41 protein-coding genes and 1 pseudogene (1 of these 42 only partly in view) are annotated in these 43,709 nt (G+C 72.9%); 20 read left to right on the forward strand and 22 right to left on the reverse strand.

Translation table 11 applies throughout. The features are described from left to right. A protein-coding gene (gene paaZ, locus EOE48_RS10400; protein WP_127728729.1) for a phenylacetic acid degradation bifunctional protein PaaZ crosses the window boundary here: on the forward strand, positions 1–737 show its final stretch. Its footprint begins 1,294 nt before the window's first position; only the last 737 of its 2,031 coding nucleotides appear in the window; its start codon lies beyond the left edge, outside the window; it ends in the stop codon at positions 735–737. A 12-nt stretch (positions 738–749) separates the two neighbouring features. Here the strand turns inward: paaZ and msrP are convergent, their stop codons facing one another. Further along, positions 750–1,721, reverse strand: a complete 972-nt coding sequence (gene msrP, locus EOE48_RS10405; protein ID WP_127728730.1) for a protein-methionine-sulfoxide reductase catalytic subunit MsrP — start codon at positions 1,719–1,721, stop codon at positions 750–752. A gap of 146 nt (positions 1,722–1,867) precedes the next feature. Between msrP and EOE48_RS10410 the strand changes: the two genes are divergently transcribed. Next, entirely contained in the window at positions 1,868–2,104 is a 237-nt protein-coding gene (locus tag EOE48_RS10410) for a hypothetical protein (RefSeq protein WP_127728731.1), read from the forward strand. A gap of 185 nt (positions 2,105–2,289) precedes the next feature. Here EOE48_RS10410 and EOE48_RS10415 read toward each other — a convergent pair whose 3' ends face one another. From EOE48_RS10415 to EOE48_RS10425, 3 genes are all read right to left on the reverse strand, one after another. After that, complete coding sequence (locus EOE48_RS10415; protein WP_127728732.1) at positions 2,290–3,981, reverse strand: AMP-binding protein; 1,692 nt, start codon at positions 3,979–3,981, stop codon at positions 2,290–2,292. Positions 3,982–4,127: 146 nt separating this feature from the next. After that, complete coding sequence (locus EOE48_RS10420; protein ID WP_127728733.1) at positions 4,128–4,817, reverse strand: hypothetical protein; 690 nt, start codon at positions 4,815–4,817, stop codon at positions 4,128–4,130. Next, positions 4,814–6,322 (reverse strand): leucyl aminopeptidase, encoded by a 1,509-nt coding sequence (locus tag EOE48_RS10425; protein ID WP_127728734.1) that lies wholly within the window; start codon positions 6,320–6,322, stop codon positions 4,814–4,816. The genes EOE48_RS10420 and EOE48_RS10425 overlap by 4 nt, the downstream gene beginning before the upstream one ends. A gap of 347 nt (positions 6,323–6,669) precedes the next feature. Here EOE48_RS10425 and lgt point away from each other — a divergent pair, with 347 nt between their 5' ends. From lgt to EOE48_RS10445, 4 genes are all read left to right on the forward strand, one after another. Next, complete coding sequence (lgt, locus tag EOE48_RS10430) at positions 6,670–7,566, forward strand: prolipoprotein diacylglyceryl transferase (protein ID WP_127728735.1); 897 nt, start codon at positions 6,670–6,672, stop codon at positions 7,564–7,566. Then, positions 7,563–8,660: a class I SAM-dependent methyltransferase gene (locus tag EOE48_RS10435; protein ID WP_127728736.1), complete on the forward strand. Its 1,098-nt coding sequence runs from the start codon at positions 7,563–7,565 to the stop codon at positions 8,658–8,660. The genes lgt and EOE48_RS10435 overlap by 4 nt, the downstream gene beginning before the upstream one ends. A 17-nt stretch (positions 8,661–8,677) precedes the next feature. Next, a complete protein-coding gene (gene pgeF, locus EOE48_RS10440; RefSeq protein WP_127728737.1) occupies positions 8,678–9,445 on the forward strand; it encodes a peptidoglycan editing factor PgeF in 768 nt (255 codons plus the stop codon). A gap of 92 nt (positions 9,446–9,537) precedes the next feature. Next, positions 9,538–9,852 carry a hypothetical protein gene (locus tag EOE48_RS10445; RefSeq protein WP_127728738.1) on the forward strand — a complete coding sequence of 105 codons (315 nt, stop codon included), beginning with the start codon at positions 9,538–9,540 and terminating at the stop codon, positions 9,850–9,852. Between the two features lie 111 nt (positions 9,853–9,963). On the opposite strand, the gene EOE48_RS30210 is transcribed toward EOE48_RS10445, so the two are convergent. Continuing rightward, complete coding sequence (locus EOE48_RS30210) at positions 9,964–12,756, reverse strand: sensor domain-containing protein (protein WP_127728739.1); 2,793 nt, start codon at positions 12,754–12,756, stop codon at positions 9,964–9,966. Between the two features lie 285 nt (positions 12,757–13,041). Between EOE48_RS30210 and yddG the strand changes: the two genes are divergently transcribed. Further along, positions 13,042–13,947: an aromatic amino acid exporter YddG gene (yddG, locus tag EOE48_RS10455; RefSeq protein ID WP_127728740.1), complete on the forward strand. Its 906-nt coding sequence runs from the start codon at positions 13,042–13,044 to the stop codon at positions 13,945–13,947. A 385-nt stretch (positions 13,948–14,332) separates the two neighbouring features. Here the strand turns inward: yddG and EOE48_RS10460 are convergent, their stop codons facing one another. The 4 genes from EOE48_RS10460 to gloB are packed head-to-tail and all read right to left on the reverse strand — an operon-like array spanning position 14,333 to position 17,683. Continuing rightward, positions 14,333–14,776, reverse strand: coding sequence for a cupin domain-containing protein (locus tag EOE48_RS10460; protein ID WP_127728741.1), 444 nt, complete (start codon positions 14,774–14,776; stop codon positions 14,333–14,335). Then, complete coding sequence (locus EOE48_RS10465; protein WP_246154094.1) at positions 14,773–16,458, reverse strand: saccharopine dehydrogenase family protein; 1,686 nt, start codon at positions 16,456–16,458, stop codon at positions 14,773–14,775. The genes EOE48_RS10460 and EOE48_RS10465 overlap by 4 nt, the downstream gene beginning before the upstream one ends. Beyond that, positions 16,455–16,895 carry a thiol-disulfide oxidoreductase DCC family protein gene (locus EOE48_RS10470; RefSeq protein ID WP_127728742.1) on the reverse strand — a complete coding sequence of 147 codons (441 nt, stop codon included), beginning with the start codon at positions 16,893–16,895 and terminating at the stop codon, positions 16,455–16,457. Before EOE48_RS10470 ends, EOE48_RS10465 begins: the two co-directional genes overlap by 4 nt. 5 nt (positions 16,896–16,900) lie before the next feature. Next, on the reverse strand, positions 16,901–17,683 hold the full coding sequence (gene gloB / locus EOE48_RS10475) for a hydroxyacylglutathione hydrolase (RefSeq protein WP_127728743.1): 783 nt from the start codon (positions 17,681–17,683) through the stop codon (positions 16,901–16,903). Between the two features lie 177 nt (positions 17,684–17,860). Here gloB and EOE48_RS10480 point away from each other — a divergent pair, with 177 nt between their 5' ends. The 6 genes from EOE48_RS10480 to EOE48_RS10505 all read left to right on the forward strand — a co-directional run bounded on the left by EOE48_RS10480 (position 17,861) and on the right by EOE48_RS10505 (position 21,627). Continuing rightward, positions 17,861–18,607, forward strand: a complete 747-nt coding sequence (locus EOE48_RS10480) for a class I SAM-dependent methyltransferase (protein ID WP_127728744.1) — start codon at positions 17,861–17,863, stop codon at positions 18,605–18,607. Between the two features lie 4 nt (positions 18,608–18,611). Beyond that, positions 18,612–19,316, forward strand: coding sequence for a MarC family protein (locus tag EOE48_RS10485; RefSeq protein ID WP_127728745.1), 705 nt, complete (start codon positions 18,612–18,614; stop codon positions 19,314–19,316). A gap of 80 nt (positions 19,317–19,396) precedes the next feature. Further along, the gene (gene dapB, locus EOE48_RS10490) at positions 19,397–20,194 is read left to right on the forward strand and encodes a 4-hydroxy-tetrahydrodipicolinate reductase (RefSeq protein WP_127728746.1); all 798 of its coding nucleotides are present in this window, start codon (positions 19,397–19,399) and stop codon (positions 20,192–20,194) included. A gap of 38 nt (positions 20,195–20,232) precedes the next feature. Further along, positions 20,233–20,856 carry a 2,3-bisphosphoglycerate-dependent phosphoglycerate mutase gene (locus EOE48_RS10495; RefSeq protein WP_127728747.1) on the forward strand — a complete coding sequence of 208 codons (624 nt, stop codon included), beginning with the start codon at positions 20,233–20,235 and terminating at the stop codon, positions 20,854–20,856. A 159-nt stretch (positions 20,857–21,015) separates the two neighbouring features. Continuing rightward, a complete protein-coding gene (locus EOE48_RS10500) occupies positions 21,016–21,285 on the forward strand; it encodes a DUF4926 domain-containing protein (protein ID WP_127728748.1) in 270 nt (89 codons plus the stop codon). Then, positions 21,286–21,627, forward strand: coding sequence for a DUF6883 domain-containing protein (locus EOE48_RS10505; RefSeq protein ID WP_127728749.1), 342 nt, complete (start codon positions 21,286–21,288; stop codon positions 21,625–21,627). 79 nt (positions 21,628–21,706) lie between these two features. Here EOE48_RS10505 and EOE48_RS10510 read toward each other — a convergent pair whose 3' ends face one another. Beyond that, a complete protein-coding gene (locus EOE48_RS10510; protein ID WP_127728750.1) occupies positions 21,707–23,452 on the reverse strand; it encodes an ATP-binding response regulator in 1,746 nt (581 codons plus the stop codon). Between the two features lie 275 nt (positions 23,453–23,727). Between EOE48_RS10510 and EOE48_RS10515 the strand changes: the two genes are divergently transcribed. Continuing rightward, positions 23,728–24,843, forward strand: a complete 1,116-nt coding sequence (locus EOE48_RS10515; protein ID WP_127728751.1) for an alkene reductase — start codon at positions 23,728–23,730, stop codon at positions 24,841–24,843. 273 nt (positions 24,844–25,116) lie between these two features. Here EOE48_RS10515 and EOE48_RS10520 read toward each other — a convergent pair whose 3' ends face one another. The 12 genes and pseudogenes from EOE48_RS10520 to EOE48_RS10575 all read right to left on the reverse strand — a co-directional run bounded on the left by EOE48_RS10520 (position 25,117) and on the right by EOE48_RS10575 (position 37,714). Beyond that, positions 25,117–25,899, reverse strand: a complete 783-nt coding sequence (locus EOE48_RS10520; RefSeq protein ID WP_127728752.1) for a MetQ/NlpA family ABC transporter substrate-binding protein — start codon at positions 25,897–25,899, stop codon at positions 25,117–25,119. A gap of 35 nt (positions 25,900–25,934) precedes the next feature. Next, positions 25,935–26,600, reverse strand: a complete 666-nt coding sequence (locus EOE48_RS10525; protein ID WP_127728753.1) for a methionine ABC transporter permease — start codon at positions 26,598–26,600, stop codon at positions 25,935–25,937. Continuing rightward, a complete protein-coding gene (locus tag EOE48_RS10530; RefSeq protein WP_127728754.1) occupies positions 26,590–27,741 on the reverse strand; it encodes a methionine ABC transporter ATP-binding protein in 1,152 nt (383 codons plus the stop codon). The genes EOE48_RS10525 and EOE48_RS10530 overlap by 11 nt, the downstream gene beginning before the upstream one ends. A gap of 173 nt (positions 27,742–27,914) precedes the next feature. Beyond that, complete coding sequence (locus tag EOE48_RS10535; RefSeq protein WP_127728755.1) at positions 27,915–28,619, reverse strand: ferredoxin reductase; 705 nt, start codon at positions 28,617–28,619, stop codon at positions 27,915–27,917. A gap of 4 nt (positions 28,620–28,623) precedes the next feature. Beyond that, complete coding sequence (locus tag EOE48_RS10540; RefSeq protein ID WP_127728756.1) at positions 28,624–29,232, reverse strand: molybdopterin-dependent oxidoreductase; 609 nt, start codon at positions 29,230–29,232, stop codon at positions 28,624–28,626. A gap of 97 nt (positions 29,233–29,329) precedes the next feature. Then, a complete protein-coding gene (locus tag EOE48_RS10545) occupies positions 29,330–29,764 on the reverse strand; it encodes a hypothetical protein (protein WP_127728757.1) in 435 nt (144 codons plus the stop codon). A gap of 331 nt (positions 29,765–30,095) precedes the next feature. Then, a complete protein-coding gene (locus EOE48_RS10550; RefSeq protein ID WP_127728758.1) occupies positions 30,096–31,520 on the reverse strand; it encodes an SNF2-related protein in 1,425 nt (474 codons plus the stop codon). Positions 31,521–31,610: 90 nt separating this feature from the next. Then, a complete protein-coding gene (locus tag EOE48_RS10555; protein ID WP_127728759.1) occupies positions 31,611–32,537 on the reverse strand; it encodes a DMT family transporter in 927 nt (308 codons plus the stop codon). A gap of 444 nt (positions 32,538–32,981) precedes the next feature. Beyond that, positions 32,982–33,536, reverse strand: a pseudogene (locus EOE48_RS10560) (ABC transporter ATP-binding protein); the annotation flags it as partial. Beyond that, positions 33,464–35,221, reverse strand: coding sequence for a branched-chain amino acid ABC transporter ATP-binding protein/permease (locus EOE48_RS10565; RefSeq protein ID WP_127728761.1), 1,758 nt, complete (start codon positions 35,219–35,221; stop codon positions 33,464–33,466). The pseudogene EOE48_RS10560 and the gene EOE48_RS10565, both read right to left, overlap by 73 nt. A 1-nt stretch (position 35,222) precedes the next feature. Beyond that, on the reverse strand, positions 35,223–36,257 hold the full coding sequence (locus EOE48_RS10570; protein ID WP_127728762.1) for a branched-chain amino acid ABC transporter permease: 1,035 nt from the start codon (positions 36,255–36,257) through the stop codon (positions 35,223–35,225). 293 nt (positions 36,258–36,550) lie between these two features. After that, on the reverse strand, positions 36,551–37,714 hold the full coding sequence (locus EOE48_RS10575; RefSeq protein WP_127728763.1) for an ABC transporter substrate-binding protein: 1,164 nt from the start codon (positions 37,712–37,714) through the stop codon (positions 36,551–36,553). 453 nt (positions 37,715–38,167) lie between these two features. Between EOE48_RS10575 and fabD the strand changes: the two genes are divergently transcribed. From fabD to EOE48_RS10605, 6 genes are all read left to right on the forward strand, one after another. Then, positions 38,168–39,103 (forward strand): ACP S-malonyltransferase, encoded by a 936-nt coding sequence (gene fabD, locus EOE48_RS10580; RefSeq protein ID WP_127728764.1) that lies wholly within the window; start codon positions 38,168–38,170, stop codon positions 39,101–39,103. Positions 39,104–39,137: 34 nt separating this feature from the next. Continuing rightward, positions 39,138–39,875 (forward strand): 3-oxoacyl-[acyl-carrier-protein] reductase, encoded by a 738-nt coding sequence (gene fabG, locus EOE48_RS10585; RefSeq protein WP_127728765.1) that lies wholly within the window; start codon positions 39,138–39,140, stop codon positions 39,873–39,875. A 206-nt stretch (positions 39,876–40,081) separates the two neighbouring features. After that, positions 40,082–40,318 (forward strand): acyl carrier protein, encoded by a 237-nt coding sequence (locus EOE48_RS10590; protein WP_127728766.1) that lies wholly within the window; start codon positions 40,082–40,084, stop codon positions 40,316–40,318. 63 nt (positions 40,319–40,381) lie between these two features. Further along, positions 40,382–41,656: a beta-ketoacyl-ACP synthase II gene (gene fabF / locus EOE48_RS10595; protein WP_127728767.1), complete on the forward strand. Its 1,275-nt coding sequence runs from the start codon at positions 40,382–40,384 to the stop codon at positions 41,654–41,656. Between the two features lie 191 nt (positions 41,657–41,847). Continuing rightward, complete coding sequence (mltG, locus tag EOE48_RS10600; RefSeq protein WP_127728768.1) at positions 41,848–43,215, forward strand: endolytic transglycosylase MltG; 1,368 nt, start codon at positions 41,848–41,850, stop codon at positions 43,213–43,215. Between the two features lie 60 nt (positions 43,216–43,275). Then, positions 43,276–43,709 (forward strand): YicC/YloC family endoribonuclease (locus EOE48_RS10605; RefSeq protein ID WP_342791831.1); only part of this gene is annotated, 434 nt, incomplete at its 3' end.

The following is a 43,709-nucleotide window of genomic DNA, read 5'->3' on the forward strand; positions in this document are numbered from 1 at the left end:
ACAGCCACGATCCGGAGGCGGCCTTCGCCCTGGCGCACGGGCTGGCGCCGTTCCACGGCCGGCTGCACCTGGTCGACCGCGACTGCGCCCGGGAGCAGACCGGCCACGGCTCGCCGCTGCCGCACATGGTGCATGGCGGCCCGGGCCGGGCCGGCGGCGGCGAGGAACTCGGGGGATTGCGGGCGATGCATCACGGGATGCAGCGCACCGCGCTCCAGGGCTCGCCGGCGATGATCGCCCGCCTGACCGGGGCCTGGACCAAGGGCGCGCCGGAGATCGTCGCCGACGCGCACCCGTTCCGCTGCCACTTCGAGGACCTGGAGATCGGCCGCAGCTTCCACTCCCGCGAGCGGGTGGTGACGCTGGAGGACGTCGAGCACTTCGCCCACTTCACCGGCGACACCTTCTACGCCCACATGAGCGAGGAGGCGGTGCGCGGCCACCCGTTCTTCCCCGGCCGGGTCGCCCACGGCTACCTGCTCCTGTCCTTCGCCGCCGGCCTGTTCGTCGATCCCGATCCCGGCCCGGTCCTGGCGAATTACGGGCTCGATTCCCTGCGCTTCCTCAAGCCGTTGCAACCGGGCGAGGCGATCCGGGTGCGGCTCACCGCCAAGCAGAAGTCGCCGCGCAACGCCCAGTACGGCGAGGTGCGCTGGGACGTCGAGATCCAGACCGGGGGCGGCGAGACCGCCGCCACCTACGAGTTGCTGACCATGAACGCGATGCGGGGGAGTTGAACTCCCCGCCCCTCACGCGAACAGCCGCTCCTTCTCCAGCCCCTTGTAGAGGTCCGCGACCTGCTCGCCGTAGCCGTTGTAGATCCTCGTCGGGATGCGTTCGTCGGTGCCGAGCACCCGCTCGCTCGCCTGGCTCCAGCGCGGATGCGACACCGCCGGGTTCACGTTGGCCCAGAAGCCGTATTCCGACGCCTGCAACCCTTCCCAGAAGGTCTTGGGGCGCTCGGCGGTAAACGAGATCCGGTTGATCGACTTCACCGACTTGAAGCCGTATTTCCACGGCACGGCGAGCCGCAGGGGCGCGCCGAACTGGTTGAGCAGCGGCTTGCCGTAGACGCCCGTGACCATGAAGGCGAGGTCGTTGTTGGCCTCGGCGAGCGTCAGCCCCTCGGTGTAGGGCCAGGGGTAGAACGGGCTGCGCTGGCCCGGTGCCATCGCCTTGTCGAGGAAGGTCTGCATCTGGATGTACTTCGCCCCCGAGGTCGGCCTGGCGAGCGCCACCAAGGCGGCGAGGGGGAAGCCGGTCCACGGCACGGTCATCGACCACGCCTCGACGCAGCGGTGGCGGTAGAGCCGCTCCTCCAGCGCCATCTTGCGCGCGAGATCCTCGAAGCCGATCTCGAACGGCTTCTCCACCAGCCCGTCGACCTTGATCGTCCAGGGCTGAGCCTTCAGCGCGTTCGAGGCCGGCGTGACGGTCTTGTTGGTCCCGTACTCGTAGAAGTTGTTGTAGTCCGCGCTCTCGCTCTCGGGCGTCAGCGGGCGCTCGATCGCGTAGGCGGCGTTGCGCTTGGCCGGGTAGAGGTCGGCGGTGCGGGTCGCCCCGGTCCCCTCCCCCGGCACCGCGGCGGCGGCGCCACCGGCGAGGGAGGCCGCGGCGAGGCCGGCCGCGCCGCCGAGCAGCGCCCGACGGTTCAGGAAGTGGGCTTCCGCCGTCGCGGCGGATTCCGGGATCTCCCAGCCGCGCTTGACCTTGATCAGCATCGTCGAACTCCTCGCCTTCCGCGCCGTCGTCTCCCGGTGATCTGGGAGGCCGGCGCCCGACCGCCATCCCCTTCGTTCGACGGGCCGGCGCGGCCGGTTACAGCGCCGGGCGCGACACAGCGCTCCACCCGTGCCATAGACGGACCATGCCCGCGAAGAAGCCGAAGCACACCGCCTTCACGGTGGCGGTCTCCGCCATGGACGAGACCTCCGGCAGTCTCGTGCTGAAGGTCTACGTCGCGATGGCGCCCGACCCGAACGCCGCCCTCGACGCCGTGCGGGCGGTGGCGGCGCCGGACGCGGCGGCGGAACTCAGCGGCACGCTGTCCGACCGCCTCGCGTCCCGGCTGAAGCTGCGGGCGGGCGAGGTCCGGCCGATTTAGGTCCGAACTGAATCCAAGAAATTGATTTTACGTTGGATTTTTGGAGCGCAGGATCCCCTCTCCCACTCGGGAGAGGGGAGTCGCGCCAAAGCAAAGGCCGCCTTCGACGAGTACAACGGGCGCAGACGACCGCCACCCCGCTCCATCCACAAGGGACGGCCAAGCCGGTGAGCAACTGAGACGGCTCACGCCCCCCGCAATTCGCGCCGCAGCACCTTGCCGACATTGGTCTTCGGCAGGCTGTCGTGGAAGACGACGCGGCGGGGCACCTTGTAGCCGGTCAGGCCCTCGCGGGCATGGGCCCGCAGGGCCTCGGCGGTGAGGTCGGGGTCGCGGCGCACCACGTGGGCGACCACGACCTCGCCGGTCTCCGGGCTCGGCTCGCCGACCACCGCCACCTCGAGCACGCCCGGATGGGCGGCGAGCACGTCCTCGACCTCGTTCGGGTAGACGTTGAAGCCCGAGACCAGGATCATGTCCTTCATCCGGTCGACGATGCGGACCTGCCCGTCGCGCTGGATCACCGCGACGTCGCCGGTGCGGAAGAAGCCGTCCGGCGTCATCGCGGCGGCGGTCTCCCCCGGCCGGCTCCAGTACCCGGCCATCACCTGCGGGCCGCGCACGCACAGTTCGCCCGGCTCCCCGTCCCCCGCGGCGGCGCCGTCGGCCCGGCGGACGCTCACCTCGGTCGAGGACAGCGGATAGCCGATGGTGCCCGACCATTCGGGCAGGTCGCGCCGGTTGACCGTGACCACGGGCGAGGTCTCGGACAGGCCGTAGCCCTCGATGATGGTGCGGCCGGTCCGCTCCTTCCAGCGTTTCGCCACCGCCGCCTGCACCGCCATGCCGCCGGCGATGACGTAGTCGAGGTCGCGCCACTGGATCCGGTCGAAATCCGGATGGGTCATCAGGGCGTTGAACAGGGTGTTGACCCCCGACAGCAGGGTGAAGCGGTTGCCGCGCAGGGTCTTGACGAAGCCCGCGATGTCGCGCGGGTTGGGGATCAGCAGGCAGCAGGCGCCGACCCGCATCATGTAGAAGAAGCAGCAGGTCAGCCCGAAGATGTGGTAGAACGGCAGGGCCGCCACCATCACCCGGCCCGGCGCCTGCCGCTCGGGCAGGGCGAACCACGCCCGGCACTGCTCGACATTGGCCGCGACGTTGCGGTGGGTCAGCATCGCGCCCTTGGCGATTCCGGTGGTGCCGCCGGTATATTGCAGGAAGGCGAGGTCGTCGGGCGAGACCGCGACCGGGCGAAAGCCGGATTTCGCGCCCGCGGCCAGGACCGCCGGATAGGCGATGCGGCGCTCCGCCGGCAGGCTGTAGGGCGGCACCGCGCGCTTGACGTGGCGCGCCGCCAGCGTCACCAGGCCCCCGCGCAGGCCGAGCCCGTCGCCGGCGCCGGCCACCACCACCCGCTCCAGCGCCGGCAGGTCGGGCAGGGCCTGCGCCACCGTGGCGGCGAAGTTCTCCAGGGCGAACAGGATCCGGGCGCCGGCATCGGCGAGCTGGTGGGTGAGTTCGCGCGCCGTGTAGAGCGGGTTGACGTTGACCACCGTCGCGCCGGCGATGAGCGCCCCGAACAGCACCGCGCCGTAGGCCGGCACGTTTGGCATCATCACGGCGACGCGGTCGCCGCGGCCGATGCCCTGCGCCTGGAGCCAGCCGGCGACCGCCTCGGCGTCGCGCTTGAGCCCGGCGAAGGTGACGGTGCCGCCGAAGCAGCGCAGGGCCGGCCAGTCGGCATAGCGGCGCGTGCAGTCGGCGAACAGGTCGGCCAGGGTGCCGACCCGGGACGGATCGATCTCGGCCGGCACGTCGGCGGGATAGGCGGCGAGCCACGGGCGCGCGGCCGGCGCCAGCACGGAATCGACCATTCACTCCTCCCGCGGGGCCGTTGGTCGGCCGCCTTTCCCGAGCAGGTTTCGCAAAAGTGGCTGCCGCTTTTGCGAGGAAAACCTGCGACACAACAGAAACCGAAGCGGACGAAGCGTTGGCCTGCCAACGCAAGTCTGCTGAGGCGTTAGCGGCTCCGCACGACGGTTTCAACGCGACGGCGTCCGGGCAGGAGAGCCAGCGCGCCGTGCGGCAGGAAGGCCGCCGCGACGAGGCCCGCGACCAGCGCGGTGGCGGCCGGATCGAGCGCCCGGCGCGGCCAGGGGTCGAGGCCGAGGGAGCGGGCGGCGGCGAGCGCGGCGAGCGCCCACCACAGGGCGGAAAAACGCGCGAGCGCGAGGCCGAGCCCGCGCAGGCGATGCCCCTTCCCCGGCCACGCCCCGCCGGCGGCGAGCGCCGCGAGGCCGAGGATCCCGGCGAACAGGAAGGCCGCCGCGAGGGCGCCGAGGGCGTGGGCCGCCGGCAGCGGCTGGCCGGTCATAAACGCGAAGCTTCCGACCGCGAAGCCGGACCGCGCCAGCAGGCCGCCATAGGTCGGGTAGAGGACGAGGGCGGCGAGCAGCCCGGCGCCGGCGAGCCCGGCGGCGAGCCGGCGCGGCCACCCCGTCGGCGCGCATCCCGCCACGACGGCGACCCGCGCGACGCCGTAGACCAGCGCCAGGGCGGCCAGGGGGAACAGGTCGAGGAAGAAGCCGTAGAACCACGCGCCGAGGCCGAGGGCCTCGGCCTGCGCCCGATCGAAGCCCGACGCGGCCAGCGCTGCGACGGCGGCGAGCGCGGCGGCGAGGGGCGCCGCCGCGGAGAGCAGCCGGCTCACGCCTCGTAGTGGTCGCGCACCAGCCGGTCGAGCAGGCGCACGCCCCAGCCCGAGCCCCACGAGCGGTTGATCTCGCTCGACGGCGCGCTCATGCCGGTGCCGGCGATGTCGAGATGCGCCCACGGCACGTCGTTGACGAAGCGCTTGAGGAACTGCGCCGCCGTCGCCGAGCCGCCGTGGCGGCCGCCGGAATTCTTCATGTCGGCGAACTTCGAGTCGATCAGCTTGTCGAAGCCCGGGGCGAGCGGCATCCGCCACACCTTCTCGCCGGTCGCCTCGCCGGCGGCGATCAGCCGGCCGGCGAGCTCGTCGCTGGTGCTGAACAGGCCGGCATATTCCTGCCCGAGCGCCACCAGGATCGCCCCCGTCAGGGTGGCGAGGTCGACCATGAAGCGCGGCTTGTACTCCTGCTGGATGTGCCAGAGCACGTCCGCGAGGACGAGCCGCCCCTCGGCGTCGGTGTTGATGATCTCGATGGTCTGGCCCGACATCGAGGTGACGATGTCGCCCGGCCGCTGCGCCTTGCCGTCGGGCATGTTCTCGACGAGGCCGATGGCGCCGATGGCGTTGACCTTCGCCTTGCGGGCGGCGAGCGCGTGCATCAGCCCGGTGACGCAGGCGGCCCCGGCCATGTCGCCCTTCATGTCCTCCATGCCGCCGCTCCCCTTGATGGAGATGCCGCCGGAATCGAAGCACACGCCCTTGCCGACGAACGCGACCGGGGCCTCGCCCTCGTTGCCGCCGTTCCACCGCATGACGACGACGCGGGCCTCCTTGGCCGAGCCCTGCGCCACGGCGAGGAGCGCCCGCATGCCGAGCTTCCTCATCGCCTTCTCGTCGAGCACCTCGACGGCGACGCCGACCTTCTCCAGCGCCTCGGTCCGGCGGGCGAACTCCTCCGGGTCGAGGACGTTCGGCGGCTCGTTGACCAGCTCGCGGGCCATGATGACGCCGTCGGCCACCGCGTCGGCGGCGCGGGCGGCCTTCTTCATCGCGCCGCTCTCCGGCGCGAGCAGGGTGAGGCGGGCCGCCCCGGTCTCGTCGCCGTCGCCGGCCTTGCGGCTCTTGTAGCGGTCGAACTTGTAGGCGCGCAGCCGCGCCCCGAGGGCGAAGGCGGCGACGTCGTCGGCCGACGGGGTGGAGCCCGGCCAGTCGAGCACGACCTGGGCGCGGCGCCCGCCGAGGCGGCCCGCCGTGGCGCCGCCGAGCATCGTCCAGTCGAGCCCGGCCCGGTCCTTGTCGGAACCGAGGCCGACGACGATCAGCCGGTCGGCGGCGAGCCCGGACGGCGCCACCACCGTCAGGGCGCCGTGGAGCTTGCCCTTGAACCGCTCCGCCGCCGCCGCGCGGGCCACGAGGTCGGCCGCACCCGCCCCGGCGATCTCGGCGGCGCGGGGCGAGAGCGCGAGGTCGTCGCCGACGAAGAGAACGAGGTCCCCGCCCTGGGCCGAGGCCGCGCCCGCCGATCCGAGGGTCTCGAACTCGATGCTGATGCCGTCCGCCATGGCGTTGCCGTCGTCCCGTCTCGGTTGTTGGCGGGAGGCCGTCCCGCCGCTTGGCTCCTGTGTAGAGCGGGCCGCCGGCAGAACGCAACGCGGCGCCAGAGCCGGTCTCCGGCGGCCGCTCGACGGGCGATGCCCTGTGCCGGGCGCGAAGAGCGCCCCGCGGAGCGGGTTCGAGGGGGCGAACGTCCCCTGGAACGCGCAAGCGGAGCGAGAGCCAAGTGATCGGATGCGAACGCCGGCGCCTGAGGCCAAGCACGGAACAAGGCCATCGCTCTGAAGCGATGGCCCTGCATGCGGCGGCGACCAGGGTTGACGGCCGCCGGCCGCGGGTTCACCTCTGCCCGGCGATGCCCCCGCTCCTCGCCCTCCCCTTTCCGGCCATCGACCCCGTCGCGATCGCGCTCGGGCCGGTGCAGATCAAGTGGTACGCCCTCGCCTACATCGTCGGGCTGATCGGCGGCTGGTTCTACGCCCGGCGGCTCATCGCCCGGCCGGGGCTGTGGGGGGCGGTGCGCCGGCCGGGCGCGGCGGAGATCGACGACCTCATCGTCTGGGTGGCGCTCGGCGTCGTGCTCGGCGGGCGCATCGGCTACGTCCTGTTCTACAATCTCGGCGCCTATCTCTCGAACCCGGCCGAGATCCTGGCGATCTGGCGCGGCGGCATGTCGTTCCACGGCGGCTTCCTCGGCGCGATCCTCGCCCTGGTGCTGTTCGCCCGCTCCCGCGGCCTGAACGCCTACGCGATGCTCGACCTCGCCGCGGTGGTGGTGCCGATCGGGCTGTTCTTCGGCCGCATCGCCAACTTCGTGAACGGCGAATTGTGGGGCCGCCCGGCGCCGGACTTCGCCTACGCGATCGTGTTTCCCAACGGCGGCCCGGTGCCCCGCCACCCGAGCCAGCTCTACGAGGCCGCGACCGAGGGGCTGCTGCTGTTCCTCGTCATGGCCGTCGCGGTTCACCGGTTCGGCTTCCGGCGTCCCGGGCTGCTCGGCGGCCTGTTCGTCATCGGCTACGCCATCGCCCGCACCGCCTGCGAGTTCTTCCGCGAGCCGGATCCCCAGCTCGGCTTCCTGTTCGGGCGCGAGGTCGGGGCGCTCGGCGGCGGCATCACCATGGGCATGCTGCTCTGCGTGCCGATGCTCGTCGTCGGCGTGGTCTTCGTCGTGCGCGCCGTCACCGGCGCCACCCGGCCGCGGCCGCGCCTGGAGGCGGACGAGCCGGAGGCCGAGGCGCGCTCGGCGTGAGCGCGACGCCCCTCCTGGCCGAGTTGCGCGAGCGGATCGCGCAGGACGGCCCGATCACCGTCGAGCGCTACATGGCCCTGTGCCTCGGCCATCCGCTCCACGGCTACTACCGCACCCGCGATCCCCTCGGGGCGGCGGGCGACTTCGTCACCGCCCCGGAGATCAGCCAGATCTTCGGCGAGCTCCTCGGCCTGTGGACCGCCCAGGTCTGGCACGATCTCGGCCGCCCCTCCCGCCTCGTCCTCGCCGAACTCGGCCCCGGCCGCGGCACGCTGATGGCCGACGCGATGCGCGCCATCCGGGCCGCCCTGCCCGATTGCGCCGGCGCCCTCGACCTGCACCTCGTCGAGACGAGCCCGGTGCTGCGCGCGGCCCAGGCGCGCAGCCTCGCCGGCACCCCGGCGCAGTGGCACGACGAGGCCGGCACGCTGCCCACGGGCCCGGCGGTGATCCTCGCCAACGAGTTCTTCGACGCCCTGCCGGTGCGCCAGTACCAGCGCACGGCGCAGGGCTGGTGCGAGCGCCTCGTCGGCCTCGGGCCGGACGGCGCGGCCCTCGCCTTCGGGCTGAGCCCCGAGCCGAGCCGCGAGATCGCGGTCGAGGGTCGGCCCGGCGCCGTGCTCACCGTGCCCTCGGCCGGGCTCGCGGTGGTGCGCGACCTCGCCGCGCGGCTGGTGCGCGACGGCGGCGCGCTGCTCGCCATCGATTACGGCGAGGCCCGGCCCGGCCTCACCGACACCCTCCAGGCGGTGTCGCGTCACCGCTTCGCCGACCCGCTGGCGGCGCCCGGCGAGAGCGACCTGACGGTGCAGGTCGATTTCGGCGCCCTGGCGCGTGCCGCCGGCACCCTCGGGGCGGCCGCCCACGGGCCGGTGAGCCAGCGCGACTTCCTCCTGGCCTTGGGCCTCGCCCCGCGGGTCGAGCGGCTGACCGCCCGGGCCGCCCCCGACCGGGCCGCGGCGGTGCGGGCGGGCGCGGAGCGCCTGATCGACGCCCAGCCCCGCGGCATGGGCAGCCTGTTCAAGGTGCTGGGGCTCGCCGGCCCCGGCCAGCCGCCGCTGCCGGGCCTGCCGCCGGCCACTCTTCCCGCCTGATCCCCGCCGGACCCGCCATGCCGATCGAATCCCCCGCCCTCGCCGCCCTCCCGGGCATCCGGCACGCCTACTTCACCCGCGAGGGCGGCGTGTCGGAGGGGCTGTATGCCAGCCTCAACGGCGGGCTCGGCTCCGGCGACGACCCGGCCGCGGTGGCGGAGAACCGCCGGCGGATGACCGCCCGCCTCGGAGTCGCGCCCGACGCGCTGGCGAGCGTCTTTCAGGTCCACTCGGCCGAGGCGGTGATCGTCGAGGCACCGTTCGCCGAGCGACCGCGGGCCGACGCGATGGCGACCCGGGTGCCCGGGCTCGCCCTCGGCATCCTCACCGCCGATTGCGGGCCGATCCTGTTCGCCGATCCTGCGAACCGGGTGATCGGTGCCGCCCATGCCGGCTGGAAGGGCGCGCTCACCGGAATCATCGAGGCGACGCTCGCGGCGATGGAGTCCCTCGGCGCGACCCGCCGCGAGATCACCGCGGTGCTGGGGCCGACCATCTCGGGAGCCGCCTACGAGGTCGGGCCGGAATTCCGCGACCGCTTCGCCGCCGCCGATCCCGGCAACGGGCGCTGGTTCGCCCCGAGCCCGGAGCGGCCCGACCACAGCCTGTTCGACCTGCCCGGCTACGTCGTCGCCCGCCTGGAGCGCGCCGGGGTGGGGACGGTGGCCGATCTCGGCTGGTGCACCTACGGCGACCCGCAGCGGTTCTACAGCTACCGTCGCACCACCCATCGCGGCGAGCCCGATTACGGGCGCCTCGTCTCGGCGATCGCCCTGGTGCCCTGACCATCGCCGATCGTCGGCATTTTAACGAACGGGTCAGAACTCGCTTAGCGGCAGCCCGGTATTCCTGTCTCATCGGAGAAGGACACCGGACGATGCCGCAGATCTGGCTCACCTACGACGAGATGGCCGACCATTTCGGCTGCTCCGCCACCGAGGCGCGGTCGGGCGCGATCAGCCAGGGCTGGCGCCGCCGCCGCTGCGGCGACGGCGCCACCCGGGTCAAGCTGCTGCCGGACATGGCCCTGGACTACATGCGCGCCCAGGTGGTGAAGCACAGCGCCGGCATGGTGCGCGACCTTCAGGCGCGGGCCTCGTCGTTCGAGCGCGGCCCGGCCGCCGCGCCGCTCGCCCTGCCGGCGGCCACGGCCGAGGCCGCACTGCCGCCGCCTCAGAGCAAGGTCGCGTGATACGGTTTTCAGACGATCAGTTCCGAAAACCGTATCACCAGCCCGCGCGGCGCTCGAGCGAAGCCGAAACCCGCATCGCGAATGCGATTCCGCAGGGATCGCCAGAAGCGATCAATCGGAAATCGTATGACGCGGGACCTGATCGGCCGGTCCGCCTGATGGCGGCTCGGCGGGGCCGAGCAGCACCGGCAGCAGGTCGCCGGCCGGGAGCGGCCGGCCGATCAGGTAGCCCTGGACCATCCGGCAGCCGGCCCGGCGCAGCTTCTCCAACTGCTCCGGCGTCTCGACGCCCTCCGCGGTGGTCGTCACGCCCAGCCGCTCGCCGAGCCGCGTGACCGCCTCGACGATCGCGGTGGCGTCGGGACGGGTGTCGAGGTCGGCGACGAACGAGCGGTCGATCTTGATCTTGTCGAACGGAAACCGGCGCAGATAGCTCAGCGACGAGAACCCGGTGCCGAAATCGTCGAGGGCGATGTGCACGCCGAGGCGCTTGAGCCGGTGCAGGACCGCGAGGGTCGCCTCGGTGTCCTCGAGCATCACGCCCTCGGTGATCTCGAGTTCGAGGCGGTGCAGGTCGAGGCCGGCCTCGCGCGCCGCCGCGATCACCGTGGCGGCGAGGGTGCCGTCGCGGAACTGCACCGGCGAGAGGTTGACCGAGACCTGGAGCGCGTCGGGCCAGCGCATCGCCTCCCGGCACGCCTCCCGCAGCACCCACTCGCCGAGGGTATCGATCATCCCGATCTCCTCGGCGATCGGGATGAACTCGGCCGGCGGTACCGCGCCCCGGGCCGGGTGGTGCCAGCGCACCAGCGCCTCGCAACCGGCGATCCGGTTGGTCGCGAGCGCGAGGAAGGGCTGGAAGTGCAGCGCGAATTGCGGTGAGCGTGCGAGCGCCTGCGGATCGAGGGCGGCGCGCAGGTCGACCTCGATCGCCCGGCGGGCCTGGATCGCGGCATCCATCTCCGGCTCGAAGAAGCGGCACAGGCCGCGTCCCTCGGCCTTGGCCCGGTAGAGGGCCATGTCGGCGGTCCGCAGCAGAGCCTCGGGATCGCGCCCGTCCTCCGGCGCGAGGGCGACGCCGACGCTCAGCCCGACCGTGACCGCCTTGCCGTCGAGGCGGTAGCCCCGGGCGACGGCCTCGATCAGCCGCGCGGCGAGGCGGGCCGCCTGCTCCCGCCCGGCCCCGGGCACGACCAGCGCGAACTCGTCGCCGCCCATGCGGGCGAGCAAGGCCCGCTCTTGGCTGAGGTCTTGGGCGAGCAAGGCCCGCCCTTGGTGGGGGTCTTGGGCGAGCAAGGCTCGCCCTTGGCTGAGGTCTTGGGCGAGCAAGGTTCGCCCTTGGTGGGGGTCCTGGGCGAGCGGGGCTCGCCGGTCGGGGTCCTGGGCGAGCGGGGCTCGCCGGTCGGGGTCCTGGGCGAGCGAGGCTCGCCGGTCGGGGTCCTGGGCGAGCGGGGCTCGCCGGTCGGGGTCCTGGGCGAGCGGGGCTCGCCGGTCGGGGTCCTGGGCGAGCGGGGCTCGCCCCTGGCCGGTCTCCCGGGCGAGTTCGGCGGCGAGCCGGGCGGCGACCTCCCGCAGGAGCGCGTCGCCGGTGGCGTGGCCGAGGGTGTCGTTGACGGCCTTGAAGCGGTCGAGGTCGAGGCAGAACACCGCGGTCGCGGCCCAGGGCCGCGCGAGCGCCGCCGCCAGCGCCTCGTGGAGCATCGCGCGGTTGGGCAGCCCCGTCAGGGCATCGTGGCGCGCCATGTGGACGATCTGCGCCTCGGCCCGCTTCGAGGCGGTGACGTCCTCGTGCACCGTCACGAAGCCGCCGTCCGGCGTCGGCGCGTAGGTGACCGCGATGGTCCGGCCGTCGGCGTGGGGCTGGTCGAGGCGGTAGGCGTGGTCGCTCACGACCCGCCGCGCGGCCTGGGCCCAGGCCTCGTCGGGCGTCAGCCCGGGGAACCCGCCGGCGGCGGCCCGGGCGTGGATCACCTGCCGGGCGGTCATGCCCGGGCGGACCGCGTCGGGCGCCAGGCCGTAGAGGTCGAGGAACTGCCGGTTGAGGACGGCGACCCGATGGTCGGGATCGAACAGGACCAGCCCGTGCGACATGTGCGCGAGGGCGGTGTCGAGCCAGCGGTTGCGCTGCGCCAGCCGGTCGTCGACGAGCCGGCGGTCGGTCGTGTCCTCGTGGATCGCGACCGCGCCGCCGTCGGGCGTCGGCGTCATCGTCATCGCCACCGCGCGGCCGAGCCCGAGCCGGTGCTCCATCCGGCAGACGGTGCCGGTGGCGAGGCTCCCCCGCACGCGCTCCCACACCGCGTCGGCGGTCGTGTCGGCGAAGCCGCCGTGGCGCACGGTGCTGCGGATCAGGGCCTCGGCCGGCATCCCGGCCCGCAGCGTCCCGGGCGGCAGGTCGTAGAGGTTGCCGAAGCGCTGGTTGAACGCCGCGACCCGGTGCCGGGAATCCAGGATGAGCACGCCGTGCGGCACATGGCGCATCAGCAGGTCGAAGTGCGCCTGCAGGTCGCGCAGCGCCCGCTGCGGCGCGTCGTGCGGGGCCGTCGCCGGCCCGGGGCCGTCGGCGCCGCAGCGGCCGCGATAGCCCAGGAAGGTGCCGTCGCCGCCCAGGACCGGCTCGCCGCTGAAGCGCAGGAGGCGGCGGCGGCCGTCGGGATGGTCGTGGGCCAGGACGAGGTCGCGGAACGGCAGGCGGGCGGAGAGCTGCGGCCAGCCACCGCCCGACCCGCCGGCCGCCGGAACGGCGTCGGGCAGGTCGATTCCGGGCCAGGGCAGGCCGAGTCCCCTGGCGATCGGCCGGCCGGTCAGGTCCTCGTAGCGCCCCGACAGATGGATCAGGCGCAGAGCGGCATCGGTCTGCCAAAACCAGCCGGCGACGACCTCTGCACCATCATCCGAACCCATGGACCAACCTCGACGGCTGGGACAGCGTTACCATTCCTCAACGCTCACTTCCCGCAAATTGTGTTGAGATCGCACGGCGATCCCAAGGTCCGGTGATCGCGCACCCCGTCCCGTGCCGCAAACCCCTTCATCCGATTTTCGATCAATCGCTTCGCGATGCGGGAAACGGCCTCGCTCAGGCGTGTGGAGCCTTCGGCCCCGTCGAGCGAGCGGGTGATACGAAATCCGGAAGCCACCGTCCGGATTTCGTATCACCCGGTTCCCGAACTCCGGTATCGCCCCGCCATGACCCCTCGTCCCGCCCCGTCCGTGCGCTCCGCCACCCTCACGGGTGCCGGGGCGATCCTGCTGTGGTCGCTGCTGGCCCTGTTCACCGCCGCCTCCGGCACGGTTCCGCCGTTCCAGCTCGCCGCCATGACGTTCCTCGTCGGCGGCCTCGTCGGAGCGGCGGGCTTCGTCGTCCGGCCGGCCCGCCTGCGCGCCCTGCGCCAGCCGGCGCGGGTGTGGTTGCTCGGCGTCGCCGGCCTGTTCGGCTACCACGCCCTGTACTTCGCGTCGCTGCGCCTGGCCCCGCCGGCCGAGGCTGGTCTCGTCAACTACCTGTGGCCGCTGCTGCTGGTGCTGTTCTCGGGCCTGCTGCCCGGCGAGGGCGGGCTGCGGATGCCGCACCTCGTCGGCGCGCTGCTCGGACTCGCCGGCATCGCCGTGCTGATCGCCGGACGCGGCGGTCTCGGCTTCGAGGCGGCGTCGCTGCCGGGCTACCTCGCGGCCCTCGCGGGCGCCGTCGTCTGGGCGGCCTACTCGGTGCTGTCGCGCCGGGTCGGCGCGGTGCCGACCGACGCGGTCGCGGGGTTCTGCCTCGTCACCGCGGCGCTCAGCCTCGCCTGCCACCTCGCGGTCGAGGACACGGTGTGGCCGGCGGGTGCCGCGCAATGGGCGGCGGTGGCCGCCCTGGGCATCGGGCCGGTCGGTGCGGCGTTCTACCTCTGGGACATCGGAATGAAGCGCGGCGACATCCGCCTCCTCGGCGTCGCCTCCTACGCCGCTCCGGTGCTCTCGACCCTCGTGCTGGTCGCGGCCGGCTACGCGCCGGCGACCTGGAGCCTCGCCCTGGCCTGCGGGCTGATCGTCGCCGGGGCGCTGGCGGCGACCCTGGGGCCGTCACGCATAGGGGTCGAGACCGACGCCTAATACCAACGGCCCAGGATGCCGACGCATCGGGCCGTTGAATTTTCTCAAAATTTCCGACGCCAAGCCAGAGACTTAGCGGAAATTCGAGAGCGGAACCAAAGGTCATTTTCAATGACCGTTGGTATAAGAGCCTGTTTGAGCGACGGTCAATCGTATTGACCGCGCGAAGCTCCCCTTTCCCGGACGACTGAAGCGATAGCGGAAGGAGATCCGGGATCCAGCACAGGAAGTGCCGCGAAGCGGCTCAGACTGACAGCACTGCCGCTGAGTATGGACGCTTCGCGACTTGTTGTGCTGGATCCCGGATCTCCTTCCACTTCGTTCCAGTCGTCCGGGAAAGGGGAGCTTTTTCTTTAGATCGAGAGTCAAACAGGCTCTAACACACCTACCGCGGCATCGGCCGCCAGCCCGGCGGCGCCAATTCGAAGCCCTCGAACCGGAAGCCCGGCGAGACCGTGCAGCCGACGAGCGTCCAGGCGCCGAGGCTGGTCGCGGTCTGCCAGTGGCCGGCCGGAACCACGAGCTGCGGGCGCTGGCCGCGGGCGAGGTCGGGGCCGAGATGGCGCGCCTCGGCGTCGTGGCCGTTGGGACTCACCGTGATGACCAGCGGCGCGCCGGCATGCCAGTGCCAGATCTCGGCCGCGTCGACCCGGTGCCATTCCGACGTCTCGCCGATGTCGAGCAGGTAGTAGATCGCGGTGCCGGCCGAGCGGCCGTCGATCTCGCGCGGATCGCGAAACGTCTCGCGGTAATGCCCGCCCTCGGGATGCGGCGCGAGGTCGAGAAGCCGGATCACCTCGGCGGCGGTCAGCGCGGGGGACAGGGTCATCGGGGCGGAGATTCCTCGGAAGCGGCGAGCCAGCCGCGATACTGCACCAGCGGCCCGACCAGCGGCAGGTCGACCGCGACGTCGAAGCGGAAGCGCCCGGCGGCATCGACCGATTCGCGGGCCCGCGCCGCCGGCGCGAGGGCGACGGGCAGCGGCAGCCGGCCGAGCCGCCAGCCGGCGATCGTCATGCCGAGCCCGTCGCGACCGGGTTCGAGGCGGAAGCGGAGCGCGAGCGGACCGAACCGCTCCTCCACCGCCCCTTCCCCGGCCGGCCCCATGCGGCTGCGGAAGCGCCGGCCGGCGAAGTCGCGGGTCCAGACCTCGCCCTCGCCCTCCGGGGCGATCGTGACCCGGACCGGCACCTCCGCGCTGGCGGGCGGCAGGCCGAGCAGGCGGCCGACGAGCCGCGACACCGGGTGACGCCCGCGCACGACCCCGGCGCGCCCGCCGAGGACCAGCCCGGTCCCCGGCCGGTGCACGGCCCGGACCGCCTCCGGCAGGACCGCGAAGCCGGGTCCGAGGGCGCGGCCGAACAGCGGCGATCCGGGCGCGTCGCGCCGGATCGTCGCGCGGATGCGGTGGGGCGCCATCTCGGCGGCGAGCGCGTCGAGATCGACGAGCCCGACGCAGGCGCGGGCGCCGGGGGCGAGCGGCGGCCCGGCGAGCCAGCGCCGCGCCAGGGCCAGCGCCGCGAGCGTCGGGACGACCGGGCCGTCGCCGGCCTCGGCGACGAGGGTCCAGGTCGCGGTGACCGGGCGACCATCGCCGTCGAGGCCGGAGACCCGCACCATCATGCCGCCGCGGTCGCTGCCGAGGCCCTCGACCACGACCGCGAGCCGCAGGAACAGGCGGGCGAACGGCTCCAGCGACGGCAGCAGCCGGGCGCGCACCGGCAGGCTGGCGAGCCACAGCCCGAGATGCAGCCCCGGAAGCTCCAGCCCGGCCCGGAACACGGCCGCGGTCGCATCGGGGAAGCGGGCGGGCAGGATGTCGAGGTCCGGCGTCTCGCACAGCGACAGCCAGCGCCGGCCGAGCCCCGGGATCGCCTCGCGGGTGGTCAGGCCCCAGCCCGGCCGGGTCTCCCAGGCGCCGGCGCGCCACACCCGCACCGGCCGGCCGGCATAGGACAGGATCGAGCGCATCACCGCGAGGCCGCGCGGGGCCCGGTTGCCCGGGCTGATCGCGGCCTCGATCGTCTCGACCCGGCGCCAGCCCCGCGTCAGGTGGTCGAGCACCGCGTTCGACAGGGCCGGCGTGGTGCTGGCGCCGGTCACGAGGGACACCCCCGCCTCCCGGGCCGCCGCGTCGAGGGCCGAGAACCCGGCCACGTAGGCACGCCCGTCGGCGAGGTCGCAATACGGCAGCCCGGCACCGATCGCCGCGCGGGCGAGGCGATGGGCGCCCTCGCCCGCGTGGTAGGGGCCGGCGGCGTCGATGACCCCGGCGAGGTCGAGATCGCGCAGCATCGCGGGAGTCGCGGTCGCGGCATCAAGGACGGTCGCCTCGACCGGGACGCCCGGCGCCGCCCGTGCCAGGGCGCCGGCGGCGCCCTCGGTGCGGGCGCGGTCGCGCCCGGCCACCACCACGGCGCAGAGCCCGGACGCCGCGAGGCCGCGGGCGAGGCGCGAGCCGAACACCCCGGCGCCGCCGACCACGAGGATGCGCGGGAGGGCGGTGCTCACCCGGCCGGCTCGTCGGTCAGTACCCGCGCGGCGAGGCCCGGCGGCGGCAGGGAGCAGGATTCGGTTCGGCCGAACAGCCGGTAGCGGTTGCGGGCGATCCGGTCGTAGCCCCAGTTCCGCACCGGCCGCGGCAGCAGCCGGGCGAGGCGGGCGAAGCCCCAGCCCGGCATCCCGTCGAGCACCGCGAGGGCGGCGTCGAGCTTGAACGCGGCGCGGCCGTCGCGGATCACCGCGTTGGTCTGCGGCGCCTCCGGGTCGATCCCGAATCGTTCGGCGAGGCGGCGGCCGTAGGGCGACTGGACCGGCACGAAGCGCCAGCGTCCCTCCGGGTCGCGGGCGGCGACGAAGCGGATCATCCGCGAGCACAGCACGCAGACGCCGTCGTAGAGGATCAGGCGGTCGGGCAGGTCCGCCGCCGGCCGGGGCTCCCAGGCCATCGCGCTCAGAACCGGTTCTTCCACTCGCGGAGCGCCACGAACACCGCCGCCGGGTCGGCGCCGGGTTCGAGGCCGACCGCGCGGGCCAGAGCCGGCTCGCCGGCGCGCAGGAACGGGTTGGTCGCCTTCTCCTCGCCGAGCGTCGTCGGCACCAGGAAGCGGCCCTCCTGCGCCGCCCGGGCCGCGACTCCGGCGCGGGCCTTCAGGTTCTCGTTGTCCGGCTCGGCCGCGAGGGCGAAGCGGGCGTTGGACTGCACGTAGTCGTGGCCCGAATAGATCGTCGTCTCGTCCGGCAGGGGAAGGAATCGCGACAGCGAGCGCCACAGCACCTCCGGCGGTCCCTCCAGCACCCGGCCGCAGCCGAGGGTGAACAGGGTGTCGCCCGCGAAGGCGACGCGCTGGCGCTCGAACCAGTAGGTGACGTGGTCGGTGCAGTGGCCCGGCGTCTCCCACACCGCAGCCGTGAAGCCGCCGAGCGTCACCGCGTCGCCCTCCCCGACCCGGCGGTCGACCCCCGGCACCGCGTCGCCGGCTCTCGCCGGCGCGGTGACCCGGGCACCGGTGCGGGCCTTGACCTCGGGGATGCCCTCGACGTGGTCGCCGTGGCGGTGGGTGACGAGGATGTCGGTGAGGCGCCAGCCGGTCTCGTCGAGGGCGCGCAAAACCGCGGCGGCCTCCGGCACGTCGATCGCCGCGCAGGCGCCGGAGGCGGGATCGCGGATCAGCACGCCGATGTTGTCGCTCCGGCACAGGAAGGTGCGGATCTCGGGGACGGGGGTTTCGGCCATCGCGGCACCTCGGCGGCTGGACTCCATCGCCGGAAGGTAGGGCGCTCCGGGACCGGCGGCAGCCGGGGAATTGCGGGCACCGATCGATCCCCTCGCCTTGCCGCAGGGACCGACAGTGCCCATTGATGCGCCCTGAGGGCCGCACTGGGCCCGCCCGACGAGGACCGCCCCGCTTCCATGAGCCTCGACGTCACCGATCTGCGCGCCTTCTACGCCAGCCCGCTCGGCACGGTGACGCAGCGGCTCGTCGGCCGCACGGTCCACCGCCTGCTCGGCTCGGTCTCGGGCCTGCGGGTGCTCGGCCTCGGCTACGCGGTGCCGTATCTCGGGCCGGTGCGGCACGCGGCCGAGCGCACGCTCGCGCTCATGCCGGCGGCGCAGGGCGTGGTGAACTGGCCCGGCACCGGCCGCTCGGCCTCGGTGCTCGCCGATCCGACGATGATGCCGCTGCCCGACGCGGCGGTCGACCGCGCGATCCTCATCCACGCCGTCGAGGGGGTGGAGAGCCCGGCCGAGCTGATGCAGGAGGTGTGGCGCGTGCTCACCCCCGGCGGCCGGCTGATCGTGGCGGTGCCCAACCGCCGCGGCCTGTGGGCGCGCCTCGACACCACGCCGTTCGGCCACGGCCAGCCCTACAGCCGCTCGCAGCTCGGCCGGCTGATGCGCGAGACCCTCTTCTCGCCCGAGCACTGGGCCGAGACGCTCTACGTGCCGCCGATCGAGGGCTGGCTCACCCTGCGCACCGCCGCCGCCTGGGAGCGGCTCGGCACCGGGCTGGCGCTGCCCTTCGCCGGGCTGCACGTCGTCGAGGCGACGAAGCAGCTCTATCGGCCGGTGACGGTGCAGGCCCGCCGCGCCGCCCGCCTCGCCCCGCGGGTGCTGGTGCCGGCGGCCGCCCCGGCGCCGGTTCCGGGCGGGGTCTGAGCCGATGGCACTCCCCTGGCACGAGGCCGCCCTGAACAGCTTCCTGCTGGCGCTGCCGGCCCTGTTCTCGATCATCAACCCGCTCGGCGGGGCGCTGATCTTCGCCCAGGTGACGGCGAGCCGCAGCCACACCGACCGCGCCTGGCTCGCCCGCCGGATCGGCGTCTACGCCGCCCTGGTGATGCTGGTCTCGCTGTGGACCGGGGCGGCGGTGCTGAGCTTCTTCGGCGTCTCGCTCGCGGCCCTGCGCATCGCCGGCGGCCTCGTGGTGGCGGCGAGCGCCTGGACGCTGCTCTCGGCACCGGGATCCCGCGAGGCGGTCAAGGCCGATCAGGCCAGGGACGTGCCGGCGACCGACGACGGCGCCGCCGGTCGCCTCGACGAGATCGCGTTCTTTCCCCTCACCCTGCCCTTCACCACCGGGCCGGGCACGATCTCGGTGGCGATCGCGCTGGGCGCCAGCCGCCCCGCGGACAAGGCCGCGCATCTCGGCTCGCTGCTCGGCGACACGCTCGCGGCGCTCGCCATCACGGCGATGATCGTGGTCGCCTACGCCTCGGCCGACTGGGTGGTCGAGCGGCTCGGCCATGCGCGGGTGCGGGTGCTCGGGCGGCTCGCCGCCTTCCTGCTGCTCTGCGTCGGCATCCAGATCACGGTGACCGGGGTCACCGACGTGCTGCTGTCGATCCCGGCCTTCCGGGGCCGGTGAGCGGCACGGCGCCCCGGCAGCTTGGCAGCGCCCGCCCCGGCCTGTAGACGCGGTGCGGCATGAGGATGGGAGCGGGAGCGATGCGTCTCGTCGTGGTGGGCGCCTCCGGGCGCATGGGGCGCATGCTGGTCCAGGCGGTCGCCGCGAGCGAGGGCTGCACGCTTGCCGGCGCGATCGAGCGCGAGGGCGCGCCGGCACTCGGCGAGGATGCCGGCGTGCTCGCCGGGCTGCCGCCGCTCGGCGTCCCGGTCACCGACGACCCGCTGACCGCCTTCGCCGCCGCCGACGGCGTCCTCGACTTCACCGCCCCGGCCGCAACGGTGTTCTACGCCGAGCTGGCGGCCCAGGCCCGCATCGTCCACGTCGTCGGCACCACCGGCCTGTCGCCCGACGACCTGAGGAAGCTCGACGCCGCCGCCCGCCACGCCCGCATCGTGCGCTCGGGCAACATGTCGCTCGGGGTCAACCTGCTCGCCGGGCTGGTGCGCAAGGTGGCGGCGACGCTCGGCGAGGAGTTCGACATCGAGATCCTCGAGATGCACCACCGCCACAAGGTCGACGCGCCGTCGGGCACCGCCCTGCTCCTCGGCGAGGCGGCGGCGGACGGCCGGGCGGTGGCGCTCGCCGAGCGCAAGGTCGCGGTGCGCGACGGCCAGACCGGTCCGCGCGAGCCCGGCACGATCGGCTTCGCCACCCTGCGCGGCGGCAGCGTGATCGGCGAGCACAGCGTGATCTTCGCCGGCGCCGGCGAACGGCTCGAACTCACCCACCGGGCCGAGGACCGCGGCCTGTTCGCCCGCGGCGCGATCCGCGCCGCCCTGTGGGCGCAGCCGCGCGAGCCCGGCCTCTACGGCATGGACGACGTCCTCGGCCTCTAGATTTACCCCCGAAGCCCCCGCACGGAGCATCCCCGATCATGGAGCGTCTTCTCGTCCTCGCGCGTCACGGTCAGAGCGAGTGGAATCTGAAGAACCTGTTCACCGGCTGGAAGGACCCGGGCCTGACCGATCTCGGCGTCGAGGAGGCCCGCGCCGCCGGCCGCCGCCTCAAGGCCCGGGGCGTGCAGTTCGACGTCGCCTTCACCTCGGACCTGACCCGGGCGCAGCGCACCTGCGCGCTGATCCTCGAGGAGCTCGGCCAGTCCGGCCTCCCCACCATCGCCGATCAGGCGCTCAACGAGCGCGACTACGGCGACCTGTCGGGCCTCAACAAGGACGACGCCCGCGCCAAGTGGGGCGAGGAGCAGGTCCATCTCTGGCGCCGCTCCTACGACGTGCCCCCGCCCGGCGGCGAGAGCCTGAAGGACACCGTGGCCCGGGTGCTGCCCTACACCATGCGCGAGATCATGCCGCGGGTGCTGCGCGGCGAGCGGGTGCTGGTCGCCGCCCACGGCAACTCCCTGCGCGCCCTCGTGATGGTGCTCGACGGCCTCACCACCCAGACGATCCCGGGCCTCGAACTCGCCACCGGCGTGCCGCTGGTCTACCGGCTCAACGCCGACACCACGGTTGCCGACAAGGTCGTGCTCGACCGCGACTGAGGCTTGGCTCCGAGCGGCTTTGCACAGGGCAACGCCGCTCGGATGTCGGCACGAACGGTGGCACGCGGTCCCGCCCCCTATCGCGGAGCCTCCGTACTTGTGGGTCGCGTCATACGGCGTCACATCTGTCGGGGCGCGCCCGTCCGACAGGAGTCCACCGTGAGCCTCGCCCTACCCTACTTCCGTATCACCGAGGAAGTCCGGCGCCTCCCGCTGGACGAGCTCGACGTGGTGGCGGTCGGTCCCGGCGTGGTCGACGAGGACGAAGGCCGCGAGATCCCGGCCGGCTCGGTTGGCACCATCGTGGCCGTCTACGGCGAAGGCGAAGCCTTCTGCGTCGAATTCGAGGAGCCGTTCCACGCCCTGGCGACTGTCGGTCGGGACAAGATCATTCGCGTCGAGGCGGCGTCCAGCGCGAAGGCCGAGTAGGTGCCCCCTTTCATCTCGTGGCCGGCCGGGTTCGTCATCCCGCTTCCGAAGCTGACCCGCTACCTGCTCGACCCGAACGGCAGCGGCGCGAGCAAGGCCCGATTCTTCCTCGGGCATGGGTTCACGCAAGACGAACCGCACGTCCTCGCGCACGAGTTGTTCCAGCACACGACCCTCGCCAACTTCACCGGCGTCCGGATCGTGCCCCATGGCTTCAACATGGGCTTCCATGGTCCGATCGATACGCCGAACGGAGCGCAGCCGTGCGTCCGGTCCTATTGGCACGTCTCGTCGGGAAGCGCGGCGGGCGAGGCGAGCTTCGTGACCGCCTATCCCGGCTGAAGAACGTGAGACGACCGGGGCGGGACGGTCCCGGGACAAGATCCGCCCCGGGGACCGTTCGAGGGAGCGATGCCGACGGCTACCCGACCTCGACCGCGATGTTGGGCAGCCGGATCGCGAAGGTCGATCCCGCCTCGGGCGCGTGGCTGTCCACCGTCGCGCGCCCGCGGTGCAGTTCGGCGATGCGCTTGACGATCGACAGGCCGAGGCCGGTCGAGCCCTCGCCGCCGGTCGGCTTGGCCGAGAGGCGCTGGAAGCGGCCGAACACCCGCCCGGTATCCTCCGGCGACAGGCCCGGGCCGTGGTCGCGCACGGCGTAGACCGTGTCGGCCTCGTCGCGATGCACCGTCACCACGATCTCGGCCCCGACCGGGCTGTACTTGATCGCGTTGGAGATCAGGTTGTCCATCGCCTCGCGGAGGCGCTCGCCGTCGGCGCAGATGTAGAGGCTGTCGGGGATCTCCGAGCGCAGGGTCTGCGCCTTCGTCTCGGCCAGCGGCGCGTTGGTCTGCGACACCTCGCGGGCCAGCGCCGCGAAGTCCACGGTCTCGCGCCGAAGCGAGATGTCGAGGGCGTCGTTCATCGCGTCGGCGATGAGGCTCTCGATCATGCCGGTGAGGCGCCGGGCCGAGTCGCGGATGTGCCCGACCTGGGCCTGCATCGCCTCGACCGGCTGCGGCAGGGTGCCGATGAGGTCGCCGAGCATCTCGGTGCGGCCGAGGATCACCGCGAGCGGATTCTTGAGGTCGTGCGCGACGGTGCCGAGGATCTCGGTCTTGAGCTGGTTGGCTCGGCGCAGGTCCGAGCGCTGCATGGCGAGGCGGCGGTTCGCGCGCATCAGCTCGGCGGTGCGCTCGACCACCCGCTGCTCCAGCCCGACATTGGCGCGCTGGAGCTGCTCGTACAGGATCACGTTGTCGAAGGCGATCGACAGCCGCGAGGTGAACAGGGTGATGAGCGCCCGGTCGGTCTGCGACAGCGAGCGGTCGGCCCGCAGCAGCGCGACGATCTCGCTGCCGCTCGCCGTGTGGACGTAGAGGGTCGACCAGCTCTCGCCGAAGCTGTGGCAGCGCTCGGCGAAGGCGCGGGCGACGACGCTCTGCACCTCGTCGTCGAGGGGCCAGGCCGGTTCGCGGGCGACGAGGTGGTGGTAGCAGCCCGAGCCCGCCAGCACGCAGAACCGCTCGGCCGGGCCGGTCTCGCGCAGCACCAGGATGCCGGTGCAGGCGACGTTGAGCAGCGAGGCGACCTGGGTCAGCACGCCCTCGGCCAGCCGCTGCATCGACTTGTAGTCGAGCAGCATCGGCGCGGCGTCGATGATGATCTCCAGCCCGCGCCGGGTCTCCTCCAGGCGCTTGAGCTGCTGGTAGGCGCGCAGGGCCGCGGTGAGGCTGGTGAACAGCTTGTCGGCGGTGAGTTCGGTCTTCGCCTTGTAGTCGTTGATGTCGTAATCGACGATGACGCGCCGCTCCGGCGCCTGCCCAGGCTGGCCGGTGCGCAGGATGATGCGCACCGTCTCGTCCTTCAGCTCGCGGCGGATGTAGTCGACGAGGCGCAGGCCCGCATCCTCGGTCTCCATCACCACGTCGAGCAGGATCACGGCGACGCCGGGCCGGGCGGCGAGCAGGGTCCGGGCCTCGGCGGCGGACGTCGCCGACAGGATCTCCAGACCGGCCCCGTCGAGGGTGTAGCCCGACAGGGCGAAGCGGGTGCCCTCGTGCACCGCCGGGTCGTCGTCGATCACCACGACCGGCCAGGTCACGGCCGGCCGCTCGGCCTCGGCCTCGTCGTCCGGCAGCAGGAACAGCAGGTCGTCGTCGCTCATCGCCCGTCCGTACTCGATCCCACTTCGCGAGCCGGCAGTCTCTCCGCCTCTCGGAGGAGTCAACTCACAGGACATCTGGACGAAATCAGGACGGCGGGGCAGTTCTCGGCGTCGAGGACGACGACGGCGACGGTCTCGCCCCCCGGCACTGGAGCGATCCCCGACGCCGATCGCATCGCGCCATGTGCGCCGCCGCACCGCGCCGCCCGTCCCGCGGGAGAACACCGGCCGAGGAACCGCCCGGCCCGTTCCGGGACACCCGACCCGAGACTCCCATGACCACAGACGCCCTGTTCCAGCCCCTGCGCCTCGGCGCCCTCTCCCTCGGCCATCGCGTCGTGATGGCGCCGCTGACCCGGATGCGCTCGCGCCAGCCCGGCGACGTTCCGCGCCCGCTCAACGCCGAGTATTACGGCCAGCGGGCGAGCCGCGGCGGGCTGCTCATCGCCGAGGCCACCGACATCCGCGACGACGCCCGCGGCTATCCCGGCGCGCCCGGCATCTACACGCCCGATCAGATCGCCGGCTGGCGCGGCGTCGCCGACGCGGTCCACGCCAAGGGCGGGTTCCTGTTCGTCCAGATCTGGCATTGCGGCCGGATCTCGCACTCGTCGATGAAGCCGGACGGCGCTCTGCCGATCGCCCCCTCGGCCGTGGCCGCGCCCGGCAACCACATGGACGCGACGTTCCGGCCGGTGCCGTTCGAGACCCCGCGGGCGCTGGAGGAGAGCGAGATCCCCGGCCTCGTCGCGGCGTTCCGGCAGGCCGCCCTCAACGCCCGCGAGGCCGGGGCCGACGGCGTCGAGCTTCACGCGGCGAACGGCTACCTGATCGACCAGTTCCTCCAGGACTCCACCAACCGGCGCCAGGACCGCTACGGCGGCTCGATCGCGAACCGCGCCCGGTTCCTGCTGGAGGTCGTCGACGCGGTCGCGGGCGCGATCGGGGCCGACCGGGTCGGCGTGCGGGTGTCGCCGTGGGGCAGCTTCAACGGCATGCGCGACAGCGATCCCGGCGCCCTGTTCGATCACGTCACGACCGAACTCGGCCGGCGCGGCCTCGCCTATCTGCACCTCGTCGAGCCGCGGGCCGACCAGAGCAGCGACACCAACGCCATCGACCCCGACGCACCGGACGCCGCCTCGCGGTTCAAGGCCCGGTTCGGCGGCCCGCTGATCGCCGCCGGGGGCTTCACGCCGGAGAGCGCCGCCGCGGCGATCGAGGGCGGCAACGTCGACGCGGTGGCGTTCGGCCGGCTGTTCATCGCCAACCCGGACCTGCCCGAGCGCATCCGCCGCGCCGCGCCGTTCAACCGCTACGACCGCGCCACCTTCTACGGCGGCGACGCCCGCGGCTACGTCGATTATCCGACGCTCGAAGCCGCGGAGTAACAATCAGGGCAATCGCTTCGGCGATTGTTCTGCGGTCGCCCGCAGGGCGACGCTCCATGGCGGGCGCGAGGAGCGCCCCGCGGAGCGGGTTCGAGGGGACGAATGTCCGCTCGAACACAGAGCGGAGCGAAAGCCAAAGTCACGGATGTGACTGCCGGCGCCTGAGGCCGAGCAAGGAACAAGGGCAATCGCTCCAGAGCGATTGCCCTGGAGTAACAACGACGAGGCCCGCGGCACCGGTGGGTGCCGCGGGCCTCGAGGGCGGGCCGGGACCTACCAGCTCGGCAGGACCGCGCCGCCGAACTTCTGCTCGATGAACGCCTTCACCTCCGGCGAGCGGTAGGACTCGACCAGCGCCTTGACCCAGGGCTTGTCCTTGTCGACCGTGCGCACCGCGATGATGTTGACGTAGGGCCCCTTCGGATCCTCGCGCAGGATCGCATCCGACGGCTTGAGGCCGGCCGGGGTGGCGTAGTTGGTGTTCACCGCCGCGGCGTCGACGTCGTCGAGGGAGCGCGGGGTCTGGGCGGCGTCGACTTCGAGGAAGCGCAGCTTCTTCGGGTTCTCGACGACGTCGATGACCGTCGGCTTGAAGCCGACGCCGGGCTTCAGCTTGATCGCGCCCTTGTCCTGGAGCAGCAGCAGCGAGCGGCCGCCGTTGGTCGGGTCGTTCTGGATCGCCACCGTGCCGCCGTTCGGCACCGCGTCCCAGCTCTTGTGGCGCTTCGAGTAGATGCCGAGCGGGAAGTTGACCGTCTGGGCGACCGCGTCGAGCTTGTAGCCGCGGTCGGCCTTCTGGTTGTCGAGATAAGGCTGGTTCTGGAACGAGTTCGCCTCGATCTCGCCGGCCGACAGCGCCTCGTTCGGGATCACGTAGTCCGAGAACTCGACGATCTGCAGGTCGATGCCGTTGCGGGCCGCGACCGGCTTCACCGCTTCGAGGATCTGGGCGTGGGGGCCGGGCGTAGCGGCAATCCGCACGCGCTGGGGCGCCTGGGCCAGGGCCGGAAGGGTGCCGAGGGCGAGGGCCGCCACGACGGTGAACGCACGCAACATAGGGAAGGTCTCCGAGGGGGAAAGGGACGGGCGGCTCAGCCGTGGCGCAGGCGCTTGTTGAGCCGGCGGGCGAGGCGGTCGCCGAGGGTCTGCACCGCCTGGACGAGGACGATCAGCACCACCACCACCGCCAGCATCATCTCGGGCATGAAGCGCTGGTAGCCGTAGCGGATGCCGAGGTCGCCGAGGCCGCCGCCGCCGACCGCCCCGACCATCGCCGAGAAGCCGAGCAGCGACACCACCGCGAGCGTCAGGCCGAGCACGATGCCGGGCAGCGCCTCGGGGATCAGCACCTTGAGGACGATCTGGAGCGGCGAGGCGCCGAAGGCCCGCGCCGCCTCGACGAGGCCGCCGTCGACCTCGCGGATCGCCCCCTCGACGAGGCGGGCGATGAACGGGGTCGCGGCGACCGTCAGCGGCACGCAGGCCGCCGCGGTGCCGATCGAGGTGCCGGCGATCAGCCGGGTGAACGGGATGATCGCCACGACCAGGATGATGAACGGCGTCGAGCGGGTGGCGTTGACCACCGTGCCGAGCACCCGGTTGAGCCACGGCGCCGCCAGCAATTCGCCGCGGCCGCTGGTGGCGAGGAAGACGCCGAGCGGCAGGCCGAACAGCGTGCCGAGCCCGGCGGCGATCGCCACCATGGTCAGGGTGTCGCCGGTGGCCTGGAGGATGAGGCGCAGCATCTCAGGCGACATGGCGGGTCTCGCTTCGCGGCGCCGGCCAGGCGTCGGCCGGCAGGGTGCCGAGGAACTCGGCGTCGAGGCCGCGCTCGCGCAGGAAGCCCTGCGTCCGGGCGACGATCTCCGGGTGGCCGTCCACCGACACGACGAGGGTGCCGAAGGGCTTTCCGGCGATCTCGTCGACGGTGCCCGACAGGATGCAGGCGACGATGCCGGCGTCGCGCACGAGCTGCGCCAGCACCGGGTCGGTGGCGTGCGGCCCCCGGAAGGTGATGCGCAGAACCGCCGAGTCGCCCTCGCCGGGCTGCCCGGCCCGCAGGCGCTCGGCGAGCACCGGCGGCAGGGCGCGGCCGGTCTCGTGGTCGAGGAAGGTGCGGGTGATCGCGGCCTGCGGCCGGGTGAAGACCTCGAACACGTCGCCGCTCTCGGCGATGCGGCCCTGGTCGAGCACCGCGACCTCGTGCGAGATCGCCCGGATCACCGACATCTCGTGGGTGATGAGCAGGATCGTCAGGCCGAGCTCGCGGTTGATGCGGGCCAGCAGGTCGAGGATCGACCGGGTGGTCTCGGGATCGAGGGCGGAGGTCGCCTCGTCGGAGAGCAGCACCTTCGGGCTGGTGGCGAGCGCCCGGGCGATGCCGACGCGCTGCTTCTGCCCGCCCGACAGTTCGGCCGGATAGCGGTCGCGCTGGGCGGTGAGGCCGACGAGGTCGAGCAGCTCGTTCACCCGCGCCCGGATCGCGGCGCGGTCGTAGCCGGCGACCTCCAGCGGCAGCGCGACGTTGCCGGCGGCGGTGCGGGCCGAGAGAAGGTTGAAGTGCTGGAAGATCATGCCGATGCCACGGCGCTCGCGGCGCAGCTCGGCCTCCGGCAGGCGCGAGATCTCGGCCTCGCCGACGATCACCCGGCCGCCGGTCGGCCGCTCCAGGCCGTTGACGAGGCGGATCAGCGTCGACTTGCCGGCGCCCGAGCGGCCGATCACGCCGAGGACCGAGCCGCGGCGGACCGCGAGGTCGATCCCGTCCAGCGCCGTGAACGGCGCCGCGCCGCGGCGGGCCGGGAAGGTTTTGGTCACGCCCTCGAGGCGCACCAGGGCGTCGCCGGGAAAGTGCCGGCCGAGGTCCTGCGGCAGGGGAACACGCACGGGCGCCGTCATGGCCGGGCGCTCCCCGGCGCAATCTGGGGTGGCAGAATCATCGCGTCGTCCATCGTCGCGGAGGGGTCGTTCTGGCCCGGACAGAAGCCCCGGCGCGGCCGTCCTGTCAACCGGAATGTTCTTTTTGCAGAACGGTACGGTGGAGAAAAGCCTTCCCGGCGCGGGTCGCGGACCTATTCGCCGAACCGCTCGGTGCGGATGCGCGCGGCGGGAATCCCGGCATCGACCAGGAGGTCGGCGGCGGCGCCGGCGAAGCGGTTGCTGCCGCAGACGAAGGCGTGGGCGGGGTCGCCGAGCCGGGCCAGGGCCTCGGCGATCCGCGCCGCGTCGAGCCGCCTGCCGCTGGGCTCGCGGGTGAGGACGAGGTCCAGCGAGAAGGCCGGCTCGGCGGCGGCGCGGGCGAGGAGTTCGTCGCGGGCGACGACGTCCGCGGCCGTGCGGGCGGAGTAGAGGAGCAGGGCCGGCACGTCCGGCGTCGCCCCGGCGCGGTGGCGCAGCATCGACAGCAGCGGCACCACGCCGGAGCCGCCGGCGACGAGCAGCAAGGGCCCGCCCATCGCCGGCTCCCAGGCGAAGGCGCCGATCGGGCCGCGCAGCTCGATCGCGTCGCCGACCTGCGCCACCGCGTCGAAGAAGCCCGAGACCTCGCCGTCGTCGAGGCGTTCGATCATCAGGTCGATCGTCGTCGGGTCGGCGGGCGGGGACGCGATCGAGTAGCTGCGCTGCGCCCGGTAGCCGTCCGGCGCGGTCAGCCGCACGTCGACGTGCTGGCCGGCGCGGAACGGCATCGGGCGGCCGAGCGCGAGGCGGAACCGCTTCACCCGCGGCGTCTCGGGCGCGATCCCGACGATCGTCGCCTCCTGCCAGACGTTCGCCACGGCGTCAGTCGTCCGAGAAGCGCTGCTCGCGCCAGGGATCGCCGTACATGTGGTAGCCGCGCAGCTCCCAGAACCCGGCCTCGTCCTTCGCGGTGAAGCGCAGGCCCTTCACCCACTTGGCGCTCTTCCAGAAGTACAGGTGCGGCACGAGGAGCCGGGCCGGGCCGCCATGGTCGGGCGGGATCGTCTCGCCCGCGTAGCGGGTCGCGACCATGCCGCGGCCGCCGGTGAGGTCGGCGACCGGAACATTGGTGGTGTAGTCGTCGAAGCCCTCGGCGAGGAGGTAGGCGGTCGGCGCCGCCTCCAGCCCGGCCGCGGCCAGGAGATCGTCGACGCTCACGCCCTCCCAGGCGGTGTCGAACTTCGACCACTTGGTGACGCAGTGGATGTCGCCGGTCCAGCGGGTGCGCGGCAGGGCGTCGAACTCCTGCCAGCTCCAGCTCTTCAGGGGTTTGGCGCCCTCGCGCAGGACGAAGCGCCAGCGGGCGAGGTCGATCCGCGGCGTCGGCCCGAGCTGGAGCACCGGGAAGTCGTCGGTGAGGTACTGTCCGGGCGGCAGCCGCTCCGCCACCGGCTTGTCCGGCCGTCGTCCCGTGAACCCGCGCGTGACCATGCGGAACCTCTCGTCCGTGCCATCCTCCGGCGCCGGTGCTGCGCCGCGGCAGGACGTATAACCCACTCGGGGCGCGGTCGGCTCCCTCGCGGCGCGGTCAGCGCACCAGCGTGAAGCCGGGCGGCGCCGCGGTCTCCCGGTGCTCGGGATGATACATGTCCATGAAGAGCATCGCGTCCTCGGAGATGCCCGGGCAGACGACGCGGTAGCCGTCGATGATCGAGTCGTAGGGGCCGGGTCCGAACGAGCCGATGCGGCCGAAGGTCGGTCTGGCGCCGTTGGAGCAGCGCAGATGCGACAGGTAGGCGTGCTGTCCGCTGGGCAGGGCGACCCGGACGGGGTTGTCCTTGCTGCCGAGCGGGAACGCGCGGGCGGCCGAGATCCGGCGCGCGAGGTCGTCGCCGGACGCCCGGCCGCCGGTGGCGACGAGGGTCTCGACGTCGAGCGCGAGGGCCGGCGAGGCGGATGCGCCCAGCAGAGCCGCCGCGATCAGCGTGGTGATGCGGGTTCGGCTCGGGGCCGGATGGCGCATTCCGGACGGTCGCGGTTCGCGCATGGTGGTGGCCCCCGACTTTGCTTGACGCGAGGGAATAACACGGCGCCGAGCCTCCTGCGACCAGGGCTGTTCGTGGATAAGAATTGGCGCATCTCCCCTCTCCCGAGTGGGAGAGGGGCCGGGGGTGAGGGTGGAGACGGCTCAGGATAAGGCGTCAACGTTAGAGCTGCGCAGCTCTAACGTTGACGGTCTACTTTGCAGCCGAGCCACCCTCACCCCTACCCCTCTCCCACTCGGGAGAGGGGATCCCGCGCTTGATTCTTCAAGGATTTTTCCCCGGACAGCCTGCACTGCGGCAGCGCGACGATCACGCCGCCTCGGCATCGATGACCCGCGCGATGGCGTCGAGGAGCGCGGTGTCCTCCCCGGCCATCCGGTCCATGGCGGCCATGCGAGCGATCACGGTCGCGGCGACCCGCTCCTCCACCGTATCCTCGGCATAGGCGAACAGGATCGCGGCGCGCTCGCCGTCGCGGTGGCAGCGGCCCTCGATCTGGCTGAGCTGGATCGCGCTGTGGCGCATGTCGTGGACGATCAGGCTGCGCGGCCGCCCGCCGCCGGGCAGCTCGTTGCGGTGGAGCGAGATCGATTCGGTGACGGTGAACACCACCGCATCGAGTTCGCCGCGCTGGAAGGCCACGCGCACCGCCTCGTTGGCCTCCGGCGTCTGCGTGCCGTTGATCGCGCCGGCGCGCCAGCCGCGCCGGCCGAACGCCTCGACCAGGGCGGCGCCGGTCTCGAGGAACGCCACCGAGACCGCGACCTGCTCGCCGGCCTGGAGCAGATCCTCGGCGAGGTCGACGGTGCCGGCACTGCGGATCAGGCTCGCCTTCTGGCGGAAGCGCAGGTCGGCGGCCCAGCCGGCGGCGCGGCGGGTGCCGCCGCCGGCGAGGCCCCATTCGCGGCGGAACTCGCGCCACGTCGCGTCGTAGAGGCGCCGCGACGGCGGATCGAGGGCGATCGGCGCGAGATCGCGGCTCACCTCTGGCCAGCCGGCGATGTCGGCCGGGCGCCGCCGCAGCCCGATGGCGTTCGGGCCGCGATAGAGCAGGTCGGCGATCACCGCCCGGTCGCGCTCGTTGGGCTCCCACGACCAGTTCTGCCAGCGGCCCTTGGCCCGGCCGATGCCGAGCCGGCGCATCAGGTCGCGGAAGTCGGCGGTGGTCTCGGTCGGCTGCCCGACCGCGTGGCCGAGCAGCGCGCCGAGATACGACAATTCGTGCGGCGCTTGGCCCGCGGTGGCGCTGGCATAGATCGCAAAGCGCGCCGCCTGCGCCATCCGGCGGCAGGCGAGCCCCTGCTGCGAGGTCGGGTTGCGCAGCCGGTGGGCCTCGTCGAACACCACGACCGGGTAGACGCGCTTCGGCTCGCCGAGCTTGGCCAACTCGTTGTTCTTCGCCCGCACCGAACGGCGGGCGCTGGCCTGCGGCAGGGCGAGGAGCGCCTTGGTGCGCTCGTAGTTGGTGAGCGTCACCGCCTTTCCGGCCGAACCGAAGTCGCGGATGGTGCGCCGCCATTGCGGCATCGCGCCCTTGGGGCAGACGATCAGCACCTCGCGCTCGGGCATCGCCGCGACGGCGCTCCACACCGACAGGGTCTTGCCGAGCCCGGTCATGTCGCCGAGGAGGAAGCCCGGCCGCCCCGCCGCGCGGGCGGCCAGGATCGCGTTGCGGGCCGCGACCTGATGCGGGCGGGGGACGAGGCGGGTCGGTTCGGGCAGGGCGTCCGGCATGCGGCCTTGGACGCGATGCCGGCGGGGCTGACAAGCCCCGCGGCCGGGGCTGGCAACCCCCGCGCGCGGATCCGGCAAGCCCCGCGCGGATCACGAGGACCGCGGAGACCGCCGCCGGACGCGCGCGAGGAGCCGCCCGTCGATCGCCGCGAGGCCGCAGCCGATGAGCGCCATGCCGAGATAGTGCCGCGGATCGAGCCGCTCGCCGAGCCCGAGCGTGCCGAGCAGGATGGCCGAGACCGGGATCAGGAAGGTGACGAGGAGCAGGTTGGTGGCTCCGGCGGTGGCGAGGATGCGGAAATACAGCACGTAGGCGAGCGCGGTGGACAGGATCGCGAGTCCGGCTACCGCACCCCAGACCGGCAGGCCCGGGACCGGCAGCGTCCACGGGCGATCGACCAGCAGCGCGACCGGAACCAGCATCAGCGTCGAGGCCGTGACCTGCCCGGCGGCGGTGGCGAGCGGCGCCACGCCCATCCGGCGGAAGCGGCGGCCGAACACCCCCGCGAAGGCGTAGGAGACGGTCGCGGCCAGGACCGCGAGCTGGGCGGGCAGGGCGGCGCCGACGCCGGCGAGGACCGAAGGCCCGACCATCACGACCACGCCGGCGAGGCCGACGAGGACGCCCGCGAGCCGGTTGCCGGTCATCCGCTCGTCGCGGGTGAGACAATGGGCCACCACCACGCCGGAGAGCGGCGTGGTGGCGTTGAGGATCGCGGCGAGGCCCGAGGCGATGTGGGTCTGGCCCCAGACGATGAGGCAGAACGGCACCGCGTTGTTGAGCAGCCCCATGCCCAGGAAGGCGACCCAGACCCGCCGGTCGCGCGGCATCCGCGCTCCGCTCGCGACGACGACGAGGTTGAGCAGCAACGCCGCGAGGCCGACCCGCAGCACGACCAGGGTGACGGGCGGCAGGGCCGCGAGCGCCACGCCGCTGAAGAAGAACGAGCCGCCCCACAGGACGGACAGGACGAGCAGCATCGTCCATTCGAGCGGTGTCATCGGTCGTTGGGTCATCGGGTGGCTCCGTGGCGGGACGAAGCCTTAGAGTGACCCAGCGGGAGGCCGCATCCCGATCCTTGCCGCCGAATCCCGCACCCCCTCAGCAGACTTGCGTTGGCAGGCCAACGCTTCGTCCGCTCAGGTTCTTGTTGTGTCGCAGATTTTTGTCGCAAAACCGGGCGCCACTTTTGCGGAATCTGCTTAGCCGGCCCGCGCCTCCTGCGCCCCGGTCTCCGCCGCCAGCACGCCGAGATAGGTCTCGACCACCCGGGCGTCGGCTTCGAGCACCCGGCTCGGTCCCTCCAGCACCACCGCGCCGCCGTCGAGGACGTAGCCGTAATCGGCGACCCGCAGGGCGGCGCGGGCGTTCTGCTCGACCAGCAGCACCGACACGCCCTGGTCGCGCAGGGACGCCACGGTGCGCATCACCTCGGCGACGATCAGCGGGGCGAGGCCGAGGCTCGGCTCGTCGAGCATCAGCAGGCGCGGGCGGCCCATGAGGGCGCGGGCCATGGCGAGCATCTGGCGCTCGCCGCCCGACAGGGTGCCGGCGAGCTGGCGCCGGCGCTCCTTCAGGCGCGGGAACAGCGCGAACATGCCGTCGAGGGAACCGCGCTCGCGCCGGCCGAAGCGGAACGCGCCGAGGCGCAGGTTGTCCTCGACCGTCATGGTGGAGAACAGCTCGCGCCGCTCCGGGATCAGCCCGAGCCCGGCCCCGACCCGGGCCTCGATCGACAGCCGGCCGATCGGGCGGCCGTCGAAGGTGACCGCGCCGCGGGCGGGCAGAACCCCCATGAGGGCGCTCAGCAGCGTGGTCTTGCCGGCGCCGTTGGCGCCGAGCACGGTGACGACCTGACCGGGCTCGACCCGCAGGCCGACGTCGCGCACCGCCTCAATCTTGCCGTAGCAGACGGTGACGCCGGAGGCGTCGAGCAGGGCGCTCACGCGGCGCTCCCGAGATAGGCCTCGACCACCGCCGGGTTGGTGCGCACCACCCGCGGCGGGCCCTCGCACAGCTTGGCGCCGAAATTCATCACCACGAGGCGGTCGGCGAGGCCCATGACGAAATCCATGTCGTGCTCGACGAGCAGGATGCCGAGCCCCTCCCCGCGCAGGCGGTTCAGGAGGTCGGCGAGCGCCGCCTTCTCCTGGTGGCGCAGGCCCGCCGCCGGCTCGTCGAGGAGCAGCAGGGCCGGGTCGAGGCACAGCGCCCGGGCGATCTCGACGATGCGCTGCTGGCCGAGCGCGAGGCTCGCCGCCGGCCGGTCGCGGAGGGCGCCGAGGCCGACCCGGTCGAGCTGGCGCTGCGCCTCGGCGAACAGGGCCGCCTCCTCGGCGCGGTCGAGGCCGAGCGCCCCGCGCACCGCCCCGGCCGAGCCGCGCAGATGCGCGCCGAGCGCGACGTTCTCGATCACCGACATCGTGCCGACGAGCTTGACGTGCTGGAAGGTGCGGGCGACGCCGAGCCGGGCCACCGCCCGCGACGGCAGGGCCGAGGTGTCGCGCCCGAACAGCCGCACCGTGCCGGCCGACAGCCGCGCGACGCCGGTGACGAGGTTGAAGGTCGTGCTCTTGCCCGCCCCGTTGGGGCCGATCAGCGCCACGACCTCGCCCGGTGCGACCGAGAAGTCGATGCCGTCGACCGCGACGAGGCCGCCGAAGACCTTGCGCAGGCCGCTCGCCTCGAGCAGCGGGCCGGAGACTGCGGCGCGGCGCGGCGGCAGCGGCGGGGCCGCGACCGGCGCCGGCGGCGGCGGCGCGCCGGTGCGGCGGGTGAGGAGCGGCCACAGGCCGTCCGGCGCGCGCTGGAGCAGCAGCACGAACAGCACGCCGAACACGATCGCCTCGAAGTTGCCCTCGGCGCCGAGCACCAGCGGCAGCACGTTCTGGAGCTGGTCCTTGAGCAGGGTGACGAGGGTGGCGCCGAACACCCCGCCCCAGACCGAGCCGGCGCCGCCGAGCACCGCCATCAGCAGGTATTCGATGCTGGCGTTGAGGCTGAACGGGGTCGGGTTGATGGCGCGCTGGACGTGGGCGTAGAGCCAGCCCGACAAGGCCGCGAGCAGGGCCGCGTAGACGAAGGCGACGATCTTGATCCGCCCGGTATCGACCCCGAAGGCTTCCGCCGCGACCCGTCCGCCCTTCAGCGCCCGGATCGCCCGGCCGGTGCGCGAGCGCATCAGGCTCAAGGTCAGCACCACCGAGAGCCCGACGCAGCCCCAGATCAGGTAGAAGACCTGCTCGCTGGCGAGCAGCGGCGTGCCGAACACGGCGATCGGCGGCAGGCCCGGCAGGCCGTCGTAGCGGCCGAGCCAGTCGGAATTGCCGAGCACGTAGAAGAACGAGATGTTCCACGCGATGGTGCCGAGCGGCAGGTAATGCCCCGACAGCCGCAGGGTGATGGCGCCGACGACCCAGGCGCAGGCCCCCGCCACCGCGAGCGCCGCCGGCAGGCCGAGCCAGGGCGACACCCCGAGATGCAGGGTCAGGAGCGCGCTGGTGTAGGCGCCGATGCCGACGAACATCCCCTGACCGAACGACATAATGTTGGCCATGCCGGTGAGCACGACGAGGCCGACGACGACGATCGCGGCAAGGCCGGCATAGTTCAGCAGCGTGAACCAGAACGGCGGCACGCCGGGGACCAGCGGCAGGGCGAGGATCGCGAGACCGGCGAGGAGCGGGGCGAGCCGGGACATTCTATTCGTCGTCCTCGACCGGGTGCGAGCGCAGGGAGCGCCACAGCAGGACCGGGATGATCGCCATGAACACGATCACCTCCTTGAAGGCGCTGGCGTGGAAGGACGAGAACGCCTCGATGATGCCGACCAGCACCGCCGCCAGTGCGGCACCCGGATAGCTCGCGAGGCCGCCGATGATCGCCGCGACGAAGCCCTTGAGGCCGATGAGGAAGCCGGTGTCGTAGTAGATCGTGGTGAGCGGCGCGACGAGGATGCCCGACAGGGCGCCGATGAAGGCGGCGACCGAGAAGCTGAGCCGTCCGGCCATCGACGGGGCGATGCCCATCAGGCGGGCGCCGAGGCGATTGACCGCCGTCGCCATCAGGGCCTTGCCGATGAGCGTCAGGCCGAAGAACGTCCACAGGCCGAGGATGATCGCCGCCGTGAGCGCCAGCATCCACAGCGACTGCCCGCTCACCACCAGGGGGCCGGCGGGGATCATGGCATCGGAGAGCGGCGGGGTGCGCGAGCCCTCGGCGCCGAAGAACACGAGGCCGAGCCCGGTGAGCGCGAGGTGGCAGCCGACCGAGGCGACGAGGAGCACCAGCACCGAGGCGTGCTCCAGCGGCCGGTAGGCGACCGCGTGCAGGTAGGCGCCCATCGGGGTGACGATGGCGAGCGTGAGCAGGATGCCGACGAGGAGGCCGGGCTTCTCGGGCACGACGAGGGTCGCGCCGGCGATGGCGGCCGGCAGGACGAGGTCGCGCAGCGCGATGGCGCCGAGGCTGCGGGCGTCGAGCGTGTGCCGGCCCGCCGCGAGGTCGGCGACGAAGGCGGCGGCGCCGAGCGCCAGCAGCAGCCCGACGGTGCCCGGCCGGTGCCCGGCCTCGAACGCCGCGAGGGTGAGGGCGCCGTAGGCGACGAACTCGCCCTGCGGGATCAGGATCACCCGCGTCACCGTGAAGACGAGCACCAGGGACAGGGCGATCAGCGCGTAGATCGCGCCGTTGACCACGCCGTCCTGGACGAGGAGCAGAAGGATGGTGGAATCCACGGGGCGGGGGGTCCGGCTGGTGGGTTCGGGGGGTGCGCTGTGGCGCGTCCGGATGGTCTTCGACGGCACAGCCGCCCCGACCTTCCCCCCTCTGCGGGGGAGGGTGGCGAGCGCAGCGAGCCGGGAGAGGGGCAGCGCGACGCTGATCCAGGGGGCGCCTGTCATGCAGGTCGCGACCTCTCCGGAAGCGGCGTCCCCTCTCCCGCCCGGCCTCCGCCGGGCACTCTCCCCCGCAGAGGGGGGAGGGTCAGGCGCGCGGTCTCGTCAGCGGGCCCGGAACTTCCGCCCCGCCCTCAGTTCGTTGCCGAGAGCAGCTTCCACTTGCCGCCCTCGATCGTCACCATCACGCGGGCGCGCTGGTCCTGGCCGATATGGTCGGTCGGGGACATCGTGGCGACGCCGTGGGTGTAGACGACCTCCTTCAGCCCTTCGAGGGCGTCGCGGAGCGCGGCGCGGAAGGCCGGGGTGCCGGGCTCGGCGCCGCTCTTGAGCGCCACCGGCAGGGCGGTGGCGAGCAGGATCGCGGCGTCGTAGGCGTGGCCGCCGAAGGTCGCGAGCGAGCCGGCGCCGTTCTTCGCCTCGTAGGCCCGGGTGTAGTCGAGCGCGACCTTGCGCACCGGGTTCGATTCCGGGAGCTGCTCGGCGACCAGCAGCGGGCCGGCGGGCAGGATCGTGCCCTCGACGTCCTTGGCGCCGACGCGCAGGAAGTCGGCGTTGGCGACGCCGTGGGTCTGGTAGATCTTCCCGGCATAACCGCGCGACTTCAGGGTCTTCTGGGGCAGGGCGGCGGGGGTGCCCGATCCGGCGATCAGCACCGCGTCGGGCTGGGCCGCGGTCAGCTTGAGGGTCTGGCCGGTGACGCTGGTGTCGGTGCGGGCGAAGCGCTCGGTCGCCACGAGCTTGATGCCCTTGGCCTCCAGCCGCGGGGTGATCTCGGTGAGCCAGCCGTCGCCGTAGGCGTCGTTGAAGCCGATGAAGCCGACCGACTTGATCCCGGCCTTGACCATGTGCTCGACGATTGCGTCGGCCATCAGGCTGTCGTTCTGGGCGGTCTTGAACACCCAGCGGCGCTTGTCGTCCATCGGGCTGATGAGCTTCGACGAGGCCGCGACGGTGATCATCGGCACCTTGGCCTCGGCCGCGACCTCGATCATCGCCAGCGAGACCGGCGTGGTCGAGGAGCCGAGGATCGCGTCGACCTTGTCGTCGCTGGCGAGCTTGCGGGCGTTGGCGACGCCCTTGGTGCTGTCGGTGGCGTCGTCGAGGACGATCCACTCGATCTTGTGTCCCGCGACCTCGGTCGGGAACAGCGGCACCGAATTGGCCTGGGGGATGCCGAGGGAGGCCGCCGGCCCGGTCTTGGCGATGGTGACGCCGATCTTGACCGGCTCCGCCGCCAGGGCGGGAAACGACAGGGCGGCTCCGGCCATCGCCAGAGCCAAGACCATCCGCTTCATCGTCACGTCCTCCCTGCGGGCCCTTCATGGTGGGGCCTCGTCGCGCCGTGCCGGACCGCTTCGGGACCGGCGGCGCGTTGCGGGCTGTATGATTGACCGGACGGTTGGTCAATGCAAGCGCGGCGGACGTCCAGGGCAATCGCTCGAGAGCGATTGCCCTGGCCATTTCTGTTCGGCCTCAAGCGCCCGCGGCCGCCTCCGCGGCCTTGGCTTACGCTCCGCTCTGCGTTCGAGGGGACATTCGTCCCCTCGACCCCGCTCCGCGAGGCGCTCTTCGCGCCCGGCATCGAGCGTCGCCCTGCGGGCGACCGCAGGACAATCGCTTCAGCGATTGTCCTGACGCCTCCGCATGCCGCCACGAAAACCTTCCGCCGCCACGCTTGACTGCGGGGCGCGACGGTGCGAGTGGCGCCGCCCAATCGTTCCGCACACCCCCAGGGCAGGACCATCGCCGTGTCGCGCGCCTTCATCTTTCCGGGCCAGGGCAGCCAGGCCGTCGGCATGGGCGCCGGCCTCGCCCAGGATCACGCCGCCGCCCGTTCGGTCTTCGCCGAGGTCGACGAGGCGCTGGGCCAGAACCTGTCGCGGCTGATGTTCGAGGGCCCGGCCGACGAACTGACCCTGACGACCAACGCCCAGCCGGCGCTGATGGCGGCGAGCCTCGCGGCCCTGCGGGTGCTGGAGGCCGAGCGCGGCCTCGATCTCGCCCGCGACGTCGCCTTCGTGGCCGGCCATTCGCTCGGCGAGTACAGCGCGCTCGCGGCCGCCGGCAGCCTCACGGTCGCCGACGCGGCCCGGTTGCTGCGCCGGCGCGGCGAGGCGATGCAGGCGGCGGTGCCGGTCGGCGCGGGCGCGATGGCGGCTTTGCTCGGCCTCGACGTCGAGGCGGCGGCGGCGGTCGCGGCCGAGGCGGCGGGGGCCCAGGTCTGCGACGTCGCCAACGACAACGGCGCCGGACAGGTGGTGGTGTCGGGCCACCGCGAGGCGGTCGAGCGCGCCGTCGCCCTGGCCCAGGGGCGCGGCGCCAAGCGCGCGGTGATGCTCAACGTGTCGGCGCCGTTCCACTGCGCCCTGATGCAGCCCGCCGCCGAGGCGATGCGCGCGGCGCTGGCCGAGGTGCCGCTCGCCCCGGCCCGGGTCCCGGTGATGGCCAACGTGCTGGCGGCGCCGGTGCAGGACCCCGAGGCGATCCGCGACGCCCTGGTGCGTCAGGTCACCGGCACCGTACGCTGGCGCGAATGCGTCGCCGCGATGGCGTCCGCCGGGGTCGACCGGTTCTGGGAGATCGGCAGCGGCAAGGTGCTGTCGGGCCTCGTCAAGCGCATCGCCGCGGGCGCCACCGCCGCCACGGTCGGCACCCCGGCCGAGGCGGCCGCCTTCGCGGTGTGATCCGCCCTCTCCTACTTCAGTGGAAGCCACCACCATGTTCGACCTCAGCGGCCGCAAGGCCCTCGTCACCGGCGCCACCGGCGGGCTCGGCGGCGCCATCGCGCGGGCGCTGCACGCCCAGGGCGCCCACGTGGCGGTCTCGGGCACGCGCCGCGACGCCCTCGACGCGCTGGCGGGAGAACTCGGCGAGCGGATCCACGTCGTCGAGGCGAACCTGTCCGACACCGCCGCCGTCGAGGCGCTGGTGCCGGCGGCGGAAGCAGCCCTCGGCGGGCTCGACATCCTGGTCAACAACGCCGGCATCACCCGCGACAACCTCTTCATGCGGATGAAGGACGAGGAGTGGGACGCGGTCATCGCCGTGAACCTGACGGCGGCGTTCCGGCTGTCGCGGGCGGCGGTGAAGGGCATGATGCGCCGCCGCCACGGCCGCATCGTCAATGTCGGCTCGGTCGTCGGCTCGACCGGCAATGCCGGCCAGGGCAACTACGCCGCCGCCAAGGCCGGCCTCGTCGGCCTGACCAAGGCGCTGGCCGCCGAGGTGGCGAGCCGCAAGATCACCGTGAACTGCATCGCGCCGGGCTTCATCGCCTCGCCGATGACCGACGCGCTGACCGACAAGCAGCGCGAGGGCATCCTCGGCACCGTCCCGATGGGCCGGCTCGGCGAGGGCGCGGAGATCGCCGCGGCGGCGGTCTACCTCGCCTCCGACGAGGCGGCCTACGTCACCGGCCACACCCTGCACGTCAACGGCGGCATGGCGATGCTGTGACAGGCGGCCCGGGGCGGATCCGTCCTCCGCGGGCGGCGCTGAACTGGCCCTGAACCGCCCCTCGCCACGATCAAAACGCTGTGTTAAGCACCCGCCGGCCGTGCAAGGAGGGTGGCGGTTTCAGCCGGGACACGGCGTCACCACCCGGCCGCTGGCCCGCGGCGGCCTTCAACCATCCCACGACGAAAGAGACCGAGGACCGAACGATGAGCGATATCGCTGAGCGGGTGAAGAAGATCGTTGTCGAGCACCTGGGCGTGGAGCCCGAGAAGGTGACCGAAGGCGCGAACTTCATCGACGACCTCGGCGCCGACAGCCTCGACACCGTCGAGCTGGTGATGGCGTTCGAGGAGGAGTTCAACGTCGAGATCCCGGACGATGCCGCCGAGACCATCCAGACGGTCGGCGACGCCATCAAGTTCCTCGAGAAGAACTCGGGCTGAGTTCCTGCGTTTGGACTGAAGAACGGATCACGAAGCGACATGGGATCGGGTCGGGATAGCGCGATGCGTCGAGTCGTCGTCACGGGCCTCGGGATGGTGACGCCGCTGGGTGGCGGCGTCGAAGTCACGTGGCGCCGCCTCGTCGCGGGGCAGAGCGGAGCCTCGAAGGTCACGGCCTTCGACGTGTCCGACCTCGCCTGCCGAATCGCCTGCTCGATCCCGCTCGGCGACGGCAGCGACGGGACCTACGATCCCGACGCCTGGATGGAGCCGAAGGAGCAGCGCAAGGTCGATCCGTTCATCGTCTACGCGATGGCGGCGGCCGGCCAGGCGCTCGACGATGCCGGCTGGCATCCGACCGCCTACGAGGACCAGATCGCCACCGGCGTGATGATCGGATCGGGCATTGGCGGCATCGGCGGCATCTACGACGCCTCGGTGACCCTGTACGAGAAGGGCCCGCGCCGGATCTCGCCGTTCTTCATTCCCGGCCGCATCATCAACCTCGCCTCCGGGCAGGTGTCGATCGCCCACGGCCTCAAGGGGCCCAACCACGCGGTCGTCACCGCCTGCTCGACGGGGGCGCACGCCATCGGCGACGCGGCCCGCCTCGTGGCGCTCGGCGACGCCGACGTGATGCTGGCCGGCGGCGCCGAGTCGCCGATCAACCGGCTGTCGCTCGGCGGCTTCGCCGCCTGCCGCGCCCTCTCGACCGGCTTCAACGACGAGCCGACCCGCGCCTCGCGCCCCTACGACAAGGACCGCGACGGCTTCGTCATGGGCGAGGGCGCCGGCGTCGTGGTGCTGGAGGAGTACGAGCACGCGGTCGCCCGCGGCGCGAAGATCTACGCCGAGGTCGTCGGCTACGGCCTGTCGGGCGACGCCTACCACATCACCTCGCCCTCGCCGGACGGCGACGGCGCCTATCGCAGCATGAAGGCGGCGGTGAAGCGCGCCGGGATCGACCCGGGCGAGATCGACTACATCAACGCCCATGGCACCTCGACGCCGCTCGGCGACGAGCTCGAGCTCAAGGCGGTCGAGCGGCTGATCGGCGACGCCGCCAAGACCCCCGCGACCCCCGTCGCGATGTCCTCGACCAAGTCGGCCACCGGCCACCTGCTGGGCGCTGCCGGCGCGATCGAGGCGATCTTCTCGATCCTCGCCATCCGCGATCAGGTCGTGCCCCCGACCCTCAACCTCGACAACCCTTCGGTCGAGACCGCCCTCAACCTCGTTCCGTTCGAGGCGCAGCGGCGCAAGGTCGACATCGTGCTGTCGAACTCCTTCGGCTTCGGCGGCACCAACGCCTCGCTGATCCTGCGCCGGGTCGGCTGAACCTCGCCGGACGAGAGCGGAGCTGCGCGGCGCAATCGTCGCGCAAGCGAGGGGCGTTCCACTCGGTCGCGAGAGCGGCGGGCCGTGCGCGAAACTCCATTTCGCCATAAAAACCGCTCATCTCTCGCTGCAGACCGGACCCGTTCGCCGGGTCGGCGCGCCGGTGACCGGCGCGCGAGCACAGGACCGCCATGTTCCGCAGACGCAAGAACGAGGTGCCGGCCGCGCCGCCGCAGGGGCCGGATCAGCCGAACCGCCTCTCGCCCCGCAGCCCGAGCGAGGCGATCAAGCCGACCGCGGTGCCGCCGCCGCCCTCCCCGCCGGTGCGCGAGCGCGGCGGCTTCCTGTCGGCGGTGAGCGGCTTCCTGACCCTGTTCGTGATCCTCGGCATCGGGGCGATGCTCGGCCTCGTGGTGCTCGACCGCCAGACCAACGAGCCCGGGCCGCTGGCCACCGACAAGGTGATCGTGGTGCCGCGCTCCAGCGTCGGCGAGATCGCCCAGGCGCTCAAGCAGGAGGGCGTGATCGAGCACCCGATGCTGTTCGAGCTCACCGCCCGCTTCGGCCGCAAGCAGGCGCTGAAGGCCGGCGAGTTCAACTTCAAGGCCCATGCCAGCATCGACGAGGTGATCGACACCCTGATCCAGGGCAAGCCGGTCCAGCACGCGGTCACCTTCCCGGAGGGCCTGACCAGCGAGCAGATCGTCGCCCGGCTCAACGAGAACGACATCCTCACCGGCGAGCTCAACGAGATCCCGCCGGAAGGCTCGCTCTTGCCCGACACCTACAAGTTCGAGCGCGGCGACACCCGGCAGAAGATCCTGAACCTGATGCGCGCCAAGCAGCGCGAGGTGCTCAACCAGATCTGGATGCGCCGCTCGGCCGAGGTGCCGATCCGGACGCCGCAGGAACTCGTCACCCTCGCGTCGATCGTCGAGAAGGAGACCGGCCGCGCCGACGAGCGGCCGCGGGTCGCGGGCGTGTTCGTCAACCGCCTCCAGCGCCGGATGAAGCTGCAATCCGACCCGACGATCGTCTACGGCCTCGTCGGCGGCCGCGGCACCCTCGGCCGGGGCATCATGCGCTCCGAGATCGATCGGATCACCCCCTACAACACCTACCAGATCGAGGGCCTGCCCCCCGGCCCGATCGCCAATCCGGGCCGGGCCGCCCTGGAGGCGGTCGCCAACCCGTCGCGGACGAAGGAGCTGTTCTTCGTCGCCGACGGCACCGGCGGCCACGCCTTCGCCGAGACCCTCGACGCCCACAACCGCAACGTCGCCCGCTGGCGGCAGGTCGAGAAGGCCAAGGCGGCGACCGATCCGGCGGCGGCCGGCGTCGACAAGGTCGAGCCGCCGGCCGATCCCGCGGCGGCCCCGCGGCCTGGCGCGGCGGTCCCGATGGCGCCGCTCGCCTTCGACGGCGCCGCCGAGACCGGCGCGGGGCGCAACGGCCGGGCGTTCGACGCCTCCGAGGGCACCGCCCGCGATCCCTTGCGCAACCGCAGCTACGACCTGAACTCGCCCAAGACCGTGCCGGTGCTGCGCGCGCCGCAATAACCGACCGTCGGGAAAAAAGCCCCGACGGCGAAGGAGACGCCCGTGGCAGCGATCGCGAGCATGACGGGCTTCGCCCGCGAGGCCGGCACGAGCGGGCCGGTCCAGTGGGCCTGGGAGGTCCGCAGCGTCAACGGCCGCGGGCTCGAGGTCCGGGTGCGGGTGCCGCCGGGCCTCGACGCCCTCGGCGAGGAGGCGCGCGCCCTGATCCAGCGCCGCTTCGCCCGCGGCCAGTGCCAGCTCACCCTCACGATCAACCGCGCCGAGACGGCGCCGCGGGTGCGCCTCAACGAGGCCCTGCTCGCCGCCCTCGGCGAGGCGCTGGCCCGGGTCCGGCTGCCGGACGGCATCGCGCCGGCCTCGGTCGACGGCCTGCTCCAGGTCCGCGGCGTGATCGAGGCCGAGGAGAGCGCGCCGGACGACGCGGAGGGGCTGCGCCGCGACCTCGCCGCCGCGGCCGGGCGCCTCGTCGAGGCGCTGGCCGCCGCCCGCGCCGG

It is taken from the genome of Methylobacterium oryzihabitans (assembly GCF_004004555.2).
GTDB lineage: Bacteria > Pseudomonadota > Alphaproteobacteria > Rhizobiales > Beijerinckiaceae > Methylobacterium > Methylobacterium oryzihabitans.

Bases quoted from the DNA above. Each gene is read 5' to 3' on its own strand.
- EOE48_RS10460 (WP_127728741.1), bottom strand. From the start codon at position 14,776: ATGACCCTGTCCCCCGCGCTGACCGCCGCCGAGGTGATCCGGCTTCTC.
- EOE48_RS10520 (WP_127728752.1), bottom strand. From the start codon at position 25,899: ATGTTGCGTGCGTTCACCGTCGTGGCGGCCCTCGCCCTCGGCACCCTT.
- msrP (WP_127728730.1), bottom strand. From the start codon at position 1,721: ATGCTGATCAAGGTCAAGCGCGGCTGGGAGATCCCGGAATCCGCCGCG.
- EOE48_RS10555 (WP_127728759.1), bottom strand. From the start codon at position 32,537: ATGACCCAACGACCGATGACACCGCTCGAATGGACGATGCTGCTCGTC.
- EOE48_RS10540 (WP_127728756.1), bottom strand. From the start codon at position 29,232: ATGGTCACGCGCGGGTTCACGGGACGACGGCCGGACAAGCCGGTGGCG.
- EOE48_RS10470 (WP_127728742.1), bottom strand. From the start codon at position 16,895: ATGGCCTGGGAGCCCCGGCCGGCGGCGGACCTGCCCGACCGCCTGATC.
- EOE48_RS10425 (WP_127728734.1), bottom strand. From the start codon at position 6,322: ATGGCGGACGGCATCAGCATCGAGTTCGAGACCCTCGGATCGGCGGGC.
- gloB (WP_127728743.1), bottom strand. From the start codon at position 17,683: ATGGCCGAAACCCCCGTCCCCGAGATCCGCACCTTCCTGTGCCGGAGC.
- EOE48_RS10495 (WP_127728747.1), top strand. From the start codon at position 20,233: ATGGAGCGTCTTCTCGTCCTCGCGCGTCACGGTCAGAGCGAGTGGAAT.
- EOE48_RS10445 (WP_127728738.1), top strand. From the start codon at position 9,538: ATGCCGCAGATCTGGCTCACCTACGACGAGATGGCCGACCATTTCGGC.
- EOE48_RS10530 (WP_127728754.1), bottom strand. From the start codon at position 27,741: ATGACGGCGCCCGTGCGTGTTCCCCTGCCGCAGGACCTCGGCCGGCAC.
- EOE48_RS10565 (WP_127728761.1), bottom strand. From the start codon at position 35,221: ATGTCCCGGCTCGCCCCGCTCCTCGCCGGTCTCGCGATCCTCGCCCTG.
- EOE48_RS10590 (WP_127728766.1), top strand. From the start codon at position 40,082: ATGAGCGATATCGCTGAGCGGGTGAAGAAGATCGTTGTCGAGCACCTG.
- dapB (WP_127728746.1), top strand. From the start codon at position 19,397: ATGCGTCTCGTCGTGGTGGGCGCCTCCGGGCGCATGGGGCGCATGCTG.
- EOE48_RS10510 (WP_127728750.1), bottom strand. From the start codon at position 23,452: ATGAGCGACGACGACCTGCTGTTCCTGCTGCCGGACGACGAGGCCGAG.
- EOE48_RS10575 (WP_127728763.1), bottom strand. From the start codon at position 37,714: ATGAAGCGGATGGTCTTGGCTCTGGCGATGGCCGGAGCCGCCCTGTCG.
- lgt (WP_127728735.1), top strand. From the start codon at position 6,670: ATGCCCCCGCTCCTCGCCCTCCCCTTTCCGGCCATCGACCCCGTCGCG.
- EOE48_RS10545 (WP_127728757.1), bottom strand. From the start codon at position 29,764: ATGCGCCATCCGGCCCCGAGCCGAACCCGCATCACCACGCTGATCGCG.
- EOE48_RS10515 (WP_127728751.1), top strand. From the start codon at position 23,728: ATGACCACAGACGCCCTGTTCCAGCCCCTGCGCCTCGGCGCCCTCTCC.
- EOE48_RS10550 (WP_127728758.1), bottom strand. From the start codon at position 31,520: ATGCCGGACGCCCTGCCCGAACCGACCCGCCTCGTCCCCCGCCCGCAT.
- EOE48_RS10480 (WP_127728744.1), top strand. From the start codon at position 17,861: ATGAGCCTCGACGTCACCGATCTGCGCGCCTTCTACGCCAGCCCGCTC.
- fabF (WP_127728767.1), top strand. From the start codon at position 40,382: ATGCGTCGAGTCGTCGTCACGGGCCTCGGGATGGTGACGCCGCTGGGT.
- mltG (WP_127728768.1), top strand. From the start codon at position 41,848: ATGTTCCGCAGACGCAAGAACGAGGTGCCGGCCGCGCCGCCGCAGGGG.
- pgeF (WP_127728737.1), top strand. From the start codon at position 8,678: ATGCCGATCGAATCCCCCGCCCTCGCCGCCCTCCCGGGCATCCGGCAC.
- yddG (WP_127728740.1), top strand. From the start codon at position 13,042: ATGACCCCTCGTCCCGCCCCGTCCGTGCGCTCCGCCACCCTCACGGGT.
- EOE48_RS10525 (WP_127728753.1), bottom strand. From the start codon at position 26,600: ATGTCGCCTGAGATGCTGCGCCTCATCCTCCAGGCCACCGGCGACACC.
- EOE48_RS10415 (WP_127728732.1), bottom strand. From the start codon at position 3,981: ATGGTCGATTCCGTGCTGGCGCCGGCCGCGCGCCCGTGGCTCGCCGCC.
- EOE48_RS30210 (WP_127728739.1), bottom strand. From the start codon at position 12,756: ATGGGTTCGGATGATGGTGCAGAGGTCGTCGCCGGCTGGTTTTGGCAG.
- fabG (WP_127728765.1), top strand. From the start codon at position 39,138: ATGTTCGACCTCAGCGGCCGCAAGGCCCTCGTCACCGGCGCCACCGGC.
- EOE48_RS10410 (WP_127728731.1), top strand. From the start codon at position 1,868: ATGCCCGCGAAGAAGCCGAAGCACACCGCCTTCACGGTGGCGGTCTCC.
- EOE48_RS10485 (WP_127728745.1), top strand. From the start codon at position 18,612: ATGGCACTCCCCTGGCACGAGGCCGCCCTGAACAGCTTCCTGCTGGCG.